The organism is Lysobacter sp. ESA13C (assembly GCF_019970005.1).
GTDB classification, from domain to species: domain Bacteria; phylum Pseudomonadota; class Gammaproteobacteria; order Xanthomonadales; family Xanthomonadaceae; genus Lysobacter; species Lysobacter antibioticus_B.
The window spans coordinates 114,491-170,818 of the sequence record NZ_JAHXYK010000005.1 but is presented as its reverse complement, the minus strand read 5'-3'; the positions used below and the strand labels follow the sequence as shown (position 1 = coordinate 170,818).

General features: G+C 67.2%; 54 protein-coding genes (2 of these 54 only partly in view). 30 read left to right on the top strand and 24 right to left on the bottom strand.

What is annotated here, in order from left to right:
- Positions 1–335, bottom strand: the 5' portion of a protein-coding gene (sufT, locus tag LC490_RS12035) for a putative Fe-S cluster assembly protein SufT (protein WP_223620317.1). Its footprint begins 217 nt before the window's first position; the window shows 335 of its 552 coding nt (coding positions 1–335); its start codon is at positions 333–335; its stop codon lies beyond the left edge, outside the window.
- A 101-nt stretch (positions 336–436) separates the two neighbouring features.
- Here sufT and LC490_RS12030 point away from each other — a divergent pair, with 101 nt between their 5' ends.
- The gene (locus LC490_RS12030) at positions 437–889 is read left to right on the top strand and encodes a hypothetical protein (protein ID WP_223620316.1); all 453 of its coding nucleotides are present in this window, start codon (positions 437–439) and stop codon (positions 887–889) included.
- A 1,456-nt stretch (positions 890–2,345) separates the two neighbouring features.
- Here the strand turns inward: LC490_RS12030 and LC490_RS12025 are convergent.
- Positions 2,346–3,797, bottom strand: coding sequence for a PLP-dependent aminotransferase family protein (locus LC490_RS12025; protein ID WP_223620315.1), 1,452 nt, complete (start codon positions 3,795–3,797; stop codon positions 2,346–2,348).
- 283 nt (positions 3,798–4,080) lie between these two features.
- On the opposite strand from LC490_RS12025, the gene LC490_RS12020 reads away from it, so the two are divergent.
- The 4 genes from LC490_RS12020 (at position 4,081) to LC490_RS12005 (ending at position 6,474) form a co-directional block, all read left to right on the top strand.
- The gene (locus LC490_RS12020; protein WP_223620314.1) at positions 4,081–4,980 is read left to right on the top strand and encodes an AraC family transcriptional regulator; all 900 of its coding nucleotides are present in this window, start codon (positions 4,081–4,083) and stop codon (positions 4,978–4,980) included.
- A 106-nt stretch (positions 4,981–5,086) separates the two neighbouring features.
- On the top strand, positions 5,087–5,593 hold the full coding sequence (locus LC490_RS12015; protein ID WP_223620313.1) for a hypothetical protein: 507 nt from the start codon (positions 5,087–5,089) through the stop codon (positions 5,591–5,593).
- Entirely contained in the window at positions 5,556–6,173 is a 618-nt protein-coding gene (locus tag LC490_RS12010; protein WP_223620312.1) for a cytochrome P460 family protein, read from the top strand. Before LC490_RS12015 ends, LC490_RS12010 begins: the two co-directional genes overlap by 38 nt.
- Before the next feature lie 130 nt (positions 6,174–6,303).
- A complete protein-coding gene (locus LC490_RS12005) occupies positions 6,304–6,474 on the top strand; it encodes a hypothetical protein (RefSeq protein ID WP_223620311.1) in 171 nt (56 codons plus the stop codon).
- Between the two features lie 432 nt (positions 6,475–6,906).
- Here the strand turns inward: LC490_RS12005 and LC490_RS12000 are convergent, their stop codons facing one another.
- Positions 6,907–8,340, bottom strand: a complete 1,434-nt coding sequence (locus LC490_RS12000) for an NAD(P)(+) transhydrogenase (Re/Si-specific) subunit beta (protein ID WP_223620310.1) — start codon at positions 8,338–8,340, stop codon at positions 6,907–6,909.
- A gap of 127 nt (positions 8,341–8,467) precedes the next feature.
- Positions 8,468–8,773 (bottom strand): NAD(P) transhydrogenase subunit alpha, encoded by a 306-nt coding sequence (locus LC490_RS11995; protein WP_031374252.1) that lies wholly within the window; start codon positions 8,771–8,773, stop codon positions 8,468–8,470.
- 265 nt (positions 8,774–9,038) lie between these two features.
- Between LC490_RS11995 and LC490_RS11990 the strand changes: the two genes are divergently transcribed.
- The 3 genes from LC490_RS11990 to LC490_RS11980 all read left to right on the top strand — a co-directional run bounded on the left by LC490_RS11990 (position 9,039) and on the right by LC490_RS11980 (position 10,503).
- On the top strand, positions 9,039–9,593 hold the full coding sequence (locus tag LC490_RS11990; protein ID WP_051885452.1) for an RNA polymerase sigma factor: 555 nt from the start codon (positions 9,039–9,041) through the stop codon (positions 9,591–9,593).
- Positions 9,594–9,670: 77 nt separating this feature from the next.
- Entirely contained in the window at positions 9,671–10,021 is a 351-nt protein-coding gene (locus LC490_RS11985) for a hypothetical protein (protein WP_223620309.1), read from the top strand.
- Positions 10,022–10,026: 5 nt separating this feature from the next.
- Positions 10,027–10,503 (top strand): DUF3106 domain-containing protein, encoded by a 477-nt coding sequence (locus LC490_RS11980; RefSeq protein ID WP_223620308.1) that lies wholly within the window; start codon positions 10,027–10,029, stop codon positions 10,501–10,503.
- A gap of 953 nt (positions 10,504–11,456) precedes the next feature.
- Here LC490_RS11980 and LC490_RS11975 read toward each other — a convergent pair.
- Together LC490_RS11975 and LC490_RS11970 are read right to left on the bottom strand one after the other, a co-directional pair.
- The gene (locus LC490_RS11975; protein ID WP_031374173.1) at positions 11,457–12,575 is read right to left on the bottom strand and encodes an NAD(P) transhydrogenase subunit alpha; all 1,119 of its coding nucleotides are present in this window, start codon (positions 12,573–12,575) and stop codon (positions 11,457–11,459) included.
- Between the two features lie 197 nt (positions 12,576–12,772).
- Positions 12,773–15,094: a DUF1631 family protein gene (locus tag LC490_RS11970; protein WP_161786171.1), complete on the bottom strand. Its 2,322-nt coding sequence runs from the start codon at positions 15,092–15,094 to the stop codon at positions 12,773–12,775.
- A 126-nt stretch (positions 15,095–15,220) separates the two neighbouring features.
- Between LC490_RS11970 and LC490_RS11965 the strand changes: the two genes are divergently transcribed.
- The 3 genes from LC490_RS11965 (at position 15,221) to LC490_RS11955 (ending at position 17,395) form a co-directional block, all read left to right on the top strand.
- Entirely contained in the window at positions 15,221–15,805 is a 585-nt protein-coding gene (locus LC490_RS11965; protein ID WP_031374171.1) for a nitroreductase, read from the top strand.
- A gap of 24 nt (positions 15,806–15,829) precedes the next feature.
- Entirely contained in the window at positions 15,830–16,759 is a 930-nt protein-coding gene (locus tag LC490_RS11960; protein ID WP_031374170.1) for a 5'-3' exonuclease H3TH domain-containing protein, read from the top strand.
- Between the two features lie 141 nt (positions 16,760–16,900).
- On the top strand, positions 16,901–17,395 hold the full coding sequence (locus LC490_RS11955) for an NUDIX hydrolase (protein WP_223620491.1): 495 nt from the start codon (positions 16,901–16,903) through the stop codon (positions 17,393–17,395).
- Between the two features lie 702 nt (positions 17,396–18,097).
- Here the strand turns inward: LC490_RS11955 and pip are convergent.
- Together pip and prmC are read right to left on the bottom strand one after the other, a co-directional pair.
- Positions 18,098–19,039: a prolyl aminopeptidase gene (gene pip, locus LC490_RS11950; protein WP_031374220.1), complete on the bottom strand. Its 942-nt coding sequence runs from the start codon at positions 19,037–19,039 to the stop codon at positions 18,098–18,100.
- A gap of 85 nt (positions 19,040–19,124) precedes the next feature.
- Positions 19,125–19,988, bottom strand: coding sequence for a peptide chain release factor N(5)-glutamine methyltransferase (gene prmC / locus LC490_RS11945; protein ID WP_223620307.1), 864 nt, complete (start codon positions 19,986–19,988; stop codon positions 19,125–19,127).
- A 535-nt stretch (positions 19,989–20,523) separates the two neighbouring features.
- On the opposite strand from prmC, the gene LC490_RS11940 reads away from it, so the two are divergent.
- Complete coding sequence (locus tag LC490_RS11940; protein WP_223620306.1) at positions 20,524–22,158, top strand: PKD domain-containing protein; 1,635 nt, start codon at positions 20,524–20,526, stop codon at positions 22,156–22,158.
- 897 nt (positions 22,159–23,055) lie between these two features.
- Here the strand turns inward: LC490_RS11940 and LC490_RS11935 are convergent.
- Together LC490_RS11935 and LC490_RS11930 are read right to left on the bottom strand one after the other, a co-directional pair.
- Positions 23,056–23,583 carry a carboxymuconolactone decarboxylase family protein gene (locus LC490_RS11935; RefSeq protein ID WP_031374201.1) on the bottom strand — a complete coding sequence of 176 codons (528 nt, stop codon included), beginning with the start codon at positions 23,581–23,583 and terminating at the stop codon, positions 23,056–23,058.
- Positions 23,584–23,928: 345 nt separating this feature from the next.
- Positions 23,929–24,468 carry a peroxiredoxin gene (locus tag LC490_RS11930; RefSeq protein ID WP_031374202.1) on the bottom strand — a complete coding sequence of 180 codons (540 nt, stop codon included), beginning with the start codon at positions 24,466–24,468 and terminating at the stop codon, positions 23,929–23,931.
- Between the two features lie 148 nt (positions 24,469–24,616).
- On the opposite strand from LC490_RS11930, the gene LC490_RS11925 reads away from it, so the two are divergent.
- The 3 genes from LC490_RS11925 to LC490_RS11915 are packed head-to-tail and all read left to right on the top strand — an operon-like array spanning position 24,617 to position 26,885.
- The gene (locus tag LC490_RS11925; RefSeq protein ID WP_051885437.1) at positions 24,617–25,567 is read left to right on the top strand and encodes a LysR substrate-binding domain-containing protein; all 951 of its coding nucleotides are present in this window, start codon (positions 24,617–24,619) and stop codon (positions 25,565–25,567) included.
- Positions 25,564–26,208: a hypothetical protein gene (locus LC490_RS11920; RefSeq protein WP_223620305.1), complete on the top strand. Its 645-nt coding sequence runs from the start codon at positions 25,564–25,566 to the stop codon at positions 26,206–26,208. The genes LC490_RS11925 and LC490_RS11920 overlap by 4 nt, the downstream gene beginning before the upstream one ends.
- Positions 26,127–26,885, top strand: coding sequence for a DJ-1/PfpI family protein (locus LC490_RS11915; protein ID WP_223620304.1), 759 nt, complete (start codon positions 26,127–26,129; stop codon positions 26,883–26,885). Before LC490_RS11920 ends, LC490_RS11915 begins: the two co-directional genes overlap by 82 nt.
- Positions 26,886–27,031: 146 nt before the next feature.
- Here LC490_RS11915 and msrA read toward each other — a convergent pair whose 3' ends face one another.
- From msrA to LC490_RS11895, 4 genes are all read right to left on the bottom strand, one after another.
- Positions 27,032–27,679: a peptide-methionine (S)-S-oxide reductase MsrA gene (gene msrA, locus LC490_RS11910; RefSeq protein ID WP_223620490.1), complete on the bottom strand. Its 648-nt coding sequence runs from the start codon at positions 27,677–27,679 to the stop codon at positions 27,032–27,034.
- Positions 27,680–28,522: 843 nt separating this feature from the next.
- Positions 28,523–29,053, bottom strand: a complete 531-nt coding sequence (locus LC490_RS11905) for an adenine phosphoribosyltransferase (protein ID WP_223620303.1) — start codon at positions 29,051–29,053, stop codon at positions 28,523–28,525.
- Positions 29,054–29,095: 42 nt separating this feature from the next.
- Positions 29,096–30,037, bottom strand: a complete 942-nt coding sequence (locus LC490_RS11900) for a DMT family transporter (protein WP_223620302.1) — start codon at positions 30,035–30,037, stop codon at positions 29,096–29,098.
- A gap of 241 nt (positions 30,038–30,278) precedes the next feature.
- A complete protein-coding gene (locus LC490_RS11895; RefSeq protein WP_223620301.1) occupies positions 30,279–30,563 on the bottom strand; it encodes a DUF2007 domain-containing protein in 285 nt (94 codons plus the stop codon).
- Between the two features lie 247 nt (positions 30,564–30,810).
- Here LC490_RS11895 and LC490_RS11890 point away from each other — a divergent pair, with 247 nt between their 5' ends.
- The 4 genes from LC490_RS11890 (at position 30,811) to LC490_RS11875 (ending at position 35,379) form a co-directional block, all read left to right on the top strand.
- Complete coding sequence (locus tag LC490_RS11890; protein ID WP_223620300.1) at positions 30,811–32,580, top strand: glutamine--tRNA ligase/YqeY domain fusion protein; 1,770 nt, start codon at positions 30,811–30,813, stop codon at positions 32,578–32,580.
- 17 nt (positions 32,581–32,597) lie between these two features.
- Positions 32,598–33,152, top strand: a complete 555-nt coding sequence (locus LC490_RS11885) for a nucleoside deaminase (protein ID WP_031374130.1) — start codon at positions 32,598–32,600, stop codon at positions 33,150–33,152.
- A gap of 205 nt (positions 33,153–33,357) precedes the next feature.
- Positions 33,358–34,428: a 23S rRNA (cytidine(2498)-2'-O)-methyltransferase RlmM gene (rlmM, locus tag LC490_RS11880; protein WP_031374129.1), complete on the top strand. Its 1,071-nt coding sequence runs from the start codon at positions 33,358–33,360 to the stop codon at positions 34,426–34,428.
- A 189-nt stretch (positions 34,429–34,617) separates the two neighbouring features.
- Entirely contained in the window at positions 34,618–35,379 is a 762-nt protein-coding gene (locus tag LC490_RS11875; protein WP_223620299.1) for a hypothetical protein, read from the top strand.
- 211 nt (positions 35,380–35,590) lie between these two features.
- Here LC490_RS11875 and LC490_RS11870 read toward each other — a convergent pair whose 3' ends face one another.
- Positions 35,591–36,259 carry a hypothetical protein gene (locus LC490_RS11870; RefSeq protein WP_223620298.1) on the bottom strand — a complete coding sequence of 223 codons (669 nt, stop codon included), beginning with the start codon at positions 36,257–36,259 and terminating at the stop codon, positions 35,591–35,593.
- 57 nt (positions 36,260–36,316) lie between these two features.
- Between LC490_RS11870 and LC490_RS11865 the strand changes: the two genes are divergently transcribed.
- A complete protein-coding gene (locus LC490_RS11865; protein ID WP_223620297.1) occupies positions 36,317–37,630 on the top strand; it encodes an MFS transporter in 1,314 nt (437 codons plus the stop codon).
- 171 nt (positions 37,631–37,801) lie between these two features.
- On the opposite strand, the gene LC490_RS11860 is transcribed toward LC490_RS11865, so the two are convergent.
- The 3 genes from LC490_RS11860 to ubiH form a co-directional block, all read right to left on the bottom strand.
- Positions 37,802–38,125, bottom strand: coding sequence for a hypothetical protein (locus LC490_RS11860; RefSeq protein ID WP_223620296.1), 324 nt, complete (start codon positions 38,123–38,125; stop codon positions 37,802–37,804).
- Between the two features lie 148 nt (positions 38,126–38,273).
- Positions 38,274–39,473: an FAD-dependent oxidoreductase gene (locus LC490_RS11855; protein ID WP_223620295.1), complete on the bottom strand. Its 1,200-nt coding sequence runs from the start codon at positions 39,471–39,473 to the stop codon at positions 38,274–38,276.
- The gene (ubiH, locus tag LC490_RS11850; protein WP_223620489.1) at positions 39,470–40,732 is read right to left on the bottom strand and encodes a 2-octaprenyl-6-methoxyphenyl hydroxylase; all 1,263 of its coding nucleotides are present in this window, start codon (positions 40,730–40,732) and stop codon (positions 39,470–39,472) included. The genes LC490_RS11855 and ubiH overlap by 4 nt, the downstream gene beginning before the upstream one ends.
- A 294-nt stretch (positions 40,733–41,026) precedes the next feature.
- Between ubiH and LC490_RS11845 the strand changes: the two genes are divergently transcribed.
- From LC490_RS11845 to LC490_RS11835, 3 genes are read left to right on the top strand one after another with little or no spacing between them, the layout of a single operon-like run.
- Positions 41,027–41,620, top strand: coding sequence for a hypothetical protein (locus LC490_RS11845; protein ID WP_051885429.1), 594 nt, complete (start codon positions 41,027–41,029; stop codon positions 41,618–41,620).
- 15 nt (positions 41,621–41,635) lie between these two features.
- Entirely contained in the window at positions 41,636–42,190 is a 555-nt protein-coding gene (locus LC490_RS11840; protein ID WP_031374144.1) for a cob(I)yrinic acid a,c-diamide adenosyltransferase, read from the top strand.
- 2 nt (positions 42,191–42,192) lie between these two features.
- Entirely contained in the window at positions 42,193–43,104 is a 912-nt protein-coding gene (locus LC490_RS11835) for a histone deacetylase family protein (protein ID WP_223620294.1), read from the top strand.
- Between the two features lie 922 nt (positions 43,105–44,026).
- Here LC490_RS11835 and msrB read toward each other — a convergent pair.
- A complete protein-coding gene (gene msrB / locus LC490_RS11830) occupies positions 44,027–44,452 on the bottom strand; it encodes a peptide-methionine (R)-S-oxide reductase MsrB (protein WP_031373877.1) in 426 nt (141 codons plus the stop codon).
- A gap of 128 nt (positions 44,453–44,580) precedes the next feature.
- Here msrB and lptD point away from each other — a divergent pair, with 128 nt between their 5' ends.
- The 7 genes from lptD (at position 44,581) to LC490_RS11795 (ending at position 52,605) form a co-directional block, all read left to right on the top strand.
- The gene (gene lptD, locus LC490_RS11825; protein ID WP_223620293.1) at positions 44,581–47,133 is read left to right on the top strand and encodes an LPS assembly protein LptD; all 2,553 of its coding nucleotides are present in this window, start codon (positions 44,581–44,583) and stop codon (positions 47,131–47,133) included.
- On the top strand, positions 47,130–48,509 hold the full coding sequence (locus LC490_RS11820; RefSeq protein ID WP_031373879.1) for a peptidylprolyl isomerase: 1,380 nt from the start codon (positions 47,130–47,132) through the stop codon (positions 48,507–48,509). Before lptD ends, LC490_RS11820 begins: the two co-directional genes overlap by 4 nt.
- A 1-nt stretch (position 48,510) precedes the next feature.
- Positions 48,511–49,503: a 4-hydroxythreonine-4-phosphate dehydrogenase PdxA gene (gene pdxA / locus LC490_RS11815; protein ID WP_223620292.1), complete on the top strand. Its 993-nt coding sequence runs from the start codon at positions 48,511–48,513 to the stop codon at positions 49,501–49,503.
- A complete protein-coding gene (rsmA, locus tag LC490_RS11810) occupies positions 49,500–50,342 on the top strand; it encodes a 16S rRNA (adenine(1518)-N(6)/adenine(1519)-N(6))-dimethyltransferase RsmA (RefSeq protein ID WP_223620291.1) in 843 nt (280 codons plus the stop codon). The genes pdxA and rsmA overlap by 4 nt, the downstream gene beginning before the upstream one ends.
- Before the next feature lie 293 nt (positions 50,343–50,635).
- On the top strand, positions 50,636–51,019 hold the full coding sequence (apaG, locus tag LC490_RS11805) for a Co2+/Mg2+ efflux protein ApaG (RefSeq protein ID WP_031373882.1): 384 nt from the start codon (positions 50,636–50,638) through the stop codon (positions 51,017–51,019).
- Positions 51,020–51,032: 13 nt separating this feature from the next.
- On the top strand, positions 51,033–51,908 hold the full coding sequence (locus tag LC490_RS11800) for a symmetrical bis(5'-nucleosyl)-tetraphosphatase (protein ID WP_031373883.1): 876 nt from the start codon (positions 51,033–51,035) through the stop codon (positions 51,906–51,908).
- Between the two features lie 121 nt (positions 51,909–52,029).
- Complete coding sequence (locus LC490_RS11795) at positions 52,030–52,605, top strand: DUF1287 domain-containing protein (RefSeq protein WP_031373884.1); 576 nt, start codon at positions 52,030–52,032, stop codon at positions 52,603–52,605.
- 193 nt (positions 52,606–52,798) lie between these two features.
- Here the strand turns inward: LC490_RS11795 and LC490_RS11790 are convergent, their stop codons facing one another.
- The 5 genes from LC490_RS11790 to LC490_RS11770 form a co-directional block, all read right to left on the bottom strand.
- Complete coding sequence (locus LC490_RS11790; RefSeq protein WP_031373885.1) at positions 52,799–53,320, bottom strand: dihydrofolate reductase; 522 nt, start codon at positions 53,318–53,320, stop codon at positions 52,799–52,801.
- Entirely contained in the window at positions 53,317–53,961 is a 645-nt protein-coding gene (locus tag LC490_RS11785; protein ID WP_223620290.1) for a YbjP/YqhG family protein, read from the bottom strand. Before LC490_RS11785 ends, LC490_RS11790 begins: the two co-directional genes overlap by 4 nt.
- A 97-nt stretch (positions 53,962–54,058) precedes the next feature.
- Positions 54,059–54,853, bottom strand: coding sequence for a thymidylate synthase (locus tag LC490_RS11780; protein ID WP_223620289.1), 795 nt, complete (start codon positions 54,851–54,853; stop codon positions 54,059–54,061).
- 4 nt (positions 54,854–54,857) lie between these two features.
- The gene (gene lgt, locus LC490_RS11775) at positions 54,858–55,751 is read right to left on the bottom strand and encodes a prolipoprotein diacylglyceryl transferase (protein ID WP_223620288.1); all 894 of its coding nucleotides are present in this window, start codon (positions 55,749–55,751) and stop codon (positions 54,858–54,860) included.
- 199 nt (positions 55,752–55,950) lie between these two features.
- Positions 55,951–56,328: the 3' portion of a TPM domain-containing protein gene (locus LC490_RS11770; protein ID WP_223620287.1), read on the bottom strand. 114 nt of this gene lie beyond the right edge of the window; 378 of the gene's 492 nt are visible here — the last part of the coding sequence; its start codon lies off the right edge, out of view — the gene reads right to left on this strand; the stop codon is at positions 55,951–55,953.

Below are 56,328 nucleotides of genomic sequence, written 5' to 3'. Positions count from 1 at the left end.
GTGGCCTCGTAGACCAGGCCCAGCTCGACCACGTTGATCGGGATCTCCGGGTCGAAACAGGTGCGCAGCTGCCGCCACACCAGTTGCTCGACGGCTTCGTCGTCGGCGCCTTCGGGCAATTCCAGCGGTTCCGGCGGCTCCTTGCCGATCGCATCGGCGTCGCGGCCGGCGATGCGGAACAGGTTGCCTTCGACGAAAACGGTGTAACTGCCGCCGAGGGCCTGGGTGATATAGCCGACGCTGCCCGCGGGCAAGGTGACCTGGTCGCCCTGGGGCACCAGGACGACGGCGCAATCGCGCTCGAAACGGACGGGTTCGCTGCTGCGGGAATACATGGCGGAAAGATGGGGATGCCGTGCCGCAGCACAAGTCGCACCATTCTACCGGGCTGGGGCCGCTATGCTGTAGGGCTTGCCCCGCCCACAGTGTTCCGCCCATGACCGTCGCCCACCCGACCGAACAGCGCAGCCCAGCCTCGGCCGATCGCCGCGAACGCCGCATCACCCCGTTTTCCTGGCTGCTGCTGTTGCTCGGCACCTTCGGTTTCGCGGCGTTCTGGGTGTTGTTTTCGGTCGCCTACGACCATCAGTTCAGTTGGATGGCGGTGTTCGGGGCGCTCGACATCGCCTGGATGCTGCGCCTGGGCGGCTGGCGCCCGGGCCCGCGCCGGGCGGCGCTGGGCCTGGCTGCGACCGCGGTGATCGTGGTGGTGGCCAACTGGGGCATCGCTTCGTCCCAGGTCGGCGCCATGCTCGGGCTCGACCCGCTCGAGGCGGCGACCAAGCTGGGGCCGCATTTCGCCTGGACCCTGATCCAGCTAGCCAACACCGGCACCGACCTGGCCTGGCTGGCCGCGGCCGCGGTGGTGGCGGTGCTGGCTTCGCGCTGAGCTTGGCGTTTGGGGCAGGGGTTTCTGCCCCTGTAGGAGCGGCGTAAGCCGCGACCACGGGACGCGCAGAAACAACAACGCCCCTCGACACCTATCGAAGCCTGTCGCTTGCGCAGGGGTAAGAGCGGCGTCCTACTGGATTTCCTTCGGTCACAAGCCGCGATCAAGGAACGCGCAGAAACATCAACGCCGGTGTCGTTCATCGAAAGCGGCGTGCCGTCGCGGGGGTAGGAGCGGCGCGAGCCGCGACCGCACCGTTTCGGTCTCGCGGTGCATCGTTCAAGCAGGATCAGGATCAAACGCCTAAAGCTTCCGCCACTAAAGCGGCGGGTAACTTTCTTTTGTCTAAAGCAACAAAAGTCCGTCTGGATTCCCTTCGGTCAAAAGTCACCAAAGAAAAATGCTTTTGCTTTGAATCACAGGCCCGCACGAGCGATGCCAACGCGGATATTTTTCATACGGGACATCCCTGTCCCGATGAAAAACGGCGCGCCTCCCTGCGCGCCGCCCTCCGGGTCTTCGATTGCCTTCGCGAGCGCTCTGCGGCGCACAGCAACAGCAACAGCAACAGCAATCCTGCAGCTACGACGATTCAAAGGGTAGGAGCGGCGTCTTACTGGATTTCCTTCGGTCACAAGCCGCGACCATGCAGCCACGATCGCCCTCGCCCTCGCCGGCGGCCGTAGGTTCGCGGTCGCGGCTCGCGCCGCTCCTACCCTTAGAAGCCGAGCCGAGCCGTTGCCGTTGCCGTTGCCGTTGCCGTTGCCGTTGCCGTGAAAGCTTGGCGCAGCGATGAGCTCGCGATGCAACCGTAGACCCGGAGGGCGCCGCACAGGACGTGCGGCGTTTTCCGATAAGACAGGGACGTCTTATCGGAAAATCCCGGCGCGAGCATCGCACTCGTGGCCTGTGCCCTTGCAAGGAGAGCCCTTTTCTTTGGTTACTTTTCTTTTGGGCTTAGCAAAAGAAAGTAACCCGGCCGCGTAGCGGACGGAAGCTTTGCACTTGCTTGTGGCTTGTGGCTTCTTGCGAGGCAAGATCAAACGCTAAAAGCTTCCGCCACTAAAGCGGCGGGTAACTTTCTTTTGTCTAAAGCAACAAAAGTCCATCTGGATTCCCTTCGGTCAAAAGTCACCAAAGAAGTTGCTTTTGCTTTGAATCACAGGCCCGCACGAGCGATGCCTCCGCAGGGATTTTTCATACGGGACATCCTTGTCCCGATGAAAAACGGCCTGCATCCATGCAGGCCGCCCTCCGGGTCTCCTATTGCCTTCGCGAGTGCTTGGCGGCGCACAGCAAAGACAAAAAGCAAGGGCAAGGCAAGGGCAAGGGCAAGGGCAAGGGCAAGGGCAAGGGCAAGGGCAAGGGCAAGGGGCAAGGGGCAAGGGGCAAGGGGCAAGACAATGCGCGAACGACGGCGGATGCAACCACATCGTCGAACCTGGCGACCACTCCCCTACCCCCCACTCCCCCAATCCATCTCGCTCAAACACAACGCGAACACCCGCGCCGCTTCCTCGATCTCCGCCACCGACATCGCGCCGAAACCCAGCAACAGGCCGGCGCGGGCGGGCGGCTCGAAGTAGTACGGCAGGATCGAATACAGGCCGAGGCCTCGGCTCTGGGCGAAGGCGATGAAGGCCTCGCCCTGGGCGACGTTGCGGCCGCGCAGCCAGACCACCAGGTGCATGCCGGCGTGGGAGTCGTCGATGTCGACGGCATCGCCGGCCAGGCGGCGCAGGGAACCCAGCAAGGCGTCACGGCGTTGTTTGAGGGTCTTCGCGGTGCGGCGCAGGTGGCGTTCGAAGCCGCCATCGGCGAGGAAGTGCGCAAGCGCGGCCTGTTCGATCGCCGGGGAGCCGAAATCGTCGACCCACTTGGCGCTGATCAGGTCGTCGCGCAAACCCGGCGGGGCGACGATGTAGCCCAGGCGCAACGAAGGAAACAGCACTTTCGAGAAGGTGCCGGTGTAGATCACCCGACGGCTGTCGTCGAGGCCGCACAAGGCCGCATGCGGCTGGGCGTCGTAACGGAATTCGCCGTCGTAGTCGTCTTCGAAGATCCAGCAATCGTGGCGGCAGGCGTAGTCGAGCAAGGCGCGACGGCGCGCCAGCGACATCAGCGCGCCGGTCGGGAACTGGTGCGAAGGCGTCACGCAGATCAGGCGCGGCGGCCGTTCCGGCAGGCGATCGGTGCACAGGCCTTCGCTGTCCACCGGCACCGGCAGCAGGCGCGCGCCGTGGATCTGCAGGGCTTCGCGCACGGCGAAGTACTGCGGTTCTTCGATCACCACCTCGTCGCCCTCGTCCAACACCACGCGTGCGGTCAGACTGACCGCTTGCTGGGTGCCGGTGACGATCACGATGTCCTCCGGCCGCGCATGCACGCCGCGGCGCAAGGACAGGTATTCGCAGACCGCCACGCGCAAGGCCGGCAGGCCCTGCGCAGTCGGGTAATGGGGCTGGGTGTAGACCGCCGCATGCGACAGCGCCCGCGCCCAGGCCGAGGTCAGCAGCGGATTGGTGAACGGCACGCCGTACTGGAAGCTGTGCAAGGCGCCGGGCACGCGCCGGCCGGGCATGTGGGCGTGGTCGTGATAGCGGCGCAGGCGCCGGGCATAGGCGCTTTGCGGCGCCACCCGCTGCGGCGGCTCGGAGCGCGGCTGCATCGGCGCGCCGGGCATGGCGACATAGCTGCCGGAGCCGACCCGCGCCTGCATGAAGCCTTCGGCGCGCAATTGCTCGTAGGCGGCCAGCACGGTGTTGCGCGATACCCCCAACTGCTGGGCCAGCAGCCGGGTCGGTGGGAAACGCAGCCCGGACGGCAGCCGCCCGGTCATCACCGCGTCCTTGAGCGACCGGACCAATTGCCCATGCAACGGTCCTCGGCCATCGAGCGGCAGGTACATTCGCGGCTCCGGATTGGCCCCCTCGGGCCGCCTGTGTCATCGATATTGCCAAGCCAATGGGCGAGTTGCGAGGGCCGATCAGCGACTTGGTCTAAGTCGGCACATGCGCATGACAACCGGGGCGCAACGCGTTTCGTGACCACGGTCGCGCTCGCCGCGGGACGAAGCCGATTGGCTCCTTCGAAGCCGGGATTATTGGCCCTCCAGATGACGGCCCAGGATGGCTAGCTTAGGAGCCAACGAACGTGGCGCCTGCCCGCCACGCCTACCGGACGAGGGTCGCATGAACTTGCAACATCACCGGATTCATTTCGCCGAGCATCTCGATCTTTCGCAGTCGGCCGCACGGCCGACCCTGCACCTGGTCCGAGCCTCCGGACGCGCCGTCCAGCTCGACCTGCCGGCCGGCTGGCTGTCGTTGTGGCTGCCGCTGCGCGGACCGCTGCGCCTGGAAGCCGCCGACAGCATGTGGGAGTTGGAGCCCGGCCACCTGCAGATCTGGCGCGACGGCCGCCTGCGCACCAGCGCACGCCTGCCGTGCTGGTGGCTGTGCCTGTGCGGCCCGGACACCGCCTGGCGCGGCTATCTGCAGACCAGCGCCGACAACACCAGCGAGGAACTGTTCCCCTGGGAAGGCCCGGCGCCGCGCGATGCGCAACGCTTGATGGTGCGACTGGCGCGGCTGGCCGCTCAACCGACCGCGCTGGGCACGCTGGGCGACAACGGCGACGCCCTGTTGCGCACCCTGTGCGCCTTGTTGATCGATCAGCAGCGCGATCTGCAGACGCGGTTGCCGCGTTGCAGCGGCCGCACCCAGCGCCGACGCCAGCAGACCTTGCTGCGGCTGCTGCGGGTGCAGCACCTGATCCGGCGCCATCCGGAGATCCGCCTCGATCTCAACCGGCTTGCGCGCAGCGCCAACTACTCGCCCTGCCACTTGATCCGGATCTACCGCGAAGTATTCGACGAGACGCCGACCGAATTCGCCTCGCGCCTGCGTTCGGACCGCGCCTGGCGCATGGTCCGCGAAACCCGCATGCCGGTGTGCGAGATCACCGAGGCCCTGGGTTTCGAAAGCCAGAGCGCGTTCTGCCGCGCGTTCAAGAATTCGTTCGGCCTTACCGCCACCCAGGCACGGCGCCTCGACCGGCAGCTCGTGCGCGCGGCCACCTGCGCCGCCTGAAACGCGCCACGCGGCGCAGCGGCTTCGATGTTGCACCGCACCTCTCGCTACGCTTCACCGCACCGCTTCGCTGCACTTCCTCGCTGCTTTCTCCAGGACCTCCGCAATGACCTATGTCAACCGCAGTGCGCGATCGCTGCCGCTATGGACCGTGATCGGCGGCCTGATCGCAGCGACGCTCGACATCGCCTACGCCATCGGCTACTGGGGCATCACCGCAGGCGTGCCGGCGCAACGCATCCTGCACAGCGTCGCCTCCGGCCTGATCGGGCGCGAAGCCGCACTGGCCGGCGGCGCTTCGACCGCCGCGCTCGGGCTCGCCCTGCACTATCTGATCGCCCTGATCATGGCCGCGGTGTACGCCTACGCGGCGACCAAACTGGCCTGGATGCTGCGGCGGCCGTGGCTGTCGGCGACCCTGTACGGCCTGTGGCTGTTCGTGGCGATGAATTTCATCGTCGTGCCGCTGTCGCGCGCCGGTGGCGGCGGCATCCCGAAGGACGTGCTGTGGATCGTGCTCAGCATTCTGGTGCACGTGTGCTTCGTGGCCTGGCCGATCGCCTGGTGCGTGGGCCATGCATTACGACCCGGCGGTGCCGCACGTGGCCGTTGAAGCTTCGCGCCGCAAGCGCACGGCGCGGTGGTTCGGCGCGGTCGCGCTAGCAACGGCGAGCGGCGTGCTGGCCGCCGGCGGATTCGCCACAGCCGATCCGCCCCGCGCCACCGCAGCGGCCGTGGCTGCCGACACGCAGACGCTGCCCTTCCCGGTCGGCTATTCGCGCTGGACCCACATCAAGAGCGGCCTGATCAACCCCGGCCACGCCGCCTACGCACGCTTCGGCGGCCTGCATCACATCTACGCCAACGCCACCGCGCTCGACGGCTACCGCAGCGGGCGTTTTGCCGACGGCTCGGTGCTGGTCTACGACCTGTTCGAGGCTACCGACAAAGGCGACGCCACCATCGACCAGGGCCCGCGCCGGCATATCGACGTGATGGTCAAGGACAGCGCGCGCTTCGCCGCGACCGGCGGCTGGGGCTATGCCGAATTCGCCGCCGGCGAGCGCCGCGACCGCCTGCGCACGGCGCAGCGCGACGGTTGCGCCGCCTGTCATGCCAGCCAGAAGCAGAACGACCAGGTGTTCAGCCGCTGGCGCGAGGATTCGGCGCTGGAGGCTGCGCCGGCTCAGTGAGACTGACAGCGGCGCCCTGGAGTCGTTGCACGCATCGAAACCGGCTGTTGCGCAGTTCAATCTCGTGCGACACCTGCCATTTCAGCCTTGATTTCGCGGCTATCTCTGCGCCCTGATCCTGGCTCCGACCATGACCATGACCATGACCATGGCTTTGGCTGTTGCTGTGCGTCGTCTCGCACTAACGAAGGCTAAAGAAGACCCGGAGGGCGGCCCGCATGGATGCGGGCCGTTTTTCATCGGGACAAGGATGTCCCGTATGAAAAATCCCTGCGTCTGCATCGAGCGTGCGGGCCTGTGATTCAAAGAGAAGCATTTTTCTTTGGTTACCTTTGACCGAAGGGAATCCAGACGGACTTTTGTTGCTTATGACAAAAGAAAGTAACCCGCCGCTTTAGTGGCGGAAGCTTTTGGCGTTTGATCCTGATCTAGATCTTGCGGGAGCGATACGCAGCGAGACCGAAACAGCGCGGTCGCGGCTCGCGCCGCTCCTACCCCCGCGACGGCACGCTGCTTTCGATGAGCGACGTCGGCGTTGATGTTTCTGCGCGTCCCTTGGTCGCGGCTTGCGCCGCTCCTACCCTGCGACAGCACGCCGCCTCGGCAGATGAGTTCGGCATTGCGGCTTCTGCGCGTCCCGCGGTCGCGACTTATGACCGAAGGAAATCCAGCAGGACGCCGCTCCTACAGGGGCAGGAAGCACGCAGCGCGCTCCGCCCCCGTACCGGCAAGCTCAATGCCCGCCGTCGAGCGCCTTCAGCTCCGAGACCAGCGCGCTGGCCATCTCCGCACCGTCGCCGTACAGCATGCGGGTGTTGTCCGCATAGAACAGCGCGTTCTCGATGCCCGCAAAACCCGTGCCCTTGCCGCGCTTGATCACGATGGTGTTCTTGGAATTGACCACGTCGAGAATCGGCATGCCGTAGATCGGCGAGGACGGGTCGGTCTTGGCGACCGGGTTGACCACGTCGTTGGCGCCGATCACCAACGACACGTCGGTGTTGGCGAACTCGGGGTTGATGTCGTCCATGTCGGCGATCATGTCGTAAGGCACGCCGGCCTCGGCCAGCAGCACGTTCATGTGGCCCGGCATGCGCCCGGCGACCGGATGGATCGCGAACTTCACCTTGACCCCGCGCTCGGTCAGCTTCTGGGTCAGCTCCCAGATCTTGTGCTGCGCCTGCGCCACCGCCAGGCCATAGCCCGGCACGATCACCACGCGTTCGGCGAAGGCCATCATCGCGGCGACGTCGCCGGCTTCGATCGGCTTCTGGGTGCCGCTGATTTCCTGCGCTTGGCCACCGCCGCCGAAGTTGGAGAACAACACGCCGCTGATCGGGCGATTCATCGCCTTAGCCATCAAACGCGTCAGCAACATGCCGGCCGCGCCGACCATGGTGCCGGCAATGATCAGCGCTTCGTTGCCGAGCACGTAACCCTCGAAGGCCACGGCCAAGCCGGTGAAGGCGTTATAGAGCGAGATCACCACCGGCATGTCGGCGCCGCCGATCGGCAGCGTCATCAGCACGCCGAGCAACAAGGCCAGGACGAAGAAGGCGATGATCACCGGCACGTTGAGGGTCATCACCGCGGCGATGCCGCACACCACCATCGCCAAGGCGACCAGTCCGTTGAAGAGCTGCTGGCCGGGGAACACCACGCGCTTGTCCAGGCGCCCGTCGAGCTTGGCCCAGGCGATCACCGAACCCGACAGCGACACCGCGCCGATCGCTGCGCCGACGACCGCCAACACCAGGGCGATGTTCGGCGTCTGCATGTCGATGACGCCGCGCTCGATCTGCGCCTGCAAGGGATCGGCCGGCAGCCGCGCCGACAGACGCAACAGCTCCACCGCGCCGATCGCCGCCGCCGAGCCGCCGCCCATGCCGTTGTACAGCGCGACCATCTGCGGCATGTCGGTGATCGCGACTTTCTTGCCCGACACCCAGGCCAGCCCGGTGCCGATGCCGACCGCGAGCAGGATCAGGCCCATGTTGTGCAGGCCGGGCAGGAAGAAGGTCGCCACGGTCGCGATGACCATGCCCGCGCCGGCCCAGCGGATGCCGCTGCGCGCGGTGACCGGCGAGGCCATGCGCTGCAGGCCCAGCAGGAACAGGGTGGCGGCGACGAGGTAACTGCACTTGACCAGGATCAGCATCAGGTTCATCGGACCGCCCGCTTCATGAAACGACCATTGCCGGAACGGCAGGACCCGGCCCGGCAGCGCGTGCCCGGCGACGAGGAAAACGGAAACGACGGCAGGCGCTGCGGCCCGGCGGGAATGGCGAGGACCATCAGGCGCCTCCCTTGCCGGCCGGCTTCTTGCTGGACTTGAACATCTCCAGCATGCGTTCGGTCACCACGTAGCCGCCGGCGGCGTTGCCGGCGCCGAGCAGCACGGCGACGAAGCCGATGGCTTTCTCCAGGGTGGTCTCGGCATGCCCTAGCACGATGATCGCGCCGATCAGGACGATGCCGTGGATGAAGTTGGAACCCGACATCAGCGGTGTGTGCAGGATCACCGGCACCCGCGAGATGATTACGTGGCCGGCGATACCCGCCAGCATGAAGATGTACAGCGCCACGAACCCGTCGCTCATCCGTTCTTTCCCCATGCGATGTCTGCCGCATCATAACCGGCCGTGAATGCGGCGCCAGCGTTGTCAACCGATCCGATGCCGGGGCGTTGTCAGATTCCGTAGACGGTGCACATTCCACCGCACAGGAACCCCCATGCCGACCCCGCCCGACCGCAGCGCGCGCCCCCCGGCCGCAGCACACTAAGGAGCCGTCCAGGTGCTGCAACCGCCAGGCGCCCGTATGCTGGAGACCGTGAGCATCGATGCCGATCCGCGGGCCCAGGACATGCCGCCGCTGCCCGAGGACGGGCCGCCGGAGCCGACCGTGCGCCTGCCGGCGACCATCGAGGCCTTCCTGGCCGGCCTGGGCACGCGGGCGTTCCGCTTCGCCGAGCTCGGCCTGCGCCACCGCGAGGACGCGCTCGACGCGGTCCAGGACGCGATGATGAAGATGCTGGCCTATCGCGAGCGCCCGGCGCCGGAATGGACCCCGCTGTTCTGGAGCATCCTGCGCAGCCGGATCGTCGACATCCAGCGCCGGCGGACCTTCCGCCTGCGCTGGCTGGCGCCGGCCCCGCGCGAAGACGACGCGCCGCTGGACTGGGCCGACGACGGCCCCGACCCGCAGCGCACCCACGACGGCCGCGAAGCCTATGCGCGTCTGAGCGATGCGCTGGCCAAGCTGCCGCGCAGGCAACGCGAGGCCTTCAGCCTGCGGATCCTGGAAGAACTCGACGTCGCCACGACCGCGCGGGCGATGGGTTGCAGCGAAGGCGCGGTGAAAACCCATCTGTCGCGCGCGCGCGAAGCCCTGCAGCGGCAATTGGAGGAATGGCGATGACGACCCCGAACGAACGGCCCGGACCGGGCCCTCAGCTTCACCTTGCCGCGGACCGCGACCAGCGCTTCGATCAGGCCATGCGCGCCCTGCACACACGTGCCGTCGAGCAGGTCACCCCGCAGACCCGCGCGCGCCTGCGCACGATCCGCAGCGAGGCCGCGGCCGCGCCGGTGCGCCGCTCCGGCGTGCTCGGCTGGGCCCTGGCCAGCGGCGGCGTGGCCGCGTTTGCGCTCGTCCTGGGCCTGCAGTTCGTCGGCGGCAACGGCGGTGCGCCGGCCGTGCCCGAATCGGCGCCGGCCGTGGCCAGCGCCGCGGCGGTCGACGCGGCCTACGACCCCGACACCGCGGTCGCCGCACTCGACGAGAATCCCGACCTTTACCTGTGGCTGGCGTCCAACGGCGACGCCCTGCCGAATCCCTCGGAGTAAGCGCCATGCGCACCTTCCCCTTCCGCCGCCTCGGCTTGGTCCTCGCTGCCCTGGCCCTGCTCGCCGCCGCCCCGGTCTTCGCCGGCGATCCGCCGGCCGCCGGCCGCACGAACGCGCCGCTGCCGGCCTGGGAGCAACTGACCCAGGCTCAGCGCGAGCAACTGATCGCACCGATGCGCGACCGCTGGAACAACTCGCCCGACGAGCGCCAGCGCATGTTCGAGCACGCCCGCCGCTGGCAGCAGATGACCCCGGAAGAGCGCAAGAACGCGCGCCGTGGCATGAAGCGCTGGGAGCACATGAGCCCGGAGGATCGCGGCCAGATGCGCGCCCTGTACGCCAAGATGCGCGGCCTCGACGACGAAGGCCGGCGCGCCCTCATGACCAAGTGGCGCGCGATGACCCCGGAACAGCGCCGCGCCTGGGCCCAGGCCAACCCGGCGCCGCCGAAGCCGGACCGGCCGCATCCGCCGCGCGATTGAGGACGCGGCGCGCCCAGTGCCGCGCGCCATGCAGGAGCGGCGCAAGCCGCGACCGCGCGCCCTCAATCTCGCTTCGCTGCGTTCCATAGCCTCATGTAGGAGCGACGTAAGTCGCGACCGCGCTATGACGGTCTTGCGTCGTATCTCTCAAGCAACCGCAAAGCTTCCGTCCGCTAACGCGGCCGGGTTACTTTCTTTTGCTAAGCCCAAAAGAAAGCTAACCAAAGAAAAGGGCTTTCCTTGCAAGGGCACAGGCCACGAGTGCGATGCCGGCGCCGGGATTTTTCGATAGGACATCCTTGTCCTATCGAAAAACGCCGCACGTCCTGTGCGCCGCCCTCCGGGTCTACGTGTGTTCTCGCTAGCTCGGTACTGCGCCAAGCGCATCAAGGCAACGGCAACGCGGTCGCTCTTGGGTAGGAGCGGCGCGAGCCGCGACCGCGAATCTCGGCTGACGAAAATCTGTTGAAGCCACTTCGATCCGATGCTCTGCCTCTTCCTTTGGCTGTGCGTCGCCGAGCACTCGCGAAGGCAATAGAAGACCCGAAGGGCGGCGCGCAAGGATGCGCGCCGTTTTTCATCGGGACAGGGATGTCCCGTATGTAGAGCCCCGCGTCGGCATCGCTCGTGCCGGCCCTTGATTCAAAGAAAAGCAACTTCTTTGGTTAGCTTTCTTTTGTTGCTTATGACAAAAGAAAGTAACCCGCCGCTTTAGTGGCGGAAGCTTTTGGCGTCTGATCTTGATGTTGCTTGAGCGATACACCGCGAGACCGAAACGACGCGGTCGCGGCTCGCGCCGCTCCTACCCTAATCGCGAAAGCACGCGGCTTCGACGGATGACCACAGCGATGCAACCGCTGCGCGTCCCGCAGTCGCGGCTCACGCCGCTCCTACAGGGGAAGAATTCGCGACGTTCCTACAGAGAGGGCCGCCGGTTCGGACCGGCGACGGTTTTACGCCGCCGCGGTCGCCGCAGCCGCCGGACGCTCCGGCCATACGGTCTTCGCCAACAATTCGTCGTTCCAGTCGTAGTTCACCGCACCGTCGTTGACGAACAGACTGACGAAATTGAATACGTTGCGCGCGTACATCTCGCTGGCATGCACCGCGCCGCTGCTGGCGAGGTTCAAAGGGCCGGCGATGGTGACGCCGTTGACGTCGATGGTTTCGCCCGGCCGCGTCAGCTCGCAGTTGCCGCCGGTTTCGGCGGCCAGGTCGACCAGCACGCTGCCCGGCTTCATGCCGGCGATCATCGTTGCGGTCACGATCTTCGGCGCCGGGCGCCCGGGCACCGCGGCGGTGCATACGATCACGTCGATGTTCTTGAGATGCTCGCCGAGGCGGCGCTGCTGTTCGGCGCGCTCCTCGTCGGTGAGCTGGCGCGCATAACCGCCCTCGCCCGCGGCGCTGACGCCGAGATCGAGGAACTTGCCGCCCAGCGATTCGATCTGCTCGCGCGTTTCCGGGCGCACGTCGAAGCCTTCGACCTGGGCGCCGAGGCGCTTGGCCGTGGCGATCGCCTGCAGTCCGGCGACGCCGGCGCCGACGATCAGCACCTTCGAAGGCCGGATCGTGCCGGCTGCGGTGGTCAGCATCGGGAAGAAGCGCGGCGCCAGTTGGCCGGCGATCAATACCGCCTTGTAGCCGGCCATGCCGGCCTGCGAGCTCAGCACGTCCATGGCCTGCGCGCGCGTGGTGCGCGGCAGACGTTCGAGCGGAAAGGCCTGCAGGCGGTGAGCGACGATCGCCTCGCCGCGGGCGGCGTCGGCCTGCGGCGCCAGCAAGCCGACCAGGGCCGCGCCTTCGCGCAAAGCGCTCAACCGGGCCGGATCGGGCGACTGCACGCACAGCACCACATCGGCCTGGCCCAGCGCCGCGGCGGCATCGTCGGCCAGTTCCGCACCGGCCTGGACATAGGCTTCGTCGGTGAAGCTGGCGGCACGTCCGGCGCCGCGCTCGATGCGCACGCGCGCACCTCGGGCGACCAGTTTCTTGCAGGTTTCCGGCGTCAGCGCCACGCGCTTCTCGCCTACCGCCGTCTCGCTCGCAACGCCAATCGTAATGCCCGACATGCTTCGCTCCGTGCCCCGTTCGCCGCATCGTAGCGGAATGACCGGCGGCCGTGCGATCTCGGTGGCCCCGCAACCGGACCCAATGCCCGGATCCAACACCCGGATCGAATGTGCTCGGCGAACCAGGAATGCGAAACCCGCCTTGCGGCGGGTCGGGGTAAAGACGCTGCAACGGTCGGCCGGTACGGCCGCTCGCCTCAGATCACCCGGTCCAGGTGCCGGCGCACCTGGCGCATGGCCTCATCGAACGCGGTGCGCTCGGCGCCGACCACGAGGCGACCGGCGGAGGCCAGCGTCGCCAGCTCCTCCGCCGAGGCGACCAGCGCGCGTACGCCGCGGCGGTTGACCAGCAGGAAGCGCGAGGTCAGCGGGCTGCTCCAGGCGACCTTGACCGCGATAGTCTCGCCCTGGGTGTTGGTCAGCCGCAACCAGTCGCCGGGTTCGAGCTGGCGCATGCGTTCGGCCAGCAAGGGGTCGTGATTGGCCGAGGTGGTGCCGGCAGCGAGATAGAGGCGGCGTTCCTCGGCGACGTCTTCCTCGACCTCGGCCGAACTCGGCAAGGGGTGCTCGGCGCGTTCGATGTCCGGCGTGACCAGGGCGCGCACCAGGCCGGCCATGCCGTGCTGGGCGGCGCTGTCGTCCAGGCCGGAACTCGCCAGGCACTGCACGATGATCGGCTGCAGCGCGAGCAACTGGTCGGCCAGTTCGCGGCCGCGGTTCTCGGCGGCGAGGCGATCGGCCATCACCAGGGCATCGCCGAGCGCCAGCGCCTGCGCGCGGCGCTTGGGATCTTCGTTCTCGCGCAACAGCACCTGGACCATGTGATGGCGCCAGGGTGTGGCGAGGAAATCGGCGACCGCCTGGGTCAGGCGCGCTTCGCCGATGCGTTCGCGCACCGCCGCATCGGCCTGGCCGCGCGCCGCACCGAGGCGCTCGCGCCCGTAGGTGGCCTTGGCCGCACGCTGTTCCTGCAATTCGATGCGGCGCCGGTGCTGGGCCAGCAAGGCGTCGAGTTCGGCGTGGGCCAACTCGAACACCGCGAGGTCTTCGTTGTAGTCGGAGACGATACGCTGCGAAATCGACGAGGCACGTTCGAGCAGATCGCGGTCCTGCGGCGTCTCGCCGTCGTTGCCTTCGCAGGCTTCGGTGATCGCATCGAGCAGGCGCCGCGCCGGGTGTTCGCGTTTGACGAACACCTCGTTGTCGGTCAGCGCGACCTTTACATAAGGCATGACCAGGCGCGCATAGACGCGGCGCGCGCGGTCCTGCAGGGCGTGGTTGCGGAACAGCGAGTCGAACAACAGCGCGACCAGGTCGATCGCGTCGTCTTCCTCGGCGCTGAAGCAGGTCTGGTCGGGATTGAAGCCGAGCCGGCGCGCGCCGTCGTAGAGCTGGTCGCGGATGGTCTCGCCGAGGCGTCCGGACACCGCCAGCGCACGGGCATAGGCGTCCGGCGGCTCGGGCTGCAGCAGCGAGGCCATGCCGACGACTTCGTCGACGCGCAACTCGCGCCGCGGCGCCATCGAGCGCTGCGGCATGTGCGCGGGCGGCAACCCGCCGGCCTTGACCAGGCCTTCGCGCCAGGCGTGCAGCTGCGAACGCAATTCGGCCAGTTCGTTCGCCATCGCCGCGACGTCGGCCTGCGAGACCGGCTGCGACGGATCGTGGCCGCCGTAGTTCGGCGCGCGCGCTCCGCCCGGCTGGCCGTGAGCGGCGTGGCTTTCGCCGCCGTAGCCGCCCATCGCGGCGTTGTAATCGTGCATAGGCGTCGAAGACTCGCGATGAGGCACGGTGTCGAATACGTCGTCGAGCGTGTTGCGCTCGCGCCGTTCTTCGGCCGCGCGTACCGGCGCGCCGGGCGCCATGTTGCCGAGACCGACGCCGTAACCCGCGGTCGCCAACAAGTTATTGATACGGCCGTAGAGATCGCCGAGCAGCCGCGCGAGTTCGTGTTCGTACTCGCGGAACAGGCGGAGCCGCAGGCTCTCGGTCACCTGGGTTTCGGCGTAGACCGAGATGAAGGCCTTGACCAGCCGGTACGGGCCGAAGGGGTTGATGCCGGTCGGCGAGCCGATCGAGGCCGACAACATCTTCAGCCGCCCCTGCAGCATCTCCAGCGGGCGCAGATAGCGCTGCTCCAGCGATTCGGTCAGGCGCTCGCCGTCGAGGTCGAAAGCCAGTTGCTGCTCGCCGACCAGTTGCAGCGGCGAACCGCCGAGCCCGCCGACCGCCGAGGCCGGCGCACGGAAGGCCTCGAAACCGAGCCCGACCTGCTGCCGAAACGCCATGACATGGCTGGCCTGCTGCTGGCGCAGGACCCACAATGCGGCCTGGTCTTCGTATTGGTGATTGCGGCCGTCGCCCTTCAGCGACTCGGCCTTGAGGGCTTCTTCGATCGGTGCGTACAGGGTGCCGGGCAGCCCCCCGAGTTGCTCGAGCGTCTGTCGTTTGATTTCTTCGAGCACGCGCGACGGGTCGGTGCGCGTGGTCTGAGCGACGCCGTGCAAATGACCGGACACTAACGAAGTTCCCCTGGATGCTTGACGCAAGCGCGTCGGTTTCCGACTACCTCTGCAGGATAGTGCCAAGATGCGTCCATTAATGCTTCGCCGTTCATTTTTGTGACAGGAGTCAATTTGTCTTCCATGCAACCCAATGATCTCGACTTGCTGCGCGCGCTAGATAACCGACGTTCGGTGCCGGCGAAGCAACTTTCCGCCCCTGGACCGGACGAATCGACGCTTCAGCGTATGTTGCAGTCCGCTGTGCGCGTACCCGACCACGGCAAGCGCGTGCCCTTCCGCTTCCTGGTCCTGCGCGGCGACGACCGCCACGTGCTCGGCGAACGCGTCGCCGCACGCGGCATCGAACTGTTTCCCGAGGCCGGTCCCAGCGCCGTAGAGAAGGATCGCACACGCTTTTCTCACGCACCGATAATCGTCGCGGTGATCGCCAAGCTGGGCCCGGATGAAAAGATCCCCGAGTTCGAGCGCACCCTCACCGCCGGCTGCGTCTGCTTCGCCCTGCTGCAGGCCGCGCAGGCCTTCGGCTTCGGCGCGGTCTGGCTGACCGGCTGGCCGGCCTACGACGAGCAGGTCAAGCACTGGCTAGGCCTGGCCGCCGAGGAACGCATCACCGGTTTCATCCATATCGGCACGCCCAAGCTCGAAGCGCCCGAGCGCGACCGCCCGGACCCGGCCGACCTGACCCAGATCTGGTCGCCGGCCTGAGCGGCCGCGTGTTTGAATGACGCCATGACTACCGCACCGCGCACTCCGCTTTATCTGGTCGACGCCAGCCTCTACGTCTTTCGCGCCTGGCATTCGATCCCGGACGAGTTCCAGGACGCCGAGGGCTGGCCGACCAACGCCGTCCACGGCTTCGCCCGCTTCCTGCTCGAGCTGATCGAACGCGAGCGGCCGCGCCACATCGCCATCGCCTTCGACGAAGCCCTGGACTCGTGCTTCCGCAATGCGCTGTACCCGGCCTACAAGGCCAACCGCGATCCGGCGCCGGAAGCGCTGCGGCGCCAGTTCGGCCACTGCAAAGCCTTGTGCAGCGCGCTCGGCCTGCCGGTGCTGGCCCATGTCGAATACGAAGCCGACGACCTGATCGGCAGCGCGCTGGCGACCATGCGCGCACACGGCTACCGCGGCGTGATCGTCTCGGCCGACAAGGACCTGTCGCAGTTGCTCGACGGCCACGACGAGCAGTGGGACTTCGCCCGCGGCCAGCGCTGGACCGCCGAGGGCGTGCCGGCGCGGCACGGCGTGCTCGCGCGACAGATCGCCGATTATCTGGCCCTGACCGGCGATGCGGTCGACAACATCCCCGGTGTGCCCGGCATCGGCGCCAAGACCGCGGCCGCCCTGCTCGGCCACTTCGACACCCTCGATGCCTTGCTGGCGCGCGTCGAGGAAGTCCCGTTCCTGCGCGTGCGCGGCGCCGCCAGCGCGGCCGCGCGCCTGCGCGAGCACCGCGCCCAGGCCCTGCTGTGCCGGCAACTGACCACGATCGCGGTCGACGCGCCGCTCGGCGACAGCAGCGGCCACTTCGTGCGCGGCCAAGCCGACGCCGCCGGTCTGCTGGAACTGTGCGATCGCCTGCGTTTCGGGCCGATGACCCGCCGCCGCCTGCACGAAGCGGTCGGACTCGACTTCGCGACGTCACAGGTTCCGTCGTAGCATCCTTCTCTTGCAACAAGACTGCGATGCGATGACGCGAGGAACGCAATGACGCCAGCCGACCACGGACACTCCGACCGCCACTCCCACGGGCACGACGCCGAACGCGTCGAGACCCTGTACGACGGCCAATGGCTGCGCATGATGCGCCGCGGCCACTGGGAGTACGCCGAACGCACCCACGGCAAAGGCATGGCGGTGATCATCGTCGCGGTGACGCCGCAGGACCGGATCCTGTTCGTCGAGCAGTACCGCGTCCCGTTGGCCGCACGCACGATCGAGATGCCGGCCGGCCTGGTCGGCGACGACCACGCCCACGACACCCTCGAATCGGCCGCTAGCCGCGAACTGGTCGAAGAAACCGGCTGGGAACCGGCTCGTGTCGAAGTGCTGTTGACCGGCCCGACCTCGGCCGGCATGAGCAGCGAACGCATCGCCTTCGTCCGCGCCACCGGTTTGCGCAAAGTGGGCGACGGCGGCGGCGTCGACGGCGAAGACATCCTCGTCCACGAAGTCCCGCGCGCCGATGCGCCGGCCTGGCTGATGCGCAAGCAGGCCGAAGGCTTCGAGCTCGACCTGAAGCTTTGGGCGGGCTTGTGGATGATCGACCGCAACCCGGATGGCAGCGCCGCCTGAACCGCGGGCTCGCCTGACGAGACCCGGGCGTCGCAGCGACGACGGCCGCATGGCCGTTGCCTCTGCCTCTGCCTCTGCCTCTGCCTCTGCCGGATGAGCTTGGCGCAGTACCGAGCTCGCGAGAACATCTGGAGACCCGGAGGGCGCCGCACAGGACGTGCGGCGTTTTCCGATAAGACAGGGACGTCTTATCGGAAAATCCCGGCGCGGGCTGTGTGCTCGCAGGGGAGCTTCGTCAAGGAAGGCCTTTTCTTTGGTTAGCTTTCTTTTGGGCCAGCAAAAGAAAGTAACCCGGCCGCGTCAGCGGACGGAAGCTCTGCTCTTGCTTGAAGCTTCTTGATCAGCAAGATCAAGATCAAACGCCTAAAGCTTCCGCCACTAAAGCGGCGGGTTACTTTCTTTTGTCATAAGCAACAAAAGAAAGGTAACCAAAGAAAAATGCTTTTGCTTTGAATCACAGACCCGCACGAGCGGTGCCTCCGCAGGGATTTTTCATACGGGACATCCCTGTCCCGATGAAAAACGGCCTGCATCCATGCAGGCCGCCCTTCGGGTCTTCGATTGCCTTCGCGAGCGCGAAGCGACGCACAGCAGCGGCGAAACTCCAACTGGCAACGGCGCGAAACTTAAGCGGAGCGGTCGCGGCTCACGCCGCTCCTACAGGAACCTCGGGCAAGCCGATCGCCGCGCCGGCGAAACCGATCAGGCAAACCGATCCGTCGCCTGCACCAGCGCATCCACGTTCTCGTCCTCGAACGCCGAATGCCCCGACGCCGGGGTGATCGTCAGCTCGGCCTTCGGCCAGGCCTTCTTCAGCTCCCAGGCGTTCTGCACCGGGCAGACCACGTCATAGCGGCCGTGCACGATCACGCCCGGAATGTCGGCGATCTTGTGCGCGTCGCGCAGCAACTGGTCTTCGACTTCGAAGAAGCCGCCGTTGACGAAGTAATGGTTCTCGATGCGAGCGAAGGCGAGCGCGAACTTCGCGTCCTCATGGCCGCTGACGAAGTCGTCGTCGACATGAAGGAAACTGGTCGCGCCTTCCCACACGCTCCAGGCGCGCGCGGCGTCGAGCCGGGTCTTCTCGTCCTCGCTGGTCAGACGGCGATGGAACGCGCTGATCAAATCATGGCGTTCGACCGAGGGGATCGCGTTGACGTAGTGCTCCCATGCATCCGGGAACAGGCGCGAGGCGCCTTCCTGGTAGAACCATTCCAGTTCCCAACGGCGCAGCATGAAGATGCCGCGCAGGACCAGCTCGGTGACGCGCTGCGGATGAGTTTCGGCATAGGCCAGCGCCAGGGTCGAACCCCAGGAACCGCCGAACACCTGCCAACGGTCGATGCCGAGCTTGGCGCGCAGCTTTTCGATATCGGCCACGAGTTCCCAGGTGCCGTTATCGACGAGGTCGGCATGCGGGGTCGAGCGGCCGCTGCCGCGCTGGTCGAACAGGACGATGCGGTACTTGGCCGGGTCGTGGAAACGCCGCATCTTCGGGCTGCAACCGGCGCCGGGGCCGCCATGCAGCAGCACCACCGGCTTGCCGTCGGGGTTGCCGCACTGTTCGTAATACAGGGTATGGCGGTCGTCGACCTGGATCGTGCCGGTGTCGAAGGGTTCGATCTCGGGATAGAGCGTGCGCATCGCAGGCCTCGCATTCGGGATGCGGGAAGTCTAACGGGACCCGGCCGCGATGGCGTGACCGGATCGGGCGTCGGCGAGGCGGCTCTCAGGCGTTGGGCTTGCGCGCCAGGCTGACGCGGTCGCGGTCTTCGAGGTCGCGTTCGGTGACGGCATCGACCAGGCCGGCCTGGGTCAACAAGGCGCGCACCGCCGCGCCCTGCTCCCAGCCGTGTTCGATCAACAGCCAGCCGCCCGGGTGCAGATGCGCCGGCGCATCGCGGGCGATGACGCGGATCGCATCCAGCCCGTCGGCGCCGGAAGCCAGCGCACTGCGCGGCTCGTGACGCAAGTCGCCCTGCTGCAGGTGGGCGTCGTCGTCCTCGATGTATGGCGGGTTGCTCGCGATCAGGTCGAAACGTTCGCCGGCCAAAGGCGCGAACCAGTCGCCGTGGCGGAACTCGACATTGCCCAGTTGCAGCGAGGCCGCGTTGGCGCGAGCGACCTCGAGCGCGTCGGTGCTGAAATCCACCGCGATCACCCGCGCGCGCGGCCGCTCGAACGCCAGGGCCAGAGCGATCGCGCCACTGCCGGTGCCGAGGTCGGCGATCGTCAGGTCGCGATCTTCGGCAAGCAGTCCCAGGGCCAGTTCGACCAGGCGTTCGGTCTCCGGACGCGGGATCAGCGTCGCCGGCGTCACCGCCAGGTCGAAACGCCAGAAGCCGCGCTGCCCGAGCAGATAAGCCACCGGTTCGCCGGCGAGGCGACGCTCGACCAGGCGGCGGTAACGTTGGGCAACCTCCGCGTCCATCACGTGGTCGTCGTGGGCGAACAGCCAACTGCGCGGCCGCTCCAGCGCATGCGCGAGCAGCAGTTCGGCTTCGCCGCGGCCGATCAGCGCCCGTGCCGAACACAGCGCAGCGTCGATACGCTCGGCGCCGGGGTCGTGATGGGGGTCGCTGGGGGAATTCATCGCGGCATCGTACGCGAGGCGATTGCGGATGCGCGCATTCCGATTCGCGAATCCGGTCACACCGCGTGGGTCGCAACGGTCGAATCGCCCTCCTTCGTGATGCCTCGATCACGCGCCGCATGCCGAAAGCACACTTTATTCACGCCGGTTGATCACACCGGTCATTTGCGCCGGTTATTTGCGCCGGAGCCGCGGCTCGATCGCGCCGTCTCCGCGCGAAAGCCTGTTGCGACGCAGCGCGCCCGCGCGAGGCAACGCGCGATGCATCCCGGTTTCATGATTCGCAGACGGCATGCCCAGCGCCTTGATTGAAAGGGAAAAAATCCCGGCCGCGCCGCATTTAAACGTTTTTACCCTTATTTAAATCGATCCAAATATTGACACGCCGATTTTGGCCCTCCCAATGTGGCCGCGTCGCCGCCATCGGCGACAGGGAGCGCGTCGTGGCGATGGGAGCGCAATCGCTCGCCATCGCAAACCGCGCGCATCGACGCCATCGCGTCACGCCGTGACGCTCATTGCAGGGGAACGTTCCATGCCGAAGTCGAACCAGCACCTACCGACCCGCCTCCACTCCATCGGCGCCACGGCCCGAACGTTCTCGCGTGCGCTGCCGGCCTTTATCGCGCTGGCGCTGGCCGCCATCGCGCCGACCGCGGCCGCCGCCGAGTCGGCGATCTTCGGCGGCGGCCCGTTCTATTCCGGCGGCCAGACCGTCATCAACGACCTGCGCAATTCCGGCTTCACCACGGTGTTCCTGTGGAGCGTCCATATCGAGGCCAACGGCGACCTGGTCTATAACGACATCCCGATCGTCAAGAACGGCGCCTACACCGGAAGCGACGCCGACTGGCCGGCACGGTTGGCTTCGTTGAAGGCCGCGCCGACTTCGGTCAAGCGCGTGGAAGTTTCGATCGGCGCCTGGGGCGTGCCCGACTTCGAACGCATGGCCAACCTGGCCAACGGCACCGCCGCCGGCTGCGGCACCACCATCGTCTGCGGCACCGGCAGCACCAGCATCCTTTACCGCAACTTCCAGGCGCTGAAGACCGCCACCGGCGCCGACGCGGTCAACTTCGACGACGAAAGCCACTACAACGTCGCCGACACCACCAAGTTCGGCCAGATGCTGGTCGGGCTGGGCTACAAGATCACCTTCGCGCCCTACACCAACACCAGCTTTTGGCGAGGCGTGAAGGACAACCTCGGCAGCTCGGTCGACCGTATCTACCTGCAGGTCTACGACGGCGGCGCCGGCAACGACCCGGCGAGCTGGAACACCGCGATGGGCATGACCGTCATGCCCGGCCTGTGGACCAAGCACGGCACCGGCTGCACCGCCGGCGACAGCCCGACGCAGGTGCAGACCCGCATGGCCGGCTGGAAGACCAGCGCCGGCATCAGCGGCGGCTTCCTGTGGCTGTACGACGACATCCAGAAGTGCTGGGCGCAGGGTACGACCGCGCAATACGCCGCCGCGATCAACAACGCCGTCAGCGGCAATACCGCACCGGTGGCGAACTTCGGCGTCAGCATCAGCGGCCTGACCGCGAACTTCAGCGATTCCTCCAGCGACGCCGACGGCACGATCGCCTCGCGCAGTTGGAACTTCGGCGACGGCGGCACCTCGACCGCTACCAACCCGAGCCGCACCTACGCCAGCGCCGGCAATTACACCGTCAGCCTGACCGTGACCGACAACGGCGGCGCGACCCACACCAAGACCCAGACCGTCTCGGTCGGCAGCGGCAACGCCAACCTTGCCCTCAACAAACCCGCAACCGGTTCGAGCGCGTGCAACAGCAACGAAGGCCCGGCCAAGGCCGTCAACGGCAGCGTGTCCGGCGGCAACACCGACAAGTTCTGTTCGCTGGCCTCTTCCGCCTGGTTGCAGGTCGACCTGGGCTCGGCGCAGACGGTCAGCAGTTTCGTGGTCAAGCACGCCGGCGCCGGTGGCGAATCCACCTCCTGGAACACCAAGGCCTTCACCATCCAGACCTCGACCAACGCCACGTCGTGGAGCACCCCGGTCACGGTGACCGCGAATACCGCCAGCACCTCGACCCATTCGATCAGCGCGACCTCGGCCCGATACATCAAGCTCAACATCGGCACCCCGACCCAGAACGGCGATCCGGCGACGCGGATCTATGAGTTCGAGGTGCGTTGAGGTTGGGCATTAGCGCCGGCAAGCGGCCGGCATGGCGGGCAGCTACGGTGGCACGGTAGTTTGCCGGGCAAACGGTAGTACGGCGTAGCCGCAAGCGGCGCGGTCGCGGCTTGCGCCGCTCCTACTCAAGAACCGTGTCACCGTTGCTGTTGCTGTTGCTGTTGCCGTGCGTCGCCGCGCACTAGCGAAGGCAATCGAAGACCCGGAGGGCGGCCCGCAGGGATGCGGGCCGTTTTTCATCGGGACAGGGATGTACCGTATGAAAAATCCCTGCGTTGGCATCGAGCGTGCGGGCCTGTGATTCAAAGCAAAAGCATTTTTCTTTGGTGACTTTCTTTTGTTGCTTTAGACAAAAGAAAGTTACCCGCCGCTTTAGTGGCGGAAGCTTTTAGCGTTTGATCTTGCTTCTGCAAAGCGACAGGCAAGTGCGAAGCTTGCCCCTGTAGGAGCGACGTGAGTCGCGACCACATCCTGCCGGCTGCCGGCGCACCCTTCAAGCAAGTGCAAAGCTTCCGTCCGCTAACGCGGCCGGGTTACTTTCTTTTGCTAAGCCCAAAAGAAAGCTAACCAAAGAAAAGGGCTCTCCTTGCAAGGGCACAGGCCACGAGTGCGCAGCTAGCGCCGGGATTTTTCGATAGGACATCCTTGTCCTATCGAAAAACGGCGCACGTCCTGTGCGCCGCCCTCCGAGTCTCCTTCGGTCTCGCAAGCTACAAGCGGCGCCAAGCAAGGGCAAAAGCAGAAGGCAAAAGCGGAAGGCGGAAGGCGGAAGGCGGAAGGCGGAAGGCAAAGAGTTGCACAAACAGATCCGGATACGCAGCCACGCCCCGAAACAAAAATCGCCGGCTTTCGCCGGCGATTTCGCAAGAACTCTAGCTGGCAGAACAGATCAACCGATCACATCTGCTCCAACGTCACCGCCACCGCATGCACCACCGCACCGATCTTCAGCGAGCTCTGCACACCCTGCGCGCTGACTTCGTGCTTGCGCACCACCTTCTCGTGCGAATCCATGCAGGCACCGCAACCGTTGATCGCCGACACCGCCAGCGACGCCAGTTCGAAGGTCATCTTGTCGATGCCCGGGCTGGCCATGACGTTCATGCGCAGGCCGGCACGCAGCTGGCCGTATTCTTCGTTCTGGATCAGGTGGGTGGCGCGGTAGTAAATGTTGTTCATCGCCATCACCGCCGCGGCGGCCTTGGCGCCGTTGATTTCTTCCGGCGACAGCTTCTCGGCGGCGAAGGCTTCGATCGCGGCGGCCAACGGCTTGTGCCGCGAGGCGATCGCCGAGGCCAGGGCGATGGCGCGGATCTGCTTGCCGTCCAGGCCCGGCGAACCGGCGTCGCTGAGCACGCTGTCGAGGTTGAGCTTGAGGTCCTTGGCGTAATCGGGAAGCGAGTTGCGAAGATCGGAAAGGCTCATCGGAATACTCCTGGAATCGGCGGGGGATCGTCGCGTCGCGGCGGCGCAGGCGCACCGATCGCGAGGACCGGGCACGCGCCATCGCCTGGCGGGCATGCGCATCGCGCACGGCTGGCTGGGAAACGACACGAACGGGACGAAGCGGATAGGAACAGCCGGGGCGAACCCCGACTGTGGGCATCCCGCACGGGAGGGAGGGAGGACCGGCGAGACCGGCCCGCATGCGGGACTACTTTGAAAACTGCGCTGGCGGCGGGCCGACAGCGCAGGCAGAACCAGAGGGGAGCCGGGTCACGGAATCCGGCTCCGCGGGGAATCACTCCCGGGTCGTGCGATCCGAACGGATCAGGCGACCTTGAGGGTGCTCTCGCCCTGGTTCCAGTTGCACGGGCACAGCTCGTCGGTCTGCAGGGCGTCCAGCACGCGCAGGACTTCCTGCGGGTTGCGGCCGACCGAACCGTCGGTGACGTAGACGAAACGGATGATGCCGTCCGGATCGACCAGGAAGGTGGCGCGCTGAGCGACGCCGTCTTCGGACAGGATGCCGAGCGCCGAGGTCAGGTCCTTCTTGATGTCGGCCAGCATGGGGAACGGCAGGTCGCGCAGGTCCTTGTGGTCCTTGCGCCATGCCAGGTGCACGAACTCGCTGTCGGTCGAGGCGGCCAGGACCTGGCAATCGCGGTCGAGGAACTGCTGGTTCAGGTCGCCGAAGCCCTTGATCTCGGTCGGGCAGACGAAGGTGAAGTCCTTCGGGTAGAAGAACACCAGCAGCCACTTGCCCTTGTAGGTGTCGTTGTCGATGTCGGCGAACGCGCTATCGAGGTTCTCGATACCGACGGTGGCCTTGACCTTGAATTTCGGGAACTTCTCGCCGATCGAAAGCATGCGGATGACTCCTTGAAGGGATGGGAGGGGTAAAGAGGGGTTGTTGCCGAAGGAACAACTTAGGGGTCGTATGTTGCACCCCAGCAATTGATTACTGAAATGAATTGTTCCTATTATGGCGATAGTCTATATCAATTGGCGACCATCAATGAACCTGCGTGATCTCAAATATCTGGTCGCCTTGGCCGATCACAAGCATTTTGGCCGGGCCGCCGCCGCGAGCTTCGTGAGCCAACCCACGCTTTCGACGCAGATCAAGAAGCTCGAAGAAGAACTGGGGGTGTCGCTGGTCGAACGCGCGCCGCGCCGGGTCATGCTGACCCCGGTCGGGCGCGACATCGCCGAACGCGCGCGCAAGGTCATCGCCGACGTCGAGCAGATGAGCGAGATCGCCCGCCGCAGCCAGGACCCGGAAGCCGGCACGGTGCGCCTGGGGCTGTTCCCGACCCTCGGCCCCTACCTACTGCCGCACGTGGTGCCGGGGCTGCGCAAACGCTTCCCGCGTCTTGAATTGCTGTTGGTCGAGGAGAAGACCGACCAGATCCTCGCCCGCCTGCGCGACGGCCGCCTCGACGCCGGCCTGTTGGCGCTGCCGATCCACGACGACCAACTGCATGTCGAACCCCTGTTCGACGAACCCTTCCTGCTGGCGGTGCCGCAGCAGCATCCGATGGCCGGGCGCGACACGCTCGAATTGCACGACCTCGACGATCAGCACTTGCTGCTGCTCGAAGAAGGCCACTGCCTGCGCGACCAGGCGCTCGATGTCTGCCGCCTGTCCGGCGCCGACGAGCGCGACGGCTTCCGCGCCACCAGCCTGGAGACCCTGCGGCAGATGGTCGCCGCAGGGGTAGGCATCACCTTGTTGCCGATGCTCGCAGTGCAGCCGCCGGTGCCGCAGTCGCCCGACATCCATCTGCTGCGTTTCAGCGGCGACCCGCCGCACCGGCAGATCGGCATGCTCTGGCGCCGCAGCTCGGCGATGTCGGATTTCCTGATGCAACTGGCCGAGGAACTGCGCAAGTTGCCGGCCTCGCTGTTGCAGCCGCCGCGCGGTAACGGCCACGGCGCGCGCAAGCCGACCCGGGAAGCACGATGAGCCCACGCGCCTGGGTCGTGTGTTGCCTGATCCTGAGCGCGATCGGCTGGTGGTACTCGCCGGTGTCGCCGCGTCCCCTGCACTTCCCGGAACCCGCCAACGGCGCGAGCGTCGATTGCCCGCTGCCGCCGCGCGTGGTCGACGGCGCCGAACCTTTGCAGACCGCGGTGCCGGCCACGCTGCGGCCGTTCCAGCTCGAACCGGGCGCAGTGACGCCGCTGGCCGGCTTCAGCATCGACGGTCGGGTGCTGTCGCGGCGCGACTACCGCATGGGACGCGAGGCCGAGTTCTCGCCGACCGACCTGGCCATCGGCTGGGGCCGCATGCGCGAGGACACGGTCCTGTCGCAACTCGACATCACCCAGGAAGTGCGGTTCCTGACCTATCGCTACTTCGGCAAGCCGCCGATTCCGGTCGACGAGATGCAACGCTCGGTCGGCAATCTGCACATCATTCCGGCCAACGCCGAAGTCGCCCGCGCGCTCAAGCGCGTGCGCAAGGACCAGCGCGTGCGCGTCGATGGCTGGCTGGTACGGGTCGAGACCGACGAAGGCATGCGTTGGGACAGCTCGATGAGCCGCACCGACAGCGGCAAGGGCGCCTGCGAATTGGTCTACGCCTGTTCGATCCAGGCGTACTGAACGCGGTAACGGCGGTCACAGTCGCGAGAACGCAGGCGAACATCGTCGAGCCCACAAGCGACGACTGCGCCATGATGCTCCTCCCACCGCAGCAGGAGCGCGACATGAGCAAGACCATCGTAGCGATGATGATCGACCAACCTGCAGACTGGGAGTACGGCCCCATCCTCGCCGCGGCGCGAGCCTTCTTCGGCCTGCAAACCGCCATCGCCGCCATCGAAGCCACCGCGCTGACATCGATGGGCGGGGTGACCCTGCAACCGCAACATCGTTTGTCCGAGCTGGATCCGCTCGCCGCCGACCTGTGGGTGTTGCCGGGCAGTCCGCTGTGGGAACAGGCGCCCGCGCCCGCGCCGATCCTGGCCGCGATCAAGGCCCGCGTCGCCGCCGGCCGGCCGGTCGCTGGCATCTGCGGCGCAACCCGCGCGTTGGCGCAGGCCGGACTGCTCGACGATCGCGCGCACACCAGCAACGAGCCGGGCTATCTCGACGATGTGCCGGGATACGGTGGCAAGGCGTCGTACCGCGACGGCAGCTGCATCAGCGACGGCCTGGTCGTCAGCGCATCGGGTTCCGCGCCGATCTCTTTCGCGCAGGCCTGCCTGCGAATCCTGGTGCCGGAACAGGAAGATGCCATCCGCCAATACCGCGCCATGTTCGCGCGCGAGTTCGCTTGAGTCCGGTACGCAGCTCGAACGCCCAACATCGCCGTTGCAGATGATCGTATAACCAGAGCGCTCGCGTTGCTGGCCAGGCACGAACGGATCAACGAAAAACGGCGCACCGATGTGCGCCGTTCCTCGGGTCGGTTGGATTGGCCTGCTCAGACCACGCCGATCGGGCAACTCACCCCGGTGCCGCCGAGACCGCAATAGCCCATCGGGTTCTTCGACAGATACTGCTGGTGCTCGTTCTCGGCGTAATAGAAGGTCGGCGCCGGCTGCGCGATCTCGGTGGTGATCTCGCCGAACCCGGCTCCGCGCAACTTCGCCTGGAAGGCATCGCGGCTGGCCAATGCCGCCTGGTACTGGCTGTCGGTCTCGCAATACAACGCCGAGCGGTACTGAGTGCCCTCGTCGTTGCCCTGGCGCATGCCCTGGGTCGGGTCGTGGCTCTCCCAGAACACCTTGAGCAGATCCTCGAACCCGATCAGCTTGGGGTCGTACACCACCAACACCGCCTCGGTATGCCCGGTCTGGCCGCTGCAGACCTCGCGATAACTCGGATTCGGGGTGTAACCGCCCGAGTACCCGACCGCGGTCGTGAACACCCCCGGCAGCGACCAGAACTTGCGTTCGGCGCCCCAGAAACAGCCCATGCCGAACTGGACCCGCGCCAGCCCTTCGAAATCGTCTCGCAACGGCCGCCCCAGGACATGATGGACATTGTCCAGCGGCAGCGGCGCACCGCGCCCGGGCAACGCATCTTCACGCTGCGGCATGCGCTGTTTGAACGCGCCCACGCCAGGAATGGAGGAACCGGCCATCGTCTTGTCTCCGTTTGCGTCGAAGGACGCCCTGTCGATGAGATGCGGCACGGTGGGCAGGATTCAAGCGTGCGGGTGGTTGGGCGCGAATCGGTGGCCCCCTGGACCCGGAGGCCTTGGCTCTGGCCAAGCCGTTGCCGTTGCCGTTGCCGTTGCCGTTGCCGTTGCCGTTGCCGAGATTTTGATCTGCTTTGCCGCTTTGCCGGTCAAGTGGAGACCCGGAGGGCGGCGCACAGGACGTGCGCCGTTTTTCGATAAGACAGGGACGTCTTATCGAAAAATCCCGGCGCCGGCATCGCACTCGTGGCCTGTGCCCTTGCAAGGAGAGCCCTTTTCTTTGGTTACCTTTCTTTTGGGCTTAGCAAAAGAAAGTAACCCGGCCGCGTAGCGGGCGGAAGCTCTGCTCTTGCTGTGGCATCTCAAGAAGCAAGCAAGATCAAACGCCTAAAGCTTCCGCCACTAAAGCGGCGGGTAACTTTCTTTTGTCTAAAGCAACAAAAGAAAGTCACCAAAGAAAAATGCTTTTGCTTTGAATCACAGGCCCGCACGTTCGATGCCTCCGCAGGGATTTTTCATACGGGACATCCTTGTCCCGATGAAAAACGGCCCGCATCCCTGCGGGCCGCCCTCCGGGTCTTCTATTGCCTTCGCTAGTGCGAAGCTGCGCACAGCAACGGCAACGGCAACGGCAACGGCAGAATCCTCACAATCGCGATCATCGCCGCTCTTGGGTAGAAGCGGCGCAAGCCGCGACCGCGCGGGTTCCCGATTGCCTCGTCATTCGCCTAAGCCATTAACCGCTGCGACATGCGGCGCAGCCGCCATCCCTCAGTAATGCAACAACGCATGCACCGGCGCATCGCCCCGCCAACGCTCGCGACCGCGCAAGGCATCCAACTCGATCAGCACGCTCGCCCCCACCAACACCGCGTCCAGGCGTTCGACCAGCTCGCGTGCAGCCGCCAGGGTGCCGCCGGTCGCCAGGACGTCGTCGACCAGCAGGGTACGTTCGCCGGGTTTCAGGGCGTCGCTGCGCACCTGCAACTGGTCGCGGCCGTATTCGAGTTCGTATTCGACCGCGATCAGCGGCGGCGGCAGTTTGCCCGGCTTGCGCACGGGCACGAAGCCGGCGTGCAGCTTCTGCGCCAGGGCGGCGCCGAAGATGAAACCGCGCGATTCGATGCCGCACACGGCCTGCACGCCACTGCCCTGCCAGGGCTCGGCCAGGGCATCGATGCAGCGCGCGAAACCGCCGGCATCGGCCAGCAGCGGGGTGATGTCGCGGAAGGTCACACCCGGCTTGGGAAAATCGGCGACCGCGCGGATCAGGGCGCCGAGGGTGTTCTGGGATTCGTTCATGCGCTTACCTTGCAGCAGACAATGGAAGGGTGGAAGCGCGGCTCAGGCGGCATCGCCGCGGCGCACCGTAAACAGCGGCTGGTCGCCCCGCAGCAGGCCCAGGAAGATACCCGCCAGGGACAGACCGATGCCGAGCAGTTCCATGCCGCCCAGATGTTTGTGGAACAGCAGCACGTCCCACACGTAAGCCAGCAGCGGCTGCAACAACAGGCACAGGCCGACGATGCCCGCGGGCAGCTGCGGCATGGCGCGGCCGATCACCAGCCAACCCAACACCTGCGCGATCGCGGCATAGGCGAACAGGATCAGCCAGTCGTGGGCGCTGGTGGGGATCAGGTTTTCGCCGCCGAACGGCACCGACACGCCGAGCATGACCGCGCTGCCGAGGCACAGCCACCACTGCAGGGCTTCGTTCGGAGTCTGCTGGCGGCGCGCCTGTGCGGCACGGAAGGCCAGCAGGAACACGCCATAGGCCAGCGCGGTGCCGAGGCCGTAGAACACGCCGAGACGGAAACGCTCGTCGACGTGCTCCCACCCCGGCGCGAGCAACAGCGCCAGGCCGACCAGGCCCATCAACAGCCCCACCCACAGGCGCCAGCCGGCGCGTTCGCCGAACACCAGCGCGCCGACGCCGGCGAGCACGAACACCTGGAAGTTGGCGAGCAAGGTCGACAGGCCGACACCGACATAGAGAATGCTGCGATGCCAGAGCCACAGGTCCAGCGCCAGGAAGGCCGCGCCGAACATCACCAGCCCCAGCGTGCGTCCGTCGGGGCGCCAATGGCGCATACGATCGCGTCGCCAGGGCTGGCCGAGCAGCATCAACAGGATCACCCCGGCCAGCGCCATGCGCCAGAACGCCGATGCGGCCGGGCCGATCTCGACCCAACGTACGAACACCGCCGAGCTGCTGATGACCGAGGCGCCGATCAGCATCTCGATCAGGGGCGTACGCAGGGTGGCGGTGGAGGACGAGGCGCTCATGAGCGCCCCCGCGAAGCAAGCAGGAACGAAGCGGAATGCACGATCGGAACTCCATGAGAGCCGGAACGCCGTCGGAGCGATCCGGAGGCCCTGCGCCGGCGACCGGCATTCGACCGGACGCGCCGCAGGGCTCGATGAGAGAGAGAAGACAGTAGCGTCAGGCAGGGGGCCTGACGACCGTGGCCCGGTCCCGCCGGGGCGGTCGCGGACCTCGCGACGCTGCGGGCGTCGCGCCCCGGGCTCAGGCCGGAAGCCAGCCTGGCGGCGGCATCGCCCCGATCGGGTCGGACTCGATCGAGTCGGCGGCGGACGATGGCGGTTCGCCCAGCGAGAGCGCATCGACCACCTCGCGCGCTTCCGGCCAGGCAGCCTCGGGCACGCAGACCTGGACCGGACCGAACGGCAGCTCGCCGAGGCCGCCGAGCAAGGCCTCGCCCTTCATGAACACCGGAATGCCGGCCGCTTCCAGCGCATGCCGGACCAGATGGGCATCGATCAGATGGGCGGCTTCATAGACGACTTTCATCGTCGCTGTCCTTCGGCGCAACGGCCTCGCGGGTCTGCGGCCAGCATACGCCGGAGTGGCCGGCTTGACCCATGAACGGCGCGCGGACGCAGCGTTCCAGGCACGCCCGGCAAAGCCCGCCGGCCCCTGACTCCGGGCCCGTGCAAGCCGCCGGACCGCGGCTCCGGCGCGACGGACGAGCGCCGCCAAGGCAGGGATCGCCGCCAAAGGCTAAACTTCACGACCTTCCTAGCCTTTGCCGTGACGCATGTCCGCCGATCCCGCCCGCACCGCTCCCGAATCTCCGACCGACTCCGCCGCTACGGCCGCGGTCAAGCAGGACTTCGTCCGCCAGATCGTCCGCGAGGACCTGGCCAGCGGCAAGCACCAGGCGATCCGGACCCGCTTCCCGCCCGAGCCCAACGGCTATCTGCACATCGGCCATGCCAAGGCGATCTGCCTGGATTTCGGCGTCGCCAACGAGTTCGGCGGGCGCTGCAACCTGCGCTTCGACGACACCAACCCGGCCAAGGAAGACCCCGAGTACGTCGCCGCGATCCAGGAAGACGTGCGCTGGCTGGGCTACGAGTGGGCCGAGCTGCGTCACGCTTCGGATTATTTCGAGGTGTTCTATCTCGCCGCGCAGAAGCTGATCCGCCAGGGCGACGCCTTCGTCTGCGACCTCAGCGCCGAGGAAGTCCGCGCCTACCGCGGCAACCTCAACGAGCCGGGCCGCAATTCGCCGTACCGCGAGCGCAGCGTCGAGGAAAACCTGGACCTGTTCCAGCGCATGCGCGCCGGCGAGTTCGCCGACGGCGCGCGCACCCTGCGCGCGAAGATCGACATGGCCTCGGGCAACATCAACCTGCGCGACCCGGCGCTGTACCGGATCAAGAAGGTGGCCCACCAGAACACCGGCGACGCCTGGCCGATCTATCCGATGTACGACTTCGCCCACTCGCTCAGCGACTCGTGCGAAGGCATCACCCACTCGCTGTGCACGCTTGAGTTCGAAGATCACCGCCCGCTCTACGACTGGTGCGTGGGCCGCGTCGACCTGCCGAATTCGCCGGAGCTGCTGGCGCCGCTGCTCGCCCGCGGCCTGCCCAACGAGGCGGCGATCCCGCGCCAGATCGAGTTCTCGCGCGCCAACCTCAACTACACCGTGATGAGCAAGCGCAAGCTCATGGTGCTGGTGCAGGAAGGCCTGGTCGACGGCTGGAACGACCCGCGCATGCCGACCCTGCAGGGCATCCGCCGCCGCGGCTACACCCCGGCCTCGCTGCGCCTGTTCGCCGATCGCCTGGGCGTGAGCAAGCAGAACTCGACCATCGACTACTCGGTGCTCGAAGGTTGCCTGCGCGAAGACCTCGACGCCGCCGCGGCGCGCCGCATGGCCGTGCTCGACCCGCTCAAGCTGGTAATCAGCAACCTCGGCGACGACCACGAAGAGTCGCTGCACTTCTCCAACCACCCGAAGGACGAGCGCTTCGGCGCGCGCCAGGTGCCGTTCTCGAACGAGCTCTGGATCGAACGCGAGGACTTCGAGGAAGTGCCGCCGAAGGGCTTCAAGCGGCTGATTCCGGGCGGCGAAGTGCGTTTGCGCGGCGCCGGCATCCTGCGCTGCGACGAGGTGATCAAGAACGAGACCGGCGAGATCGTCGAGCTGCGCGGCACGCTGGACCCGGAATCGCGTCCGGGCATGGCCGGCGCCGACCGCAAGATCAAGGGCACGATCCACTGGGTCAGCGCGCGTCACGCCGTCGCCGCCGAAGTGCGTCTGTACGACCGGCTGTTCGACGTCGCCGCACCCGACGACGACAGCGACGGCAAGACCTACCAGGATCACCTCAACCCGAATTCGCGCCGCGCCGTGACCGGCTACGTCGAACCGTCGGCGGCCACCGCCGAGCGAGAGCAGGCGTTCCAGTTCGAGCGCGTCGGCTATTTCGTCGCCGACCGCTACGACCACACCCCGGAACGGCCGGTGTTCAACCGCAGCGTGACCCTGCGCGACACCTGGGCCGCGCAGGCATGAGCCCCAAGATCCCCAATCTGCTGACCAAGACGGTGATGCTGGCGCTGCCGGCGTGGATCGACGAAGTCGTCGACCGCAAGCGCGCCTACCTCAGCGACGAGGACAAGGTCGCGCTGGCGGTCGAACTGTCGCGGCACAACATCGAGATGGGCAGCGGCGGGCCGTTCGGCGCCGCGGTGTTCGACGGCAACGGCCTGGTGGTCGGGGTCGGCGTCAATCGCGTGGTGCCGCAGAGCTGTTCGGTCGCGCACGCCGAAATGATGGCCTTCATGTGCGCGCAGGCCGCGCTGAGCGTGTTCCGCCTCAACGAGATCGGCCCGATGACCCTGGCGACCTCGGCGCAGCCCTGCTGCATGTGCTACGGCGCCAGCTTCTGGGCCGGCATCGACACCTTGCTGATCGGCGCGCGCTCGGAAGACGTGATGCAGCTGACCGAGTTCGACGAAGGCCCGCTGCCGGCGGACTGGATCGGCGAACTGGAACGCCGCGGCATTGCCGTGCGCCGCGACCTGCAACGCGACGCCGCCTGCGACGTGCTGCGCCGTTATGGCGAGAGCGGCGTCGCGTACTGATCCGATCCAGCTTTTGTAGGAGCGGCGCCAGCCGCGACCAACCCGAGCGGTGTACGAAAACAGATCCACCCGAATATCGATGATGCCTCGCCGTTGCGTGGCAAAGAGCCCGACCGATCGGGCTTGGGCAAAAGCCCTTGCGTTCATCGCTTCGGTTGGTCGCGGCTCGCGCCGCTCCTACCCCTGAAGACAACGAGTTCCCACGATGACCGATAACGCCCTGCTGTGTTGGTGCCGCGCCGGTTTCGAACCCGAGCTCGCCGGCGAATTGAACGAACGCGCCGCGCGCGCCGGCCACCCCGGCTACGCGCGCACCGAGCGCAACAGCGGCTATGTCGAGTTCATCGTCGAGGACGCAAAAGCGTTGTCGCGCGCACTGCCGTGGTCGTCGCTGATCTTCGCGCGCCAGAAGCTGGTGCGCCTGGCCGATCTGCGCGGCCTCGATCCGGCCGACCGCATCACCCCGATGCTGGCCGCGCTCGATGCGCAGGGCGGTAGCGGCCTCAACGTTTCCATGTTCGGCGAGTTGGTGGTCGAGCATCCCGACTCCGACGAGCACAAGCCGCTCGCCGGCCTAGCGCGCAGCTTCGGCAACGCCCTGCGCCCGGCGCTGCGCAAGGCCGGCTGGCTCAGCAAGGCCGACGATGCGCGGCGCCCGCGCCTGCACGTCGCCTTCCTCGCCGGCGATCACGCCATGCTGGCGATGTCCGAGCCCGGCGACAGCTCGCCGTGGCCGCTCGGCATCCCGCGCCTGCGCATGCATCCGGATGCACCGAGCCGCTCCGCGCTCAAACTCGAAGAAGCGCTGCTGACCTTCCTCGACGCCGACGAACGCGAGCGTCTGGTGCGCGACAACATGCAAGCTGCCGACCTCGGCGCCGCTCCCGGCGGTTGGACCTGGGTGCTGATGCGCAACGGCATGATGGTGACCTCGGTCGACAACGGCCCGCTGCGCCAGGCGCTGCTCGACAGCGGCCGCGTCGATCATCTGCGCGCGGACGGTTTCTCCTGGCAGCCCAAGCGCAAGCTCGACTGGATGGTCTGCGACATGGTCGAACAGCCCGCGCGCGTGGCCGAACGCATGGCGACCTGGTTCCGCGAGGGCTGGTGCAAGCAGGCGATCTTCAATCTCAAGCTGCCGATGAAGAAGCGCTGGGAAGAAACCAAGACCTGTCTGGAAGCGTTCGAGTACCAGACCCATCGCCCGATGGTCGTGCGTGCGCGCCAGCTGTATCACGACCGCGAAGAGATCACGGTGTTCGCGACGCCGAAGTGATCCGCCACGTCAGGGCCACCCGGCCTTGGCGACGACTCGGGCATGTCTCGACCGCACATCGTCTGCGGCGTGACGGACACCCGGCATTCACGCTTCGAGCCGCGTTCATTCAGGTGGGGTTTCGCCGTTTTACATCGACTTGACCGGCACGGGGCTAGCGTCGCGGTGTCCCCACGCGAGGTTACAGCGATGAAACAGCACGCGACCCACCCGCACACCCTGATCGGCCTGACGCTGATCGCCGCACTAGGCGCCAGCGGCGCTGCCGTGGCGCAGATCGCCACCAAGGTCGAATCCAAACACGATGCGGTCGAGAAGGCCGAGATGGCCGCAGGCGAAGCACGCACCGCGCGCGAGGACGCCGCGACCGCGCAGGCCGCCGCGCAAGCCGCTGCCGCGACCCGCAACGAAGGCTCCTTGAGCGAACGCGGGGCATTGACCGCGGAAGCCACCGCCTACCAGGCCAAGCAATCGGCGATCGAAGCCCAGTCGGCCGCGCGCCAGGCCACCATCGCGGCCGAAGCGGCGCGTTCGGCGCAGGCCGCGGCGACCGCCGGCAGCAACCCCACCGGTGCCGCGATCGAAGCGCGCGCCGCTGGCGATGCGGCACGCGTGGCGAGTTCGGCCGCGACCGACGCGACCACGGTGGCGCAGGCTGCCGCCGCGGCGACCGCCGAAGCGGTGCAGCAGACCGATCCGGTGCCGCAACCGATGCCGGCCCCCGCCCCGGCCGTGCCGGTGCAGCCGCAGGTCACCATCACCTCGAGCCCGCCGAATTCGGTGATCGGCGAGTACAAGATCGATTTCGATGCGCTCGACGGCAATCACGACGGCAACATCAGCCGCGCGGAGGCGCGCAGCAACGCAACCCTGACCGCGGAGTTCCGCGCGGTCGATGTCGACAATAACGGCCGCTTGAGCAAGAAGGAGCTCTCGGGCTGGATGCGTTGATGCTTGCTTGATTCCGCGGTTTTTTGCGCGAACGCCTCCGGAAACGGGGGCGTTCGTGTTTGGGCGGCACCAGTACCGCGGTTCTGCCCCTGTTCTGTCCGTGTAGGAGCGACGTCAGTCGCGACCAAGGGACGCATAGAGACACCAATGCCGATGTCGGCCATCGAAGGGGGCTTAGGGTAGGAGCGGCGTCCTACTGGATTTCCTTCGGTCACAAGCCGCGGCCACGTCGCAACGGCCTCGCGGCGATCGCACCATTGCCGATGATCTGCCTAGCTTCTCCGCCTTTGTTGTTGCTTTTGCTTTTGCTGTGCGTAGTCTCACACTTGCGAAGGCCATAGAAGACCCGGAGGGCGGCGCGCAAGGATGCGCGCCGTTTTTCATCGGGACAGGGATGTCCCGTATGAAAAAGCCCCGCGTATGCACCGCGCGTGCGGGCCCTTGATTCAAAGAAAAGCATTTTTCTTTGGTTACCTTTCTTTTGTTGCTTATGACAAAAGAAAGTAACCCGCCGCTTTAGTGGCGGAAGCTTTAGGCGTTTGATCTTGTTTGTATGAAAGCCATAAGCGAGAGCAGAGCTTCCGTCCGCTAACGCGGCCGGGTTACTTTCTTTTGCTAAGCCCAAAAGAAAGCTAACCAAAGAAAAGGGCTCTCCTTGCAAGGGCACAGGCCACGAGTGCGATGCCTGCGCCGGGATTTTCCGATAAGACGTCCCTGTCTTATCGGAAAACGGCGCACGTCCTGTGCGCCGCCCTCCGGGTCTCCACTTGACCGGCAAAGCGGCAAAGCAGATCAAAATCTCGGCAACAGCAACGGCAACGGCAACGGCAACGGCAGGATTCTTATGCCAACGACCGCCACAAGAGGCCATTGCTTGCACCGCGCCGTCGTTGCGGCATAGTGCCTGCCTCCACCTGCCGCTCGTCGTGCCCGATCTATGACCGCCTGCCCCGTGTCGCCGTCCGTCTCCGTCCCCGCGCGCCGGCTCGACCGCAAGGACGCGCGCACCCTGCTGCTGTCGGCGCTCGGCGGTGCGCTGGAGTTCTACGACTTCGTCATCTTCGTGTTCCTGACCGCGATCCTGCGCCAGTTGTTCTTCCCGCCGGGCATGCCGGGCTGGCTCGCCGAGCTGCAGGTCTACGGCATCTTCGCCGCGGGGTATTTGGTGCGCCCGATCGGCGGCATCGTCATGGCGCATTTCGGCGACCGCTCCGGGCGCAAGCGCATGTTCGCGCTGAGCGTGTTCCTGATGGCATTGCCGACCCTATGCATCGGACTGTTGCCGACCTATGCCCAGATCGGCATCGCCGCGCCGCTGTTGCTGTTGTTCCTGCGCATCGTCCAGGGCATCGCCATCGGCGGCGAAGTGCCGGGTGCATGGACCTTCGTCGCCGAGCACGCGCCGCCGGGCCGGGTCGGTTTCGCCTGCGCCAGCCTCACCGCCGGCCTGACCGCGGGCATCCTGATCGGCTCACTGATCTCGACCGCGATCAATACCTGGTTCGCGCCGGCCGAGGTGCTGGGCTGGGCCTGGCGCGTACCGTTCCTGATCGGCGGCGTGTTCGGCTTCCTCGCCGTGTACCTGCGGCGCTGGCTCAGCGAGACGCCGGTGTTCACGGCGATGCGCGAAAGCCGGCAGTTGGTGCGCGAACTGCCGCTCAAGCAGGTGCTGCGCGACCATCGCGCCGGCGTGGTCCTGTCGATGTTGGTGACCTGGCTGCTGACCGCGGCGATCGTGGTGATCATCCTGATGACGCCGACCCTGGTGCAGAGCCAGTTCGGCATCGCCCCGCAGCGCGCGTTCCTCGGCAACAGCCTGGCCGCGTTCTGCCTGACCCTCAGCGCCATCGCCGGCGGCCTGCTGGTCGACCGGCTCGGCCGCGGCCGCGCCTTGCTGATCGGTTCGCTCGGCGTGTTCGCGAGCAGCTTCGCGCTGTACTACGACCTCAACCACGGCGGCGCCAACTTCCTGCCGTTGTACGCCTTGGCCGGCGTGTTCGTCGGCGTGGTCGGGGTGGTCCCGGCGGTGATGATCGCCGCGTTCCCGGCGCCGGTGCGTTTCTCCGGGCTGTCGTTCTCGTACAACGTCGCCTATGCGGTGTTCGGCGCACTGACACCGCCGTTGATCGGCACCTTGGCGCCGAAGCTCGGCGGCATGACCGCCGCTTATTACGTCATGGCCGTGGCGGTGATCGGCGTATTGGTGTCGGTGTATCTGCTCAGGACCAAGCAGCGCTTTCACGAGCATTGAGCGAAGGAGCTTCAGCTCGCGACCGGAACAAGAGCAAATCCCCCACGGCCGCTGTGCGGCCGTTCGCCCCCTTTTCCAAAGAGGGCTACAGCAGAGGCGGCGGCCGCGAGCGAATGCCGCGGCGGCTGACGCCCACGGCGCGGCCATGAGCGCCGCTGCGACAGGTCCGGATCAGCAGACCATCACGAAGTAGCTGCCGAACAACCACAGGCCCAGCATCCATAGGCAAAGCATGGCCACCAACGCGGCCAGCAGCAGCGGCAGACGCCGTGTCCACTTCATGCCGCGAGTCGCCCGCACTGCGCCGAATACCGCGGCGAGTCCCAGGACGAAGAACAGGCCCAACATGCCGAAGCCCAGCGCCCAGAACACAGGGCCCTTCTCGCCGGTGCCGGGCGGGCATTGGGTGGTCGCGCCGGCCCACTGGGGCCATGACGCCGCGAGCAGCACAGCCCAGCTCAGGCCGCTCCGGTTCGATCCATCGATTCGTTTCATCGCGCTCTCCGCATCCATGCTCACGATCGTATCGCAGGGCCGCGGCGCGCATTCGACGATGCGACTCTTCACCGGTGGCTTCGAGAGTACCGGCCTCGACCGTGCCGCTCTCGGCACGGTGGCCTTCGACGTAGCAACGGCCGGTGCCTTACAAGCCCGCCGCGCGCTTCCAGAAGTAGTGCGTCAGCGGCGGCAGCTTGCTGGCCAGGCCGAGCATCGGTCCGCGCAGCAGGGTCGCGGCGACATCGTCGTTCGAGAACACCCGGTTCAAGCCCTCGAAGCCGTAAGCGGCGAGGGCGTTCTCGCTGCGCCGTTCGCGCGCCCAGCGGGCCAGGCGCGTCGGCGACCCCGGGTCGAGTCCGCGTTGGTGCGCCTGTTTCAGGCTGCCGCGCAATGCGGCGATGTCGCGCAGGCCCAGGTTGACGCCCTGCCCGGCCAGCGGATGCACGACATGGGCGGCATCGCCGGCGACCACCACACGCCCGGAGACGTAACGTTGGGCCAGCTGACGTCGCAAGGGGAACGCCGCGCGTTGCGAGACTCGCGTCAAGGCGCCCAGGCGCCCGGCGAAGGCGCGTTCGAGTTCGATCAGGAACGAGGCGTCGTCGCTGGCCAACAGGCGCTCGGCTTCCGCCTCGGGCAAGGTCCAGACGATCGAGCTTCGCCGGTCGCGCGCACCGGCGTCGCCGAGCGTCGGCAGGAACGCCAACGGCCCGCCCGGCAGAAAGCGCTGCCAGCAGGTCGCTTCATGACTCAGCTCGCTGTCGACATAGGCGACCAGGCCGCGCTGGGCGTAGTCGTGCGTGGGGGCGTCGATGCCGCTGAGGCGGCGCAGCTTGGATTCGGCGCCGTCGGCGGCGACCACCAGGCGTGCGCGCAAGCGGCGTCCGCCTTCGAGGATCACGCCGACGCTGTCGGGTGCGTCGAGTTCGAGCGATTCGACTTGATCGGGGCAATGCAGTTGCACGCCGGCCGCGGGCAGGGCCGCCCACAGTTTGTCGACCAATAAGGCGTGCTCGACGATCCAGCCCAGTTCGCGACGGCCGAAGGCGTCGGCATCGAAATGCAGCTCGCCGCCGCCGGCCGCGTCCCACACGCGCATCGCGCGGTAGGGTTGCAGGCGCGCCTCGCGCACGCTCGACCAAACGCCCAGGTCGTTCAACAACGCAGCATTGTCGGGGGCGAAGGCGTACACCCGCAGGTCCGGCCGCTCTGCGTTCCAACGCGGCGGCTCGCGGGTTTCGACCAGGGCCACCTCGAGTCCGTCGCGGGCGAAGGCCAGCGCCGCCGCCGCGCCGACCACGCCGGCACCGACCACGACCACGTCGAGCAGATCGCGCCGGCTCATGCGCGCCCTCCGAACGAGCGAAGGCCGTCGTGTTCGCCGCGGCACAGCGCCGGCACGTCGCCGCGATAGCCCATCGCGCCGCCGACCAGGAACGATTGCGCGCTCGGCAGGCGATCGACGGCGAACAGGCCCAGACTGCGCAGCGGACGCATCAGGCCGCTGTCGTTGGCGGCCAATCGCGCCGCGCCGTCGGAAAACGCGACCGTGCGTTCGCGGTCGGAGGCGCGTCGCTGCGCGTAGCGTTCGAGCAAGTCGTCGGCGCCGCAATCGACGGCACCGCCGGCAGCGCCCGTTGCGAGCTGCCGTTCGATCAGTTCGGCCAGGGTCATGGCATCGCGCAGGCCGAGGTTGAAGCCCTGCGCGCCGATCGGGTGGATGGTCTGGGCGGCGTTGCCGACCAGCACCGCGCGCCGTTCGACGGTGCGCCGGGCCAGCACGCGGATCGCCGGATACAGGCTGCGCGCGCCGCAGGCGAGGAAGCGCCCGGCGCGCCAGCCGAACGCCTCCTGGGCGCGGGCGATGAAGCCGGCTTCGTCGAGCGCGGCGACTGCATCGACATGCGCAGTCGCGACGCTGTGGATCAGGCCGTAGTGGCGATCGCCGCGCGGCAGCAGCGCGGTCGGGCCCTCGGCGCCGAGCCGCTCGTAAGCGGTGCCGTCGGGCGCGCGTTCGCCGCGCAGCCGGGTCACGAACAACGTCTGGCCGTAGTCGTATTCGTCGGCGCCGATCGCGAGCGCGTCGCGCACGCCGCTGCGGGTGCCGTCGGCGGCGACCAGCAGGCGCGCGCGCAGGACCCGTTCGCCGGCACCATCGGCGACCCGGATCGCGCGCCAGGCCGGGTCGCCGTCGGCGAGGCCGACGAAACGCACCGGGCGGTAGCGCTGCAGGCGCGGTAGTTCGGCCAGGCGCGCTTCCAGCGCCTCGCCGAAATCGCGTGCGACCACGATGCGGCCGAACTCCTCGCGGCCATAGCGCTCGGCTTCGAGCACGGCGCGGCCGAAATCGCCGCGCCGGCTGATGTGGATGCGCCGGATCGAGCCGGTCGGCGCGCGCAGCTTGGCCAGCACGCCGAGCGCGCTCAGCGCGTTGACGGTGGCTTCGGCGAAACTCAGGTTGCGTTCGTCGAACACCGCCGGCAACGAACCCGGCGGCGCCGCCTCGACCAGGCCGACATCGAGGCCGAGCCGGTCCAGGGCGATGGCGAGACTGGCGCCGACCAGACCGCCGCCGACGATCAGGACGTCATGGCTGGCGTGCACCGCGGAGTCGGCCGCGGCGGGCGTGGCGGGGGCCGGCGTGGCTGCAACCGGCGTCTGCCTATCGGGTGTGTCTACGTCTGGATTCATGCGTTCATGATACGACCGCGCTCGCGGCGAGTCTGTCGGCGGCGGCCCGGAACCTGTGCACGGGGCGGTCATCGTTGCGAAGGATCAAGCACTTAGCATCGGATCGGGCTGCGATCCGTTCACGGTGGACGGCAAACCGGCACTTTCGCCGCAGGTTCCTTAGAATGGCCGGATTGGCGCGCCAGTCCGGCGTCAGGAGCCAGAGTCATGAAGCCGAACACCCAACGCAGCCTCGTCCTGGCCTTGCTGGCCCTGTTGATGGTCGCCACCCGCGTCAATCACTGGACGCCGATCCCCGACGCCTCCTGGGCCGTGTTCTTCATCGGCGGCTTCTATCTGCGCCAGTGGACCCGCTGGGCCTTCCCGGCGCTGATGGCGCTGGCCGTGGCCGTCGACTACGCCGTGATCACCCGCCAGGGCATCAGCTTCTGGGATCACTATTGTGTCTCGGCGGCGTACTGGTTCCTGGTCCCGGCCTACTTCTCGATGTGGGCCGGCGGCCTGTGGGTCGCGCGCAACTACAAGCGCAGCTGGGGCACGCTCGGCCTGACCGTGGTCGCACTGCTCGCCTCGACCGCGGTCTGCCAACTGCTGAGCCAGGGCAGCTTCTACTGGCTGTCGGCCTCGGTCGCCGAGAAGACCGTCGCCGGCTGGGCCGCCAACTACTTCCAGTGGCTGCTGCCCTACCTGCAGACGACGGCCACCTATGTCGGCATCGCCGCCGTGGTCCAGGCCATCGCCGCGTCCGCGGCCAAGTCGAAGGCGTCGACGACGCACTCCGACGACGCCCGCAAGCTCTGACCGAGCGCGTCATCGATGGGCAACCGTCTCTCGAAAATCTACACGCGCACCGGCGACGACGGCAGCACGGGTCTTGGCGACGGCAGCCGCATCGCCAAGGACTCGGCGCGAGTCACCGCCTACGGCACGGTCGACGAAGCCAATTCGACGATCGGCCTGGTGCTCGCCAGCGAATTGCCGGACACGATCCGCGAACAACTGGTGGCGATCCAGCACCAGATGTTCGACCTCGGCGGCGAGCTGTGCATCCCGGGCCATGCGGCGATCTTCGACGCCGATATCGACCGCCTCGAACAATGGCTCGACGGCCATAACGACGATCTGCCGCCGCTGAAGGATTTCATCCTCCCCGGCGGCGGCGAAGCCGCGGCGCGTTGCCACATCGCCCGCACCGTGGTGCGCCGCGCCGAGCGCGAGACCGTCAGCTTGGCGCGCCTGGACAGCGTGCGCCCGGAAGCGGTGCGCTACCTCAACCGCCTCTCCGACCTGCTGTTCGTGCTGGCCCGCGTGCTGGCGCGCGCGAGCGGGCACGGCGAGGTGCTGTGGAACCACGAGCGCCGCAAGGGTTAGCGATGCGCATCTACACGCATCCGGCCTGCACGCGCCACGACCCGGGTCCGGGTCATGCCGAGCGGCCGTTGCGTCTGGTCGCCGTCACCGAAGCCCTGCGCGAAGCCTATCCCTCGCTGGACTGGCACGAAGCGCCCGGCGCCAGCCGCGGCCAATTGCTGCGCGCGCACGGCGATGCCCTGCTCGCGCTGATCCTCGACACCCAACTCGACGGCCCGATGTCGCTCGACCCCGACACCGTGCTCGCGCCCGGCTCGGCCGAAGCCGCGCTGCGCGCCGCCGGCGCCGGCATCGCCGCGGTCGACACGGTGATCAAGGGCGAGGAGAAACGCGTGTTCTGCGCGGTGCGCCCGCCCGGCCACCACGCCACCGGCGATGCCGCGATGGGCTTTTGCCTGTTCAACAACATCGCCGTCGCCGCCGCCCATGCCTGCGACAAACACAACCTGGCGCGGGTGGCGGTGATCGATTTCGACGTCCACCACGGCAACGGCACCCAGGCGATCTTCGACACCGACCCGCGGGTGATGTACGTCAGCTCGCACCAGATGCCGCTGTACCCGGACACCGGCTACGCCCACGAACGCGGCGTAGGCAACATCATCAACGCCCCGTTGCTGGCCGGCACCGGCAGCGAAGGCTTCCGCAAAGTCTGGCGCGAACATCTGCTGCCGACCGTCGACTCGTTCCGACCGCAACTGGTGCTGATTTCCGCCGGCTTCGACGCCCATCGCCGCGACCCGCTGGCCCAGGTCGAGCTCGACGGCGAGGATTTCGCCTGGATCACCCGCGAGCTGGTCGCGATCGCCGAACGCCATGCGCTGGGGCGCGTAGTCTCGATGCTGGAAGGCGGCTACGACCTGGCGGCCCTGCGCGAGAGCGCGGTGGCGCATGTGGGCGCCTTGATGGAGTGAGGCGCCGGGCGCCTGGGGCGCGGTGGTGACGCCCTTTTTTGGTTTCGTTCCGTGGCCGTTAGCTCAGCGCTACGCGGCAAGTTGCGTCGCGAGAACGCAGCAACGCGGTCGCGGCTTGTGACCGAAGGAAATCCAGTAGGACGCCGCTCCTACCCAGAAGCAGTTTCGCGGTTGCCGTTGCCGTTGCCGTTGCCGTTGCCGAGATGTTGATCTGCTTTGCTGCTTTGCCGGTCAAGCGGAGACCCGTAGGGCGGCGCACAGGACGTGCGCCGTTTTTCGATAGGACAAGGATGTCCTATCGAAAAATCCCGGCGCGGGCATCGCACTCGTGGCCTGTGCCCTTGCAAGGAGAGCCCTTTTCTTTGGTTAGCTTTCTTTTGGGCTTAGCAAAAGAAAGTAACCCGGCCGCATAGCGGACGGAAGCTCTGCACTTGCTTATGGCTTCTTCATGAGCAAGATCTAGATCAAACGCTAAAAGCTTCCGCCACTAAAGCGGCGGGTTACTTTCTTTTGTCATAAGCAACAAAAGAAAGGTAACCAAAGAAAAATGCTTTTCTTTGAATCAAGGGCCCGCACGAGCGATGCATACGCAGGGATTTTTCATACGGGACATCCCTGTCCCGATGAAAAACGGCGCGCATCCCTGCGCGCCGCCCTTCGGGTCTTCGATTGCCTTCGCGAGTGCTGAGCTGCGCACAGCAACAGCCAGGGCCCGGCCACGGTCACGGACGCATCGGCCTCCACGGGCAGGGTCGCACCGGCTTGGGACTCACGGTCGCGGCTCACGCCGCTCCTACAGGGATGGTTTGCGGCGCTATGTGCTCAAGCAAGGCGGGAGCGCCCTCCTTGTAGGAGCGACGTGAGTCGCGACCACGCGACCAAGCAGTCCCTACAGAGAGTTACCGGACCACCGGACCAGGCCTCAGCCTACCGGCTCCGCCTCGAACCCCAAGGCCGCCGAGTTGATGCAATAGCGCAAACCGGTCGGCCGCGGGCCGTCGGGGAACACGTGTCCCAGGTGCGACTGGCAGCGCGCGCATTTGACCTCGACCCGGCGCATTCCGTGACTCTCGTCGGCCACCTCGGCCACCGCTTCGGGCCGCAAGGGCTGCCAGTAGCTCGGCCACCCGCTGCCGGAGTCGTACTTGGCCTGCGAGGAGAACAGGGCCTCGCCGCAGGCGGCGCAGGTGTAGGTGCCGGCTTCCTTGTGGTTCCAGAACCGCCCGGTGAAGGCCCGCTCGGTCGCCGAGCAACGGCAGACGGCGTATTGCTCCGGGGATAACTGCTCGCGCCATTCAGCTTCGCTCTTCTCGACCGATGCCGGGGGGGGACTGGGAAGCTGGCTCATGACTCCTCCGATGGGGCGGTCGCGTTCCGGGAAAATGAACGCCGATGCCGCTTAGATGGCGCCCGCGTTGCCCGCTTGCAAGGGATACGGCAAGCTAACGACCGTTTTTCCGTCCACCGGATGCTCGCGTGCGCAAACCCCTTCGCCTGCTCCCGTTGTCGCTGTGCATCGCCATCGCCCTGCCCGCTTATGCGGCGGACGACAACGAGAATTGGGGCCTGTGTCCGCTGATCGACGCCGTGCCGTCCTTCGACGACGCCCCGACCCCGACCGGCACCGCCGAACAGCGCGCCGAGCAGCCGACCGATATCGACGGCGGCACCCTGCAACGGGCCGGGACCGACGACAACATCGTCGTCCAGGACAATGTGCGCTTGAGCCGCGGCGACCAGTTCCTGGGCACCGACAAGCTCAGCTACAACCAGGAATCGGGCAAGTACACGGCCGAAGGCCATGTCCGTTACCAGGATTCGAGCATGCGCTTGGTCGCCGAGCGCGCCGAGGGCGACCAGAACGCCGACCAGCACCGCATCGACGACGTCGAGTACCAATTGACCGCACGCCGCGGCAACGGCGGCGCCGAGCGCATCGAGCTCAACGGCCCCAAGGGCGCCCTGCACGGTTCGACCTATTCGACCTGCGCGCCGAACCAGCGCTCCTGGGAGCTGCGCGCCCACCGCATCGACATCGACACCGCCGAAGGCATGGGCGTGGCGCGCAACGCCACCCTGCGCATCGGCAAGGTGCCGGTGCTGTACGTGCCGTGGTTCGTGTTCCCGGTCGACGACCGCCGCCGCACCGGCCTGCTGTATCCGAACATCGGCCTGTCGGGCAAGAACGGCTTCGACTGGCGCCAGCCGATCTACCTCAACCTGGCGCCGAACTACGACGCCACCCTGTATCCGCGCTACATGAGCAAGCGCGGCCTGGCCATGGGCGGCGAGTTCCGCTGGCTGTACGGCAGCGGTTCCGGCGAGGTTTCGGGCAACTGGATGCCGAACGACGACCTGGCCGGCAACGACCCGGGCCGCTACACCGACTACCGTCGCGACCCGCCAGGCCCGTTCCAGATCCCGCGCGACCGCATGCCGGAGAAGAACCGCGGCGAGTTCGCGCTGAAGACCACCCACCGCCTCGACGGCACCTGGTACGCCGCCGCGAATCTGGCCTGGGTCAGCGATAAGTACTACCTGCAGGATTTCAGCAACAGTCTGTACGGCCAGTCGGCGATCTCGCTGCGCAGCGAGGTCGGCCTGTACGGCCGTGGCCGCTATTGGGACGCAAGCCTGATCGCCGACCACAGCCAACTGGCCGACTTCACCCTGCAGGAAAACTCGCTGGCCTACGACCGCCTGCCGCGCGCGACCTTCCATTGGGCGCAGCCGTTCGGCAAGTGGGTCGAGGCCGGCGTCGACACCGAAGCGGTGCGTTTCCAGCACGAAGACGTCAAATTCACCCCGGGCGATCCGAACGCACCGATCGGCCTGCGCCGCGACATGCCCGGCGGCAGCCGTTTCGACGTCAAGCCCTACGTCAGCTTCCCGCTCGAGGGCGCGAGCTGGTTCATCCGCCCCAAGCTGGCCTGGCGCTACACCGCCTATGAGCTGGAGCGCGGCATGGCCCAGCAGATGGCCGAGCAGCAGGCCGCGGCCTTCGTCGCCGCCAACCCGACGGTGCCCAACACGCCGGCGCTGGTGCGCAGCTTCTACGACAAGTCGCCGAGCCGCAGCCTGCCGATCACCTCGATCGACGCCGGCATGTACTTCGATCGCGAGACCGAGATCCGCGGCGACCACTACCTGCACACCCTGGAGCCGCGCGTCTTCTATCTGCGCGCGCCGTATCGAGACCAGGCCGGCATGCCGCTGTTCGACACCAACCCGATGTCGTTCAGCTGGGGCGCGCTGTTCCGCGACAACCGCTACACCGGCGCCGACCGCCAGACCGACGCCAACCAGCTCACCACCGCCCTGACCACGCGCCTGATCAGCCAGGACGACGGCCGCGAGCGGTTGGCGGCGAGCATCGGCCAGATCCAGTATTTCGACGACATCCGCGTCGTCGCCGGCGCCGAAACCCCGATCAAGCAGGGCAAGTCGGCCTGGGTCGCCGACGTCAGCGTGTCGCCGAGCGACCGCTGGACGATCAACGCGACCTACCAGTGGGATCCCAAGCTGCGCAGCGAGGATCTCGCCAGCCTGCGGGCGCGCTACCTGTTCGGCAACAACGGCGTGGTCAATTTCGGTTATCGCTACCGCCGCGACCTGTCGGTGGCGCCGACCGCGCCGAAGGACAGGCGCGACCTGTTCGAGCAGGCCGACTTCTCGTTCCTGTATCCGATCAACGACAACTGGAGCGTGGTCGGCCGCTACTACTACTCGATCAAGGACAAGCGCGCGCTCGAACAGATCGCCGGCGTGCAGTGGGAAAGCTGCTGCCTGGCGGTCCGCCTGATCGCCCGCCGCTACCAGCGCAACCGTTCCGAAGACCTCAACAGCTCGCTTCAGGTGGAGTTCGAGCTCAAGGGCCTAGGCTCCGCCGGCCAGAACACGGAGCGCGTTTTGCGCCGTGCTATTCTCGGTTATAACCGCGACGACCTGTATCTGGCGCCGCCGTCTCCCACGGTCAGCCGCCAAAATCGCGGCAACGACGCCGAATCGACTCTCGACCCGACCCTATGAACAAATTCTTCGCGAGCCCGCTCCTGGCGAGCCCGGTTTTGGCAAGTCTGCTGGCCGCCGGCCTGCTGTTCGGCGGGAACGTCCGGGCTCAGGATCTGCAGCCGATCGACCGCATCGCGGCCGTGGTCGACGAGGACGTGATCCTCAAGACCGAACTCGACCGCGCGATCGCCAACATCATGAATCAGTACGCCGGCCGCAGCGACCAGCTGCCGCCGCGCGACGTGCTTGAGCGCCAGGTGCTCGAGCGCCTGATCCTGCTCAAGATCCAGGTCGCCCAGGCCCAGGGCACCGGCGTGCGGGTGACCGATCAGGAAATCGACCAGGCCATCGGCGGCATCGCCAACTCGAACAAGATCAGCGTCGACCAACTGCGCCAGCAGTTGGCCCGCGACGGCAGTTCCTACAACGATTTCCGCAGCTCGATCCGCGACGAACTGCTGGTCCAGCGCCTGCGCCAGCGCTTCGCCCAGACCCGCATTTCGGTCAGCGACGCCGAGATCGACGCCGCCCTGGCCGCGCAGGCCAACACCGGCACCCAGTACCACCTTGCCCACATCCTGATCGCCCTGCCCGAAGGCGCCACGCCCGAGCAGATCGCGACCGCACAGAAGAAGGTCGAGGGCGTGAAGACGCTGATCGACAAGGGCGAGATGGACTTCAACGCCGCCGCCGTGCGCTATTCCGACAGCCCCAACGCGCTGGAAGGCGGCGATTTGGGCTGGCGCAGCCTGGACGAAATCCCGGCCGCGTTCGGCGAGCTGATGCGCAACATGAGCGCCGGCCAGGTCACCGCCCCGATCCGCGGCCCGAGCGGCTTCCAGTTGCTCAAGCTGGTCGAAGTCCGCGACGCCTCGCAATCCGGTCCGAAGCTGGTCACCCAGTTCCATGCCCGCCACATCCTGGTCCGCATCAGCGACACCGTCAGCGAAGCGCAGGCCAAGGCCAAGGCCGAGACCCTGCGCGCCCGCATCGCCGGCGGCGCCAAGTTCGAGGACGTGGTCAAGGAAAGCTCGGAAGACCTGACCTCGCAGGCCAAGGGCGGCGACCTGGGCTGGTTCACCCAGGACGAGTTCGGCCCCGAGTTCGGCGGCGCCGTCGCGGCACTGGCCGACAACGAAATCTCGCAGCCGATCCACAGCCAGGCCGGTTACCACATCGTCCAGCGCATCGGCAGCCGCCAGAGCGACGTTGCCGACCAGAGCAAGCGCGCCCAGGTCCAGGAGACCATCGGCCGTCGCAAGCTCGAGGAAGAATGGAACCGCTACCTGCGCGAGAAGCGCGGCGAAGCCTTCGTCGACTTCCGCGTCGGCAAGGGTGCCGAAGAGACCACCGCGCCGGCGGAACCGGCCAAGCCGGCCGCGTCCGGCGGCTGACGTGACCCTGCCCCGGCTCGCGCTGGTGCCGGGCGAGCCGGCCGGCGTCGGGCCGGAGCTCTGCCTGCGGCTGATCCAGCAGGCGCGCGACTACGACCTGGTCGCCTTCGCCGATGCGCGCAGCCTGCGCGCCGCCGCCGACGCACTCGACCTGCCCCTGACCCTGCTGCCGCCGGACCGCCCTTCGCGGGCTCCCGGCGAGCTGGCCCTGGTCGAAATCCCCAACGCCGTCGTCCCCGCCTTCGGCCAACCCGACCCGCGCAATGCCGCGGCGGTGATCGGCGCGTTGCGCGCCGGCGCCGAGGGCTGCCTGCGCGGCGAATTCGACGGCCTGGTCACCGGCCCGGTGCACAAGGCGGTCATCAACGAGGGCGGCATCGCCTACAGCGGCACCACCGAGCTGCTCGCCGAACAGGCCGGCTGCGAGGTGGTGATGCTGTTGGCCAACGACATCGTCCGGGTCGGCCTGGCCACCACCCATCTGCCGCTGCGCGCGGTCGCCGACGCGATCGAACCGATCTCGCTGGCCCGCACCCTGCGCATCATCGAGACGGCGCTGCGCCAGGACTTCGGCATCGCCGAGCCGGTGATCGCCGTGCTCGGCCTCAACCCGCATGCGGGCGAGGCCGGCCACATGGGCCGCGAGGAAATCGAGGTCATCGAGCCGGTGCTGGCCGCGCTGCGCGCCCAGGGCCTCGACCTGGTCGGCCCGCTGCCGGCCGACACCGCCTTCCTGCCGGCCAAGCTGCGCGGTTTCGACGCGGTGCTGGCGATGTACCACGACCAGGGCCTGCCGGTGCTCAAGTACAGCGGCTTCGAGCGTGCGGTGAACATGACCCTAGGACTACCCTATCCGCGCGTCGCGGTCGATCATGGCACCGCGCTCGACCTCGCCGGCCGCGGCCTGGCCGATCCGTCCAGCCTGATCGCCGCCGCCGAAACCTGCGCGCGCATCGCGCGCACCCGCCGCAGCACGTCCGGAGGCACGCCATGACCGGCACGGCCAGATCGCATGCCAAGGGCTTCAAGCCCGAGGCCAAGAAACACCTGGGCCAGCACTTCCTGCACGACGGCGGCATCATCGCCATGATCGTGCAGGCGGTGGACCCCAAGCCCGGCGACCATCTGGTCGAGATCGGCCCGGGCCAGGGCGCGATCACCTTCCCCTTGCTCGACCGCCACGGCGAACTGACTGTGATCGAGTTCGACCGCGACCTGATCTTCCCGCTGACCGACGGCGCACGCGCCCACGGCACCCTGGAAGTGATCCACCGCGATGTGCTGACCGTGGATTTCACCGCGCTGGCCAACGAGGACAAGATCCGCCTGGTCGGCAACCTGCCCTACAACCTGTCCTCGCCGATCCTGTTCCATGCCCTCGACCATGCCGCGGTGATCCGCGACATGCACTTCATGCTGCAGAAGGAAGTGGTCGACCGCATGGCCGCCGGCCCCGGCAGCAAGGTCTTCGGCCGCCTCAGCGTCATGCTGCAGGCCTACTGCCAAGTGATCGCCCTGTTCGATGTGCCGCCGGGCGCATTTCGTCCGCCGCCGAAGGTCGATTCGGCCGTGGTGCGGATGATTCCGCATGCGCCCGACAAGATCGGCATCGTCGACCACGCCCTGTTCGCGCGCGTGGTCCGCGATGCCTTCGGCCAGCGCCGCAAGACCCTGCGCAACGCGCTGTCGCAGGTCTGCGACGGCGCCGCGATCGAGGCCGCCGGGCTGCGTCCGGACGCGCGCGCCGAGCAGATCGAAGTCGCCGATTTCGTGCGCCTGGCCAATGCGCTCGCCGCCAGCGGCGCGGTCCTGGCCGAGCCCGGCAAGAATTAGCGCCTGCGCCGCGGGCCTGCGGTCCGCGGTGCGTTCGTACCTTGCGGTCCTGGCCGCGACGATGCGCCGCCGTGCATGCGACGCGCCCGAAGCGCCGCCATCGCGGCCGAGCGTCGATGCAGGTTTTGTGCCGACTGCGGACCGCGGTCCGGCGGCGCATCTCGGCTTTCGCGGCGTCCACGCAGGCCGCTCACCGATTATCACGACCGGCGGGGCGGCCCACGATTTCGGCCGAATGTCGTTATTTTCACGACTCATTCCCGCTTCATGCCCGCTTTGCTTAAACTGCCGCCATGGAACACCACCACGACTATGCTTTCGACATCGATGTGGCGACCCGCTACCTGGACGACCAGTCCGAACCGGAGCAGGACCGCTACGTCTTTGCCTACACCATCCATATCCGCAACGCCGGCAAGATTCCCGCGCGCCTGATGTCGCGCCACTGGGTCATCACCGACGCGAACGGCAAGGTGCAGGAAGTGCGCGGCGAAGGCGTGGTGGGCGAACAACCGTGGTTGCGTCCGGGCGACGACTACGAGTACACCTCGGGCGCCGTGCTGGAAACCAGCTTGGGAACGATGGAAGGCAGTTACGCGATGGTCGCCGACGACGGCACCCGCTTCGACGCGCAGATTCCGCCGTTCACGCTCACCATCCCGCGCACCCTGCATTGAGCGCGGACCACGTATGAGCGTTTGGGCAATAGGCGACCTCCAGGGCTGTTACGACGCGACCCAGCGCTTGCTGGAACGGATCGCCTTCGATCCGGCGCGCGACACGCTGTGGTTCTGCGGCGATCTGGTCAACCGCGGCGGGCAGTCGCTGGAGACTCTGCGCCTGGTGCATTCGTTGCGCCAGAACAGCATCGTCGTGCTCGGCAACCACGACCTGTCGCTGCTCGCGATCGGCGAGCGCACCGAGGAAGAGCAGCGCAAGGTCAACCCCGACCTGCAGCGCATCGTCCTGGCCGAGGACCGCAACGAACTGCTCGGCTGGCTGCGCATGCAGAAGCTGGTCCAGGTCGACCGCAAGCTCGGCTGGATGATGGTGCACGCCGGTCTGGCGCCGAAGTGGACCACGACCATGGCCGAGCGCCATGCGCGCGAGGTCGAGGAGCGCCTGCACGGCGACCAGTACCGGCGCCTGCTCAAGAACATGTACGGCGATCGCCCGGCCTGGAATCCCAAGCTGGCCGGCATCGACCGCCATCGCGCGATCATCAACATCTTCACCCGCCTGCGTTATTGCACGCCGCGCGGCCGCATCGCCTTCGAGGACAAGGGCAGCCCGGGCACCCAGCCGGTCGGCCTCTACCCCTGGTACGAAGTGCCGGGCCGCGCCGAGCGCGACCTCAAGATCGTCTGCGGGCACTGGTCGACCCTCGGCCTCTTCATCGGCCACGGCGTGCACGCGATCGACACCGGCGCGGTCTGGGGCGGCAAACTCACCGCGCTGCAACTCGACACCGACGAGTTGCGACTGGTGCAGGTGCCCGGTCGCGACGTGCCGGCCAACCCGCCGCGGCCGCGTCCGCCGCGCCCGCCGCAAGGGCAGCCGAAGTAAGCCGGTGCGCCAGGGACGGTCGCGGCCACTGCTGAAGATCGCGGCCCTCGCGGTCGCCGCCGCCTGCGCCGCCTGTTCGCGCGCACCGCAGCAACCGGCCTCATCGGGCGCGCCGTCTGCTATACAACCGGCGGCCTCATCGCGCGATGTCGCGGCGTCGCCGCCGTTGGTCGTCGCCGCGCGCGCGCAGATCGGCGTGACCCGTCTCTACGACCCGGCCTATGTGCGTTTGTCCTATCCCGGCGGCGATGTCGCCGCCGATCGCGGGGTCTGTACCGACGTGGTGATCCGCGCTCTGCGCACCCAGGGGCTCGATCTGCAGCAGGCCGTGCACGAAGACATGCGCGCGAACTTCGCCGCCTATCCCTCGAACTGGCGCGCAAGCGCGACCGATCGCAGCATCGATCACCGCCGCGTGCCGAACCTGCGCCGCTGGTTCGAGCGCCAGGCCTGGTCGCTGCCGGTCAGCGATCGCGCCGCCGACTATCGCCCCGGCGATCTGGTCACCTGGGACCTCGGCCGCGGCGTGCCGCACATCGGCATCGTCTCCGACCGCAAATCCTATCGGGGCCGGCCGCTGATCCTGCACAACATCGCCCGCGGCACCCAGGAAGACGACCTGCTGTTCGACTACACCATCACCGGCCACTATCGGCCGAAGTTGGACCGCGGCAGCGCGAGCGTGGCGCGCCGATAGCCGTCATCCCCACGAAGGCGGGGACCCACCGGACTCATCCCTGCAGAACCCGCGCGACGGCGGCTCCAAGCTTAAGCGCCGTCAGGCCTATGCCTCGTTCTCGCAAGTCTCTTCCTTGCCGTCATCCCCGCGAAGGCGGGGATCCAAAGCCGCCGGATTCACCCGGGCAGAGCCTTCACGACGGACTCGCCCGTCAATCCATTCCCAAGCGCAGGTAATCGACGAACTCGAACGCGAACTCGTTGCGCTCATCGGCTGCATGCGCCTCGCGCGAAATCACGCGCCATTCGGCGGCATCGAAGCGCGGGAAGAAGGCATCGGCGCCTTCGACTTCGGTATCGACCCGGGTCAAATGCAAACGCGTGGCCGCGGCCAGGCACAGCGCATAGACCTCGCCGCCGCCGATCACGCACAACTCGGCGGCGCCGTCGCCCTGCGCCAGTTCCAGCGCCTGTTCGACCGAGCCCACCGCTTCCATGCCGGCGAACGGCACCTCGTTCGAGCGGGTCAGCACCAGGTTGCGCCGGCCCGGCAACGCGCGTCCCAGCGACTGCGCGGTCTTGCGCCCCATCAGCAGCGGCTTGCCGAGAGTCAGCGCCTTGAAGCGTTTGAGGTCGTCGGAAAGACGCCACGGCAAGGCATTGTCGCGGCCGATGGCGTGGTTGCGGTCGAGTGCGGCGATCAGGCTCAGGCGCGGAGTTGCCGATGCGGTCATTGCAAAGCCTCGTCGAGAATCTTCGATAAGCGAGTACGCGGCGTGGAGCCATCGGCGGTGTCGAACTCGATATCGTCGAGTTTCCACACCCCGTCCTCGCGCCGCATCAGCGCATCGTCGCGCCACTGCCGCCCGGGGCCCTGCCCCTCGGGCAAGTCGCTGCCGGTCAGCAGGATCTGCACACGCTCGGCGTCGACGCTGATAGCGGTGCGCCGGCCCAGCGCGAACGAAAGAATCATTTCGTCCTGCGCCGCACTGCTGAATACATCGCCTTCGATCAGAGGCGGCTTCAGGTCCGGATGCGCGGCAATGAACGCGGTTTGTGCGCGTTGCGCACGCTCCAGGCGTTGCCACAAGGCGCGAGTCAACAGCGGCCGGTAGGCGGCCAGGCGCGCGCCGCGCGGCAGGCCCGAGGCGAAGCCGGACATGGCCGGCGCACCGTCTTCGCCATAACCGCGCAGATGAGCGCGATAGAACGCGGCGGCGGCCGCATCGCTGCGAGCCGTGTCGTCGGCCGTAGCCGGCGCAGCCGGCGCCGCGGCCGGCCGACGATCGGCGCGCTCGCTCGTCGTCCCGCATGCGCTCGCAGCAAGCGCGATCGACAGGGCCAAGCACGGGCCGGCAATGGAAGGTCGCAGCATGATCGCTCCTGCGGCGCCAACGGCGGCGCCGGAAGCGGTCACACTAATCCGGCGCGCGTTCAAACCGCGTCTAGCATAGTCGTGCCAAGCCGCTCGCTCACACCGCGACCGGCGCCTTGATCGCCGGCAGCGGGTCGTAGCCTTCGATGGCGATGTCGTCGTAGCTGAAGCCGAAGACGTCCGTGACCTCGGGATTGAGCTTCAACTTCGGCAACGCGCGCGGCGTGCGCGAAAGCTGTTCGCGCGCCTGCTCGTAGTGGTTCGAATACAGGTGCGCGTCGCCGAGGGTGTGGACGAAATCGCCGACGCCCAGGCCGCAGACCTGCGCGACCATGTGGGTCAGCAGCGCATAGCTGGCGATGTTGAACGGCACGCCGAGGAAGATGTCGCCGCTGCGCTGGTACAACTGGCAGCTGAGCTTGCCGTCGGCGACGTAGAACTGGAACAGGGCGTGGCAGGGCATGAGCGCCATCTGCGGCAGGTCGGCGACGTTCCAGGCGCTGACGATCAAACGGCGCGAATCGGGGTTGCGCTTGATCTCGTCGACGACCCAGCGGATCTGGTCGATCTCGACGCCTTGCGCGCCGGCCCAACGCCGCCACTGCTTGCCGTAGACCGGGCCGAGTTCGCCATCGGCATCGGCCCACTCGTCCCAGATACTGACCTTGTGCTCTTTCAGGTAGGCGGTGTTGGTCTCGCCCTTGAGGAACCACAGCAGCTCATGGACGATCGAGCGCAGGTGCAGTTTCTTGGTGGTGACCAGCGGGAAGCCGGCGTTCAAGTCGAAACGCAGCTGCCAGCCGAACACGCTGCGCGTGCCGGTGCCGGTGCGGTCGGATTTCTCGGTGCCGTGCTCCAGCACGTGACGCAGGAGATCGAGGTATTGCTGCATGGCCTCAGCCCTTCGCCGGTTCGGCCGCGAGCGGCTGCGGTTGCAGGGTCGGCGAGCGCGTCGACAGCCACAGCCAGAACAGGCCGAGCAGGATCAGCGGCACGCTCAACACCTGGCCCATGGTCAGCCAGCCGAACGCGAGGTAGCCGTGATCGCCGATCTGCGCATCGGGCACGCGCACGAACTCGACCAGGAAACGGAAGCAGCCGTACAGCAGCGCGAACAGGCCCGACACCGCATAGCGCGGACGCGGCTTGCTCGAGAACCACCACAACGCGACGAACATCACCAGGCCTTCGAGCAGCGCTTGATAGAGCTGCGAAGGATGGCGGGCGAAACGGTCGAGACCGCCGCCGGCGAATTGGGTCTGCAATTGCTCGGCGGTCCAGCCGGCGAATTCCGGCGCGCGCGGGAAGATCACGCCCCAGCCGGCCTCGGTGGTCTTGCCCCACAACTCGCCGCCGATGTAGTTGCCAAGGCGGCCGAAACCGAGACCGGGCGGCACCAACGGGGCGACGAAATCCATCACGTCGAAGAAATGCGTGCGTTGCCGATGCGACCACCACAGGGCCGCGGCCATCACCCCGAGCAGGCCGCCGTGGAAGCTCATGCCGCCTTCCCAGATGCGGAACAGCATCAAGGGGTCCTTGAGCAGTTCGGCGAAGTTGTAGAAGACCACGTAGCCGATGCGGCCGCCGAGGACCACGCCGAGCATGGCGTAGAACAGCAGATCGCCGTAGGCCTGCTCGCCGACGCCGGGCAGGCGCCCGTCACGGATGCGGCGCCGCCCGAGCCACCAGGCGGTGACGAAACCGAGCAGATACATGATCCCGTACCAGTGGACTTGCAGCGGGCCGAGAGAGATCGCGATCGGGTCGATCTGGTGCAGGATGGTCATGCGGCGTGACGATTCTTGAGGGACGATGACCGCCGTATTGTGCCCCACGCGGCCTGTACGAGGGGCGCCGCCGAGGCCCCCGAATCGGCACGGACACAGTGTTCCGGAAGCGATCCGGCCCATTGCGGCAAACTCGCGCATTGGCCCCGATGGGCAAGGCCCGGCCGACCCTGGAGCCCGCCGACGCCGATCGGCCCGCTTACAGCAGGACCGGGCGATCCGGCAATTCGTTGCCGTCGTCGAGCGCGCCGCGCGCGCGCGGGAACTGTTCGGCGACGATGTCCGACAAGGCGGCGATGCCGCCGAGCACCGCGGCCTCGGCATCCCCGGCGCTCAAGGCCTGCTGGATGTCGTCGCAGACCGCCTGCCAGCGCTCATGGCCGACCCGCGAGGCATAGCCGCGATCGGCGACGATCTCGATGCGATGGTCGGCCAACAGCAGATACAACAGCACCCCGCTGTTGCCGGCGGTGTCCCAGACCCGCAGTTGGGCGAAGGCCTCATGCGCCGCCGCGCGCGCATCCTGGCCGGCAAACAGCTCTCGCAGCGGCAAGCGCTCCTCGACCGCGAAGCAGAT

Bases quoted from the DNA above. Each gene is read 5' to 3' on its own strand.
- LC490_RS11840 (WP_031374144.1), top strand. From the start codon at position 41,636: ATGGGCAACCGTCTCTCGAAAATCTACACGCGCACCGGCGACGACGGC.
- prmC (WP_223620307.1), bottom strand. From the start codon at position 19,988: ATGAATTCCCCCAGCGACCCCCATCACGACCCCGGCGCCGAGCGTATC.
- LC490_RS11975 (WP_031374173.1), bottom strand. From the start codon at position 12,575: ATGTCGGGCATTACGATTGGCGTTGCGAGCGAGACGGCGGTAGGCGAG.
- LC490_RS12025 (WP_223620315.1), bottom strand. From the start codon at position 3,797: ATGTACCTGCCGCTCGATGGCCGAGGACCGTTGCATGGGCAATTGGTC.
- LC490_RS11965 (WP_031374171.1), top strand. From the start codon at position 15,221: ATGCAACCCAATGATCTCGACTTGCTGCGCGCGCTAGATAACCGACGT.
- LC490_RS12020 (WP_223620314.1), top strand. From the start codon at position 4,081: ATGAACTTGCAACATCACCGGATTCATTTCGCCGAGCATCTCGATCTT.
- LC490_RS11900 (WP_223620302.1), bottom strand. From the start codon at position 30,037: ATGAGCGCCTCGTCCTCCACCGCCACCCTGCGTACGCCCCTGATCGAG.
- LC490_RS11780 (WP_223620289.1), bottom strand. From the start codon at position 54,853: ATGCAGCAATACCTCGATCTCCTGCGTCACGTGCTGGAGCACGGCACC.
- LC490_RS12010 (WP_223620312.1), top strand. From the start codon at position 5,556: ATGCATTACGACCCGGCGGTGCCGCACGTGGCCGTTGAAGCTTCGCGC.
- LC490_RS11930 (WP_031374202.1), bottom strand. From the start codon at position 24,468: ATGCTTTCGATCGGCGAGAAGTTCCCGAAATTCAAGGTCAAGGCCACC.
- LC490_RS11845 (WP_051885429.1), top strand. From the start codon at position 41,027: ATGAAGCCGAACACCCAACGCAGCCTCGTCCTGGCCTTGCTGGCCCTG.
- LC490_RS11980 (WP_223620308.1), top strand. From the start codon at position 10,027: ATGCGCACCTTCCCCTTCCGCCGCCTCGGCTTGGTCCTCGCTGCCCTG.
- LC490_RS11955 (WP_223620491.1), top strand. From the start codon at position 16,901: ATGATGCGCCGCGGCCACTGGGAGTACGCCGAACGCACCCACGGCAAA.
- LC490_RS11835 (WP_223620294.1), top strand. From the start codon at position 42,193: ATGCGCATCTACACGCATCCGGCCTGCACGCGCCACGACCCGGGTCCG.
- LC490_RS11990 (WP_051885452.1), top strand. From the start codon at position 9,039: ATGCCGCCGCTGCCCGAGGACGGGCCGCCGGAGCCGACCGTGCGCCTG.
- LC490_RS12015 (WP_223620313.1), top strand. From the start codon at position 5,087: ATGACCTATGTCAACCGCAGTGCGCGATCGCTGCCGCTATGGACCGTG.
- LC490_RS11995 (WP_031374252.1), bottom strand. From the start codon at position 8,773: ATGAGCGACGGGTTCGTGGCGCTGTACATCTTCATGCTGGCGGGTATC.
- LC490_RS11860 (WP_223620296.1), bottom strand. From the start codon at position 38,125: ATGAAACGAATCGATGGATCGAACCGGAGCGGCCTGAGCTGGGCTGTG.
- rlmM (WP_031374129.1), top strand. From the start codon at position 33,358: ATGACCGATAACGCCCTGCTGTGTTGGTGCCGCGCCGGTTTCGAACCC.
- lgt (WP_223620288.1), bottom strand. From the start codon at position 55,751: ATGACCATCCTGCACCAGATCGACCCGATCGCGATCTCTCTCGGCCCG.
- LC490_RS11865 (WP_223620297.1), top strand. From the start codon at position 36,317: ATGACCGCCTGCCCCGTGTCGCCGTCCGTCTCCGTCCCCGCGCGCCGG.
- LC490_RS11985 (WP_223620309.1), top strand. From the start codon at position 9,671: ATGCGCGCCCTGCACACACGTGCCGTCGAGCAGGTCACCCCGCAGACC.
- pip (WP_031374220.1), bottom strand. From the start codon at position 19,039: ATGCGCACGCTCTATCCCGAGATCGAACCCTTCGACACCGGCACGATC.
- LC490_RS11895 (WP_223620301.1), bottom strand. From the start codon at position 30,563: ATGAAAGTCGTCTATGAAGCCGCCCATCTGATCGATGCCCATCTGGTC.
- LC490_RS11785 (WP_223620290.1), bottom strand. From the start codon at position 53,961: ATGCTGCGACCTTCCATTGCCGGCCCGTGCTTGGCCCTGTCGATCGCG.
- LC490_RS11960 (WP_031374170.1), top strand. From the start codon at position 15,830: ATGACTACCGCACCGCGCACTCCGCTTTATCTGGTCGACGCCAGCCTC.
- LC490_RS11925 (WP_051885437.1), top strand. From the start codon at position 24,617: ATGAACCTGCGTGATCTCAAATATCTGGTCGCCTTGGCCGATCACAAG.
- LC490_RS11800 (WP_031373883.1), top strand. From the start codon at position 51,033: ATGAGCGTTTGGGCAATAGGCGACCTCCAGGGCTGTTACGACGCGACC.
- LC490_RS11790 (WP_031373885.1), bottom strand. From the start codon at position 53,320: ATGACCGCATCGGCAACTCCGCGCCTGAGCCTGATCGCCGCACTCGAC.
- LC490_RS11855 (WP_223620295.1), bottom strand. From the start codon at position 39,473: ATGAGCCGGCGCGATCTGCTCGACGTGGTCGTGGTCGGTGCCGGCGTG.
- LC490_RS11905 (WP_223620303.1), bottom strand. From the start codon at position 29,053: ATGAACGAATCCCAGAACACCCTCGGCGCCCTGATCCGCGCGGTCGCC.
- LC490_RS11940 (WP_223620306.1), top strand. From the start codon at position 20,524: ATGCCGAAGTCGAACCAGCACCTACCGACCCGCCTCCACTCCATCGGC.
- LC490_RS12000 (WP_223620310.1), bottom strand. From the start codon at position 8,340: ATGAACCTGATGCTGATCCTGGTCAAGTGCAGTTACCTCGTCGCCGCC.
- LC490_RS11820 (WP_031373879.1), top strand. From the start codon at position 47,130: ATGAACAAATTCTTCGCGAGCCCGCTCCTGGCGAGCCCGGTTTTGGCA.
- LC490_RS12030 (WP_223620316.1), top strand. From the start codon at position 437: ATGACCGTCGCCCACCCGACCGAACAGCGCAGCCCAGCCTCGGCCGAT.
- LC490_RS11875 (WP_223620299.1), top strand. From the start codon at position 34,618: ATGAAACAGCACGCGACCCACCCGCACACCCTGATCGGCCTGACGCTG.
- LC490_RS11920 (WP_223620305.1), top strand. From the start codon at position 25,564: ATGAGCCCACGCGCCTGGGTCGTGTGTTGCCTGATCCTGAGCGCGATC.
- apaG (WP_031373882.1), top strand. From the start codon at position 50,636: ATGGAACACCACCACGACTATGCTTTCGACATCGATGTGGCGACCCGC.
- rsmA (WP_223620291.1), top strand. From the start codon at position 49,500: ATGACCGGCACGGCCAGATCGCATGCCAAGGGCTTCAAGCCCGAGGCC.
- msrB (WP_031373877.1), bottom strand. From the start codon at position 44,452: ATGAGCCAGCTTCCCAGTCCCCCCCCGGCATCGGTCGAGAAGAGCGAA.
- LC490_RS11890 (WP_223620300.1), top strand. From the start codon at position 30,811: ATGTCCGCCGATCCCGCCCGCACCGCTCCCGAATCTCCGACCGACTCC.
- LC490_RS12005 (WP_223620311.1), top strand. From the start codon at position 6,304: ATGACCATGACCATGACCATGGCTTTGGCTGTTGCTGTGCGTCGTCTC.
- LC490_RS11935 (WP_031374201.1), bottom strand. From the start codon at position 23,583: ATGAGCCTTTCCGATCTTCGCAACTCGCTTCCCGATTACGCCAAGGAC.